Below are 57671 nucleotides of genomic sequence, written 5' to 3'. Positions count from 1 at the left end.
CCAGCCGCGACATCGGAGAAGCCGCCATGCGCTTGGTCGCGGCTGGAAGCCGCTCCTACAAAGCAAGCCATCCTTTGGTAGGTTATTTCTTTGGAGTTGCCTAAGTCTTCCTTTGAAGACGATCCGCTTCTTTGTTTAAAGATTTTGAAGTGCAACTCCGATCTGAAGCCAAAGAACGGTGAAATATGGTAACAAATGGTGCGCCTCGACACTCTTTTTCGCCCCTCGGTGGAGCGCTTTGTCCATCACCGGAGGATGCGTTACAGCCGTTTCAGGCGGGTATTTTCTGAAGCAAGTTTCATTTCGGTGGCTTTCCAGCTGTGAAAGGTATCCAAGATGTTTGCAAAAGTGCTGAGCATACTGATTGCCGACTCGATCAAGATTCCCACGGAGGGACTGAATCCGTTGCTGGAGCGCAAGATTCATGAGCGGTTGGTGTTCACCAACCCCGAATACGAGATGCGGCACAACCGAGGGGAATGGATCGGGAATATCCCTCCCCAAATCAGCTGCCTGCGCCAGAAGGGCCGCAGTTATCTCCTTCCCAGGGGCTTTCTGGACCAGTTGATTGAACTGTGCAGAAAGTGCCAGCAGCCCTTTCGACTGGTGGATCATCGGAGGTCTTTCGATCCCCGCCCTCTGGAATTTCATGGTGAGCTCAAAAGCTACCAGCAGGAGGCGGCCGAGGCGCTCCTGGAAAAGGATTTCGCCACGCTGGTCGGGGGACACAAGAGCGGCAAGACCGTCATTGCGCTCTACACCATCGCCCAGCGGCGCCAACCCACCCTCATTCTCATTCCCAAGCTGGAGCTGCTCCAGGGATGGCTCACCAAGATCGAAAACTTCCTTCAAATTCCCACCTCTGAAATCGGGGTGTTTTCCGAAGGGGCTCACCGGGTGGGGAAAAACATCACCATCTCCCACACCGGTGAGGCCATGCGCCATTGGAAGAAGATCGCGGATCAGGTGGGCTATCTCATCGTGGATGAGTGCCAGCGGTGCCCCGCCAAGGTCATCACGCACACCATCCCCAATTTCGACACCCGTTACATGCTGGGCCTTTCCAACACGACACAACGCAAAGACCGCCTTTCCCGCATCGTTTACTACTATGTGGGAGACGTCGTTTATGCCATCAATGAAAAGGACGCACGGGAAGGACGGGGGATCATCCACGCCCATGTCATCGCAAGGCCTACGGAGTTTGAATACCCCTACCATTCCCGCGCCGACTACGCCCCCATGCTGCAATCTCTCATGCAGGACAAAGCGCGCATCCGCATTATCGCCGACGACATCGAGCGCGAGATTCGGAAGGCTTCCCATCCGTTGCTGGTCCTTTCCTCAGACGAGAATCATGACGAGGTCCTGCGTGCGGAGCTGAATGACAGGGACATCAAGGTCCACACCTTCTTACCGGCGGGTAAGACAGGGGCTCCGTCGGATGGGGATTCCCCCGGCAACGGCTCCTCCGGCTGCCGGAGCCCTCTTCCTTCTGAACCTGTAGCGCTTTTTGTGACCCCCCAGACCCTGACGGAATGCTCCAGGATGCTGCATTCCAGCGTCCTTTTTTTGACTGTTCCCACTTACTTTCGCAAGACGCTCGCCAACGCCATCGGTGAAATCCACACCAACGGGAACGGCGAAGGCGGCAAGCTCAAGATTTACGATTACGTGGATCAGCGCATCGGCCTCCTGGAAAACTATTTCAGGATGCGCAGCTACAACTACGGGGTTCACCCCGATGTACTCCTCAATCCAAGCATGAATTGACCTTCGGTGGATCTGCACTCCCAGCTCCGCCTGCAGTTCCTCTCCCGAAGGCCGTGCAATCCTTCATGCTTCCCCCGAGCCCCCAGGGCGGACGAGGATCGGTATAGCAACGAGCTCCCACGGATATGAATGGTCGGACGGACAACACCAGGATCGCACTGGCCCCTTTTCTTCGCTCCTGCCCGTCGGTCCTCACTCTGGGCGTCAGACCGGCTATCCACGATTATCCCCCCGAGGAAAAAGAATTGCTCCGTCGGGCACACCGCGTCTTTTTTCCCACTCCACGGTATGCGGGCCTTTTCCAGGCTGCAGGCATCCCGACCTTTCCCCTTGCCACCACGTATCACTATCAGCGATCCAACGTCCTGCAGGCAAATCTCTTTCAGTGCCTCCAATGGCCTCATCCGCACACCCGCATCTATTTTGGAATGCGGCAAAAGCGGAACATCCCCAAAGATTTTCGGTTTCCCCTCTGGGCCATGGGGCGGCGCGTTGCGTCGGCCGGTGCTCATTTCGTTGAGGACCTCGAAGCCCTGGAGGACCTGTCCCAACGTTTCAATCCCCTGGTTGTTCAGGAGCACATCCCCTGGGAGGACCGCATAGACCTCGTTTGCGTTCATTTTCAATGCGTAGCCGCCCTTCGGTGCGTCAGTGACGGGGCAGGACCCGCCGCCTTCGCATTCATTCCGCCGGGCCACCTCCGCCTGCAGGAAATCCTCGAAGCCACGCATCGTCTCGTGCACCTGGCGCAGCTCGACGACATTTGCGTGGAATGGGGGTACGGTCGGCACCAGTGGCAGGTGATCGGATTGAGACGCCCTCCCCTGCAATGGATGACCCAGCAGGGTCCGGTCCACAGACATCGACTCATCGGTAGCCTGATTCAGGAAGGCCGGTTATAAAGGGTTTATAAAGGAGCGAAGAATTTATACGCAATTAAGGTATAAAATTTCCGATGTGATAGCTCCCTGTTTTTCGTAGGAGCGGCATCCTGCCGCGACAGTGAGCCGGTCGCGGCAGGATGCCGCTCCTACAAAAAATGAAGTTCTCAATCCGTAATGCGTGTACGTGCTCATTTTGATTCTGAAGAAGGAACAAGCCAGATGATGAAAAAATGCTTCATGGGGATCCTTTGCTCTTTCCTCGTCCTGACGGGAGCTCCTTTCAGTCATTCCTCGGGAGATTCCCTGCAAGTTCCAGAGCTTCCAGCCTCTCTGAAGGCTTCGGTGCAACGGGTGCTGGCCTCGAAGCCCGGCGATCTTTTTGTCGTTCTCAAAAACGGTCTGACCGTTCTCGTTCACGAGCAAAAAGATGTGGATATCGTTTCCGTGCAGGTCCTCGTGAAAGCGGGCTCCATTTATGAGGGGGACTACCTGTCGGCAGGGCTCTCGCACTACCTGGAGCACGTCGTCTCGGGAGGGTCCACGCAATCCTTCACGGAAGAAGAAGCCAAGAAGCGGCTGGAGCGCATGGGAGGCTCCACCAACGCCAGCACCTCCTACGACCGGACCCTTTATTATATCAACACGGCTGCAGGGCGCTGGAAAGACGCTTTGGATCTTCTCCTCTCCTATGTGAGCGAAAGCAAGCTCGATCCCGGGGAAGTGCAACGGGAAAAAGCGGTCATCCAACAGGAAATCAAGATGGGAGAAAACGATCCCGACCGCGAGCTCTGGAAGATTTTTGCTCAGACGGCCTACAGGGTGCATCCTGTGAGAAATCCCATCATCGGCTACGAGGAGGTGTTTGTCCATTCGGACCGAGACGCCCTCCTCCGCTATTATAAAGCGCGTTATCAACCGGAAAACATGACCGTCGTCGTTGCAGGGAATGTGCAGGCCGCAAGCGTCGTGGAATTCATCGATGGTAAGACGAAATCTTTTCAGCGCAAGGCCTCGGCACCTCCCGTCCTGCCTCAGGAGCCCCTTCAGGTGGCTTCACGCTGGGAAGAAAAAAAGCTTCCCATTGCGCGGCTCACCCAGGCGATGGTGGGGTTTCCCTCGGTCAGGATCGACGACAAGGACCTGTACGCCCTGGACGTGCTGGCGCTCCTCCTGGGTGAAGGGCGCACCAGCCGACTGTACACGCGCCTGAAAGACAAGGAAAACCTGGTGCTGAGCGTCAGCGCCGCCAATTGGACACCTCATTTCGTTCAGGGACAGTTTTTCGTCTCCCTGACCCTGGACCCTCAACACTGGCCGGGGGTTCTCAAGAGTGTAGAAGAGGAACTGGAGCGTTTCAAGACCGAGCCCGTGAGCAGTGAGGAGTTGGAAAAGGCGAAAAAGAGCGCCATTGCTCAGCATGTGTTCGACAAGGAGACGGTTTCCTCCCTGGCTTCTTCGCTGGGCTCTTCCTACGTCTATACTGGGAACCCGTATTTCGATGAAGTTTATGTCGAAGAAATCCGCAAGGTCACCCCCGAGCAAATCCAGGAGGTCGCTCAGCGCTATCTCAAGGCGGAGCGCCGCAATGTGGCAGTCATACAACCTGAAAAGACAGAGGGCGCCGTCTCCGACAGGCAGACGGCCTCACCTGCCGCATCCCTTCCTGCCTCCTCGATCCAATCCCGCACCTTGAACAACGGCCTCCGGGTGCTCTTGAAGCAAGACGCCTCACTTCCCCTGGTGACTCTGCACCTCTACGGCAAGGGCGGCCTGAGCATCGAGGACCTGGATCAACCCGGCATCGCCTCTTTCACGGCATCCCTGCTGACGGCGGGAACCAGCAGGCGAACGAAGCAGGACATCGCCCTCGCCATCGAAGAGGTGGGGGGCGGCATTGAAAGCCGTTCGGACAACAACACGTATCATGTCTCCATCAAGGTCCTCAAGGAAGATCTGGACCTCGCCCTGGATGTCCTGGCCGACGTGGCTCAAAACGCTCAGTTTCCCCAGGAGGAAGTTCAAAAGAAGCGGCAGGAGACCCTGCTGGCCATCCAGGGCCAGGATGAAAGCTGGCAGCATGAGGTGATCCGCCTCTTCAAAAAGAACTACTTTCAGCAAAGTCCTTATGGAAATGACCGCCTGGGGACCCCGGAATCCGTCCAGTCCTTCACCCGGGAAGGCGTCCTGGCCTTTTACCAGCGCATGCTGAACCCACGACAGTCCGTTCTCGCCGTGTATGGCGATGTGGATACGGACAAGCTGCTGCCCAAAATTCAAGAACTGTTCGAGCGGTGGGAAGGTCGGGAAACGGCACTGCCGCCGCCCATGGAGGAAACGAATCCTCTGACGGAAAACCGCGTGGTGGAAAAGAAGAACGAGAAAAGCGCCGCATCGCTTTTTATCGGAACGAACGGGCTGGCGATAGACAACGCGGAGAAACCTGTCCTGGATGTTATGGACGGTATCCTCTCCGGCCAGGGAAACCCGGGGGGCCGCCTCTTTGATGCGCTGCGTGGAGGAAAGGAAGACCTCGTCTACGTGGTGGGAGCCTCTCCTTTCTATGGAGTCCGTGCCGGCTTTTTTGGCATCCTGACTCAAACCACCCTGAACAACCTTGAAAAAGTCCAGGGGATCATCCTGGCAAACCTCAAACGGTTGATGGAAGAGCCCGTATCCCCGCAGGAACTGGAGACTGTCAAGGACATGCTGATCACCGTGCACCAGCTGTCACTGGAAAGTCTGGATACGCAGGCCCGGAGTGCCGCCATCAACGAAGCCCTGGGACTGGGCTGGGATTATGACAGGAAGTACGGAGAGTTGATCCGGAAAGTCAGCAGCAGGGATATTCAACAACTGGCGCGTCGGCTTTTTGCTCAGACCCTCATCACACGCGTTCTCCCCGAGCATCCCGTGGAAATCCTCAAGGCGACGCCCCCGAAGAAGCATGTGCCCGCTCGCTAGTACCGGAGATCATAAATACACGACCATTTTTCTGTAGGAACGGCTTCCAGCCGTGACAGCTACGGGTAATCGCAGCCTTTGTCGCGGCAGGATGCCGCTCCTACAAAAACATCAAGGTCAGCAACTGCTCAATTGTGATCGTTGGTACTAGCCGTCACGGCGATCTCCGGCGCCCCGTTTTCATTTTCCGGCTGACCCAGGGCGATAGTAATCCAGATCGTTGAACCGATAGCGGATCAGGTGATTTTTCTGTAGAAGATGAAAGAGAGTGTCCCCGAGGCTTTCCAGGGGAACCCCGAGGGATGCAGCCATTTCCGGGAGGGTACAGGGGCGGCGGCGCACCAGTTCCAGCACACGTGATGGAAGGTCCTGGCTGTCCATCACGGGGGCGGCCCCCTCGAAGCACCCGATGACGCCGCTCGTCTCGGCGGGGAAAAAACGGAGCACCTCTTCCATGGCTTTGCCGGAAAGCCCCCTGGCATACCCATAGGCGGGCGGGCGAACCACGGTGTTCAGCTCGATGCGGTCGGGGCGCAAACGGTCCACCGCACGGCGGATCTCCAGCAGCTCCTCGGCATGGTCATTGATCCCTGCAACGAGCATGATTTCCAGGTAAAACTGCTTGCTATATTCTTTGCGAAAGGCCTGGAGGCCTTCCAGTATGCGGGGCAGATCCAGCGTGGGATGGGGGCGGTTGATGCGCTGAAAAACGTCCAGGGTAGCAGCATCCAGGGACGGAACAACCCGATCGGCTGCGGACAGATCCTGGCGGACCCGCGGATCCCAGAGGAGGGAGCCATTGGTGAGCACCACCAGAGGCAATTGCGGAAAGCGCCTCTTGATGTCTCCCAGCAGTTGGCCCAGCGGCTCATAGAGCGTGGGCTCACCCGCGCTGGAAAAGGTAAGCACATCGGCGCCCTGGGGATAATCGTGGAAATAGCTTTCCAGATCGTGCATGACCCGGCCAGGGTCGATGAAGGAATGTCTCCGGATCGTCAAATGGGTCGTGGGGCCGGATTCACAGTAGACGCAATCGTAAGTGCAAGTCTTGGCGGGTATCACATCGATACCCAGGGAACGCCCCAGACGCCGCGAAGGGACGGGGCCAAAAACGGTTTTCACGGAAAAGTGAACCTTTCCCAAAAGCTCAGGGGGCAAGAAAAATGGCAGATTTGGTGTAAATTTTTATGCTATTGCTGTGAGTCGGCTTTGTCGTCAAGGCACTTTTCCACCATGACATGATTCATTTTCTTGAGATAGACTTCGCATTCCGAGCAGTTCTGACCTCTGTCCTTGCATGCGCGCGGGACCAAATCCCAGCAGGGGACGGGGAAATTGAGGATCGCGGGACACTGTTTCCTCATTTCTTCACTGCACCCGCGGATATTCCAACAGGGAGCGATGGTCAGGAGCTTCTTGATGCCGGCAATGTTGAGGCCCTCGTCCGTCAGCAGTTTGCGGAGACATTTGAGCCACTGAAGATCATTATTGGAATAAAACCGCTTCCCTCCTCTTCTGGCGGGCTTGATCAAGCCCTCCTGTTCGTAGATCCGAAGCGTTCTTGGATGAATACTCAGCAATTCAGCAACAATGCCGATGGGATAAAGCGCCTTTTGGTGCTGCACTTCCATACAGAATCCTCCTGCCGCATAACTGCACAAAGTCATTTAAAATCTTATGAATTATAAAAAGTGTATTCCCTATTGTCAACTTTTTTCACAAGAAAACCTCAGGTCAAATATTTCCTTTTCCCCTTGCCAAGGATATTGAAGATACAGTAATTTTTTAGGGAACTGTTTTGCAGGCAGGGCAATTCACAGCACCACCCATCGATACATACATCCACACTCACGGGAGACAACGAAATGCGAAGTGATGCTATGAAAAAGGGAGTGGAAAAGGCTCCACATCGGTCCCTTTTCAAAGCCATGGGATATACGCAATCGGAATTGGAACGGCCCCTCATCGGCATCGCCAACTCCGCCAATGAAATCATACCCGGCCACATCCATCTGGACAAAATTGCCGAAGCCGTCAAAGCCGGGGTCCGCATGGCCGGAGGAACCCCCATTGAGTTCAACACCATCGGAGTGTGCGACGGCATCGCCATGAACCACCCCGGAATGCGCTATTCCCTGGCCAGCCGGGAGCTCATTGCCGATTCAGTGGAAATCATGGCGACGGCGCATCCTTTCGACGGCCTTGTCCTCATCCCCAACTGTGACAAGATCATTCCCGGAATGCTCATGGCAGCCATGCGGTTGAACATTCCCACCATCCTGGTGAGCGGCGGTCCCATGATGCCCGGCCACAAGGGACACCAGCAGGTGGATCTCATTTCGGTTTTCGAGGGAGTGGGCTCTTACAAGGCCGGCCAAATGAGTGCAGAGGAGCTTCTGGACCTGGAAGAGTGTGCGTGCCCGGGCTGCGGCTCCTGCGCCGGAATGTTCACGGCCAATTCCATGAACTGCCTGGCCGAGGCTTTGGGCATTGCGCTTCCCGGCAACGGAACGGTTCCGGCGGTCACTGCCGCGCGTATCCGCCTCGCCAAAACGGCGGGGATGAAGGTCCTGGATCTGGTCAAGGGAAACGTCCGGCCCCGCGACATCGCCAGCCGGGCGGCCTTTGAAAATGCCCTGGCGGTGGACATGGCCCTCGGCTGCTCCACGAACACGGTGCTTCACGTTCCCGCCATCGCCCACGAAGCGAAGATCGACCTCGAGCTGGACCTTTTCAACACCGTCAGTGCACGCACGCCGCATCTTTGCAGCCTCCGACCCGGCGGCCCTCACTTTCTCGCGGACTTGAATGCGGCCGGCGGTGTCCAGGCCGTCATGAAGGAGCTCGCCTCTCAAAACCTCATTCACCTCGACCTCAAGACGGTGAACGGCAAAACCGTCGGGGAAAACCTTGCAGAGGCGGTTATCTTCGACCGCCAGGTCATTCGCAGCAGCGCTGATCCCTATCACAAGGAGGGTGGCATCGCGGTGCTCTATGGAAACCTCGCCCCCGAGGGAGCCGTCGTGAAGCAATCGGCCGTAGCGCCCGAAATGCTCCAGCGTACGGGAAGGGCCAGGGTCTATGAAAGTGAGTCCGACGCAGCCTCGGCCATCTTGGAAGGCCACATCCAAAAAGGGGATGTGGTCGTGATCCGGTATGAAGGTCCCAAAGGCGGACCCGGCATGCAGGAAATGCTCACGCCCACCGCCGCCATCATGGGGCTGGGCCTGGGGAAAGACGTGGCCCTCATCACGGATGGACGCTTCAGTGGGGGCACCCAGGGAGCAGCCATCGGCCACATTTCTCCCGAAGCGGCTGTGGGAGGCCCCATCGCGCTGGTGCAGGAAGGGGACCAGATTCGCATCGATATCCCCAACAAGAAGATCGAGCTCCTCGTTGACGCAGCCGTCATGGAAAGCCGCCGGAACGGATGGCAGCCGCCCGAGCCCCGCGTCAAGGAAGGCTACCTGGCCCGCTACGCCCATCTCGTGACATCCGGCGCGAGGGGGGCCATTCTGGAAATCAAGAAACGCTGAGGGGAGGAACCCCCTGAGAGGCTGATTGTCAAAGACAGAGTGGTTATATTCTACTGCACGGAAAACCTTGACACCGCAACGCCGCAAATGCTCGTTTTATAATGAAATGAAAGGAGAAGGAGAAGTCCCTCTCCTTTCATTGTGTTGAGGGAGCTTTCGAGGGGCGTGCATCCGCGGCGGCTCCGAAGTCATGGGAATGTGGGGAATCTCGAAGGGAAATCAATCGGGAAGGGACATTTTACGTGGGTTATGTATTCCGCGCTGAAGATACAAAGCTTTACGAGGAATGGTTCCAATCAGACCAGGGGCAAATCGTCTGGGAGATCCAGAGGGAATTGCTCCGCCGTCTCTGGGCGCCTTTCTCTCCCCAGTCAATCCTCGAGGTAGGATGCGGGGCAGGCCATTTTCTTCGATGGGTTCACGACCAGGGGCATCAGGCCACCGGCCTCGAACCTTCATTGTCCATGCGGGAGCTGGCTCGCAGGCGCCTGCCCGCGTGCATCACCCTGGATCACGGCCATGCGGAAGATCTCCCTTATGAGGACAATGCCTTTGACGTGGTGGCGCTCATCAATACCCTGGAGTTCGTGAACAACCCCGTGGAAGCGCTCCGGGAGGCCTTTCGCGTAGCACGCCGTTCCGTCCTCCTGGGAACCATGAATCGATACTCCATTGTCTCCCTCCAGAGGTGGTTGGAACGCCTGTGGAAGACATCCTTCCTCAATCACGCCCACTTTTTCAGTGTTTTCGAGCTGCAGCATATCGTCCGGGACGTTCTTTCAGGTTCCGTTCCACTGCGCTGGGAGACTTCCATCACTCTCCCCATGAATGTCCTCAAGTTCATCCATTTATTTGAAAAATCGCGTTTTTTTACCTGGCATCCCTTCGGACACTTCATCGCCATGCGCGTCGACCTCTGCTACCCGCTCCAGACCGCCCAGAATCCAATTTTCTGTAATATTTCCTCGCATGTGGGACATGCATCCCTATCTGGCTCCGGTCTGCGGTCCGCCGGCACACACCCGTCTTCCGTTCAGCATTTCATCCCGCGAAAGAAAGTCGACGACAGGACGACAGGAAATCTGAAAAACCCTGTGTGCATTGAGAGAAACGAGAGCCTTGGGGTATGATTTCAAAGCGTCGTGAGCTCCTGCTGGCGGTGTACGAGCGTCTCTACCATGCTTTTGGCCCCCAGCACTGGTGGCCTGCCGAGACACCCTCCGAGGTCATCATTGGAGCTATTCTCACTCAAAACACCTCGTGGAAAAATGTCCGCCAGTCCATACAGGTCCTGCGCCAGCACGGACTCCTGAATTTTGAGGCGCTCTCGGACCTGCCCGTGTCAGAACTGGCGCCGATGATTCGTTCTTCAGGCTATTACAACCAAAAAGCGCGAAAGCTGAAGGCGTTCTGCGAATATCTCCGAGTGCAGTGGCAGGGAGATCTTTCGACCCTCCTCTCCCGGGAAATGGACGATCTGCGCCGGGAGCTCCTGCACGTCCATGGGATAGGACCCGAAACAGCGGACTGCATTGTCCTTTACGCAGCCTTTCACCCCTCTTTCGTAGTGGATGCCTACACCCACCGCATTTTCCACCGCCATGGATGGGTTGGTGAAGAGGTGGATTACCACAGCCTGAGAGAGTACTTCATGCAAGCCCTGGAACCGGACGTGACGTTCTTTCAGGAATACCATGCCCTGCTGGTCCGCACGGGACACCTTCATTGCAGAAGAAAACCGAATTGTCTTTCCTGCCCGTTGAACAACTGGAGAGAATGATAGATAGACATGGCAATCTGTGGTAATAGATAAAAAAAGTTTTTCCACACATCTGCCCTGGCAGTGGAGACACTGTTGTTGACTCAACGTCACCCCGGCGAAAAACGGGGGCCAGAAAGTCTTTATTCCCCTGGATTCCGGCATTCGCCGGAATGACGCAAGTTGCTTCGGTCAACAAGGTTGGGGTGGGGAGAAGCTGTCGGGGAGGCGGGAATTTTTTGCGCCGGCCTCATGAAAAGGGTTCTTAAAAGCCGCCATGCATGCAGCGATGGTGATGATGATATGAGGATGGAGAGGAAGAGCGATGATCTCGGTGAATAAGATTCTGGTGCTTGTTGACTTTTCGAAAGATTCTGAATTGGCGGTTCACTTCGGTTTGACCATCGCGAGGAATCAGAATGCACGCATCTATTTCCTCCACATGGTCAACCAGCGCATCATCGATGCGGTGCAGCAGCTCAGCAGCAAAGGGTACAAGGGCGATTTCCTGAAAGCCATGAAGAAGCTCATGGTGGATCGGGAAAACGAACTGAAGGAGTTCGTTCCGGAAGAATTGCGAGAGGGGCTGGACGTAGAATTTCTCCTCCGCAAGGGAGAGCCCGCTGAAGAAGTGGTCAACCTGGCCAAGGAATTATCCATCGATTTGATCGTCGTGGGGAGCCAGGGAAACACGGCTCTTGCAGGAGGGTCCATTGGGGGTGTGGCCCAGAGCATGGTGAACAACGCCCCCTGCCCCGTCCTGGTGGTGCGCCCCGTGGAGCATGACTTCATAGCATAGGCTTGAATTTCAAACCGTGAGACGCAAAAGATTATTCCCCGGGAGCATAGCAGAAGACTGCCTTTTGCCGATCGTTCAAAAGAGTGAAGAGTCCCCTCGCTACCGGTATCCCATGTCTTCAATGGAATGGCGGGAAGCAGCTGAAAGGATAAGAGACGAAATTTCGGCCCTGGACCAGGAAAAAGTTCAGCACTCCATGCACTGTATCACCTGGGGCATTGAATGGTTGGATCCTCTCATGCACCGGTACTGCATGGAAACCTGCCCCAGCTGCCAGGACCCCTGCTGCACGGGAAAGGAGGTATTTTTCAACCAGGCGGATCTTTTGTACCTGACGGCTCTCAACACCCAAATTCCCCCTGGCCAGACACGCTCCCGTCCTTGGGAAACCTGTCGGTACCTGGGTGAAAAAGGATGTATGCTCTCCCGGTTTCATCGCCCCTATGTCTGCGTGTGGTTCCTCTGCGACGCGCAGATGAAAATCCTGAGCCTTGAGTCCAACAGATTTCAAAGGCGTTTCCTGGAAACCCTCCAAAAAATCAGGGTCCATCGCCTAGCCCTGGAATCCCTCTATGAGCGCAATGCACAGGGAGATTGAAACAGGAATCAGGGATTCCACACACTTTCTTCCTCCAATGGAACCACCGATTTGCAGCCTGCCCTCAGAGAAAAAGGTCAAGCCCCCTCATTCGTGGCTTTCATCACCACATCCTCAAGAGGCACTGGATTCCAATGCCATTTTCCTCTGCCGCCGTTCGGCCAGGTACTGCTTGAGCTTTTGAGGCAGACCACGCTTTTTGGCCGATCGACTGCGCAACCGGGTCAACACCCTCGCCGCCAGAGGCTGCTTCAGAGGAAAACCCCATTTTCTCTTGTACTCCCTGGGTGTCAACTGGTGGCTCTGGAGATGATTCGCCGTCAACTGCCGGAATTCCAATCCGCACTCCAGGCAGGTCACTTTATCCTCCTGAATGGAAGCGCGAGGATCCATTGTCATGGGCTTAACCGAATCCGTATAAGGCTCGACGCCTTCCCCCTCCTCCATCGGGAGAGCCCTGCCTTCCAACTCGGCACGCTGCATCTTGTGTAAGACATTATATAATCTTATGAGTGAGGATTCGATTTCATCCTCACTCATCTTATTCATGGCCACCTGACTCTGAACCATTTCCACCGCGAGCTCCAACAGTCTTTTATCCATAGCACTCTCTCCCTTCCCAAATACGCCATACTCATGAACGCATGAAATATTGTCCGTACAAAGCTGTTGAATGCCATATTATTTTAAAAATAAGAGAGAATTGGCTTTAGGCAAGGCTTGAATGATTTGGCTGAAGGAGAAGCAACGGCTCAGGGAAAGTCATCACCTGGTCCGGGAGGTTTTGAAGTTCCCCTTTGAAGGGGGATTAAGGGGGATGTGCCGTGACGTTCAGCCCCCCTGCTCCCCTTCAATGGGGCAGGGGGTGTTGTTTTGCCCGGTCTGACTAATTTGACGGAGCACTAGAGTTTTCCGAGGACTTTCTCCACCGGTCGGCGCTCCGGAATATAAACGCAGGCCATTTTGCCTTCATTCCATTCTTTGGATACATAGAGGCTGCAATAACAGCTGCCGTATTCTTTCACGTCGGGCTCTCGATAGACGCATGGGCAGGTGATGTCCTTGTCCCATTCCCTGTCAGCGGACGCCAACCGGCATGGGCAGGCCATATAGCCGTAGCGGTCCTTATTGATCAGAAGGCCTTCGAGCAGTTCAAAAACCTTTTCCTTGTCCTTGTTGAAAAAGTAGCCTTTGGGTTCCTGGACCTTTCTCAGTGCTTCATAGAGCTGTTCGACAGTCATCATAAATTCAGGGCCTCCCTGATCTCATCCTCCCTGAACCCGACGATGACCTTGTCCCCAATGACGATGGTAGGAAATGAGCAACTGGGGTTGATCTGCCGAATCTCTTCCACAATCGCCTTACGCTCGTCACCGGTCAACTTATCGACGTCGATGCACTCGTATTCCACGCCACAATTGTTCAGAAGATCTTTCGTATTTCTGCAGTGGCTGCAGGTACTCAGGGCATACAGTTTCACATCGCACTTACTCATTCTCTGCCTCCTTTGCTATTAGCTCCATAGGGAATTGACCATTGCACCATGCCAGCAGGAAGAAAACCTTTCAAGCCGAAAACTTTCTATAATCACCTCCGGCAGCGCCTGCCACTGTGAAGGACAAATCATCCCGTATCCCCAGTCGAGTCAGCGCAAAGTCGTATCGGACCGGGTCTTCGGGAATGAGGCGCCTGAAATGTTCTGTCATCTCCAGGGCCGACCGCATATCCGCCTGCTTGCGACAAATCAATCCCAGCAGCCGTCCTATTCGGTGCATGTGGGTATCCAGGGGGACAATCAGGCTTGCCGGATCAATCCCCGTCCATCCACCGAGGTCCACAGCGTCGCATCGGACCATCCACCGGAGGAAAAGATTCAGACGTTTGCAGGCACTTCCTTTTTCAGGTGCAGGCAGGAACATTTCCAGGTTGTATTCCGCACAGGCAGACAGCTCCCGCACGAACATCGTGAGAGCCGGAAGCACCGTGGTGTCCCTATCCGACATGCCGAAGAGGAAACAAGCCTGCAACGAGCCATAACCCCGGAGAACTTTCCTGATTCCGTTCAGGAAGCTCGCCATTTGCTCCCCCGTTGTGAAGCGATGCTTGAATTGCTTGAAAGTCCCCCTGAAATCGCCCAGAGAATTTCCCATGACAAAGTCGAAGGGGGATGGCCCCATGGGACGCAACACAGAAGCGACACTCTTCAAAATTTGATTCACGCGCCCATAGGCGAGACAGGCGGCCAGCAATCCGGCAATTTCGCGGTCTCTTGTATCCTCGTACTGGTAAAGAAATTCCAGGGGATCGGGATGAATGTACTCCTTCCGGTTGTACCTTGCATAGAGGGTCTCCAGGGCAAGGACGTCGAATTCCAGAGAGAGGCAGGCTTTGTGTTCTGTTTCATCGTATTTTCTGCCCATCCCGGCTCGTAAACGCTCCCTTCATTCCCGGCTGCCCATCCGTCGCAACCAGAACATGTTCCAGTCTTTTGATCTGCGTCAATAGAATCTTCAAAAAGTTATGCTACAAATAGCATGAACAAAATGGATTGAATAGATGCCTTTTGAAGAACCGTGAACATCCCCCTGGAAGAGGAGTGTCTCTCATATGAAATGGACGAAAGAAGCCGAAGATGCCGTGTCCCGTGTTCCCTTTTTCGTGCGCAAGAAGGTACGAATGAGGGTGGAAGAGCTTGCGGCGGCTTCCGGCGCTGCAGCGGTGCGCATGGATCATGTCAAGTCATGTCGGGAGCAATTCCTGAGCAACATGGAAAGCCAGGTGAAAGGCCACCAGATCGAAACCTGCTTTGGTGGCGGCGGCTGCCCCAACCGGGCTGTCTTTCCCGGCCACAGGTACGCCCATACCCTCCGGGAGAACCGAACGTTTTAGGGATTGCTGAACAATTCCGCAGGAGCCTCGCATGCCAGGGATGCCGCCTTTTTGGACTCCACAAAATGAGCGGCAGCCAATGCGGCAGTACATCCATCCGCAGCTGCGATAACGATCTGCCGGGCGTACTTTTCCCTCAGGTCTCCCACGACGTAAAGGCCGCGAATCCCCGTTTCACACTTTTCGTCCGTCACCACATACCCATCGGCATTCATCTTGACCCCGGCGGGGACGAGCTGGTTGTTCGGGAAAAATCCGATGAACACAAAAAAACCGTCTGCAGCGAGCTCCCGCTGCTCCGCCGTCTTCGTATCCTGGATGCGCACGGCACAGACTCCCCCTTCATCGGCCTTGATCTCCACGGGGATCGTGTTCCAGAGGATCTCGATCTTGCATTCGGCCATGACCCGCTGCTGCAAAATGCGGCTCGCCCTCAAAGCATCCCGGCGGTGCAGCAGATAAACGTGATTGGCAAGTTTGGCAAGATAGAGCGCCTCTTCCATGGCCGTATCGCCGCCGCCGACCACCACGACGGTTTTACCCCTGAAGAAAAAACCGTCGCAGGTGGCACAATAGGAAACGCCCTTTCCATAGTATTCGCTTTCGCCGGGGATGTTCAACTTCCTTGGGCTTCCACCTGCAGCCAGAATGACTGCATGCCCTCTCAGGGAAACCCCGTTGGCAAGCTGCACCGTGTGGTGTTCGACACCCGGCTCGATGGCGACGACTTCCTGGTTGACCACTTCCAGATCGTAAGCTCTGGCATGCTGGAGGAACTTGTTGGACAGATCGAAACCACTGATCTCCTCGATTCCCGGATAATTTTCCACGCTGTCACTGATCGCCACCTGGCCACCGGCTACTCCTTTTTCGACGAGTACCGTTTTCAGTGCCGCCCGCATGGCATAAAGTCCTGCCGTCAGCCCCGCCGGGCCCCCTCCCACAATGATCAGATCGTACATCCCATTCTCAGACACAACGCACCTCCTCAGGAATCGTTATTCTCTTCACGAAAGCTAAAACTAACACATCAACTCCCAAGTGCAACAAATGAATCAACCCTGTTGTATTCCTTCCCCACGTTTTCAAGGGGCACTGGAGTGTGCTTTTGACACCTTCTCTCCAAAATCCATTGTCTCATGGGAGGAGCTCACGTATCCTGTCGAACGTCTTGTTGGCAGCCGGCAAACCCGACTCACCGGGAGCTCCGTTCAGCATCCTTTGAGAAAAGAAACCTTCGAACAAGAAAAAATAGCATGAAAGCTTTCGACTCCATCAAACATTGGGAAACGGAAATACGCCGCAGGGCATCGTCTCTCCTGCTCCGCACCTGGTACCCCCCTCCGGATTCAAAGGGCCCGTGCGCCGCCCTCATGCCATTCCTTCACTGGGCGGAGCGGCTCTATGCCCTAGGGCTGCGCCGGGATCAGGAGCGGGCACGCAAACGATGCCGGGCGCTTCCCGCATATGTTGTCAGCCTCGGCAATCTCACCACCGGTGGAACGGGAAAGACTCCCATGGCGCTGTGGCTGGCGAAGCACCTGCACGATGCGGGTTGGAAGACAGCCATTTTGAGTCGCGGCTATGGGAGAAAAAAAGACTCCGTCAGTCGTGTGCCGTCGGAAGGCCCCACCCTTCCCCTCGTGGAGCGTTTCGGGGATGAGCCGGTCCTCATGGCTCGAAAAATGCCGGCAACCCCGGTCTGGGTGGGACGAGACCGATTCCGCTCGGGCGAAGCCGCCATCCGGAAGCACCAAGCGCAGATCCTCATCCTGGACGACGGATTCCAGCATTTGAGGCTTAAACGCAACCTGGACCTGCTGCTGCTCGACACTCACGATCCTTTCGGAAACGGCGCCCTGATTCCCCTGGGTCCTTTGCGAGAGCCGATAGAGAGCATCTCCCGCGCCCATGCCGTTCTTCTCACGAGAGCCGATGACCCGGAACGTTCCGGGAAGACGCGTCGGTATCTGAGAGAAAAATTTCCAGGGAAACCCATCTATTCCTGTCGCCATCGTACGGTCCGCTTGAGGCAGGGGCTTGCCGGTCCGGTCCTCTCCCGTGAACATTTCCAACACAAACCCGCCGTCGCATTTGCAGGCATCGCACGCCCCGAAGCATTCTTTGAATCCCTCCGGAGGTTAGGAGTCAGGCTTTCCCGATGCCTCGGTTTTCCGGATCATGCCCCCTATGGAAATGCTGAAAAAGCCCTTCTCATGACGGCGGTTCGAGAAGCCAACGCACACTTTCTCATCACCACGGAAAAGGACTACGTGCGTCTCCCTGCCGGGCTCCAGTCCATCGTGGTGACGACGGAACTGGCAGTGGACTTCGGAGAGGAGGAGGCTGCCTTCCTGCAGTTCTTAGAGGCAAAAATTGCAGAGGAGAAGCCCGGGATGCCCCTTTGAGAGCTCAGGATCTGTCGGCTTCTTTTTGCCGATGGGGTAGATCACCGGTCTGTGAAGCGTCGGGAGCGAATCCTCAGGCCGGCACATGGCGTTTTCTCGGCTTGCAATCCCCCTTAAAAGTGAAGTACTGTCTTTCTGAAACCAAACTTGTGTAAGGGTTGGGGATTGAATTTCAAGCTCCAAAGAGGTCGGGTGGCGGCAGGATGGAACAGTGACCGGATCCTTGACCGGTCCCTCCCGACGCGCAGGAAAAATCTATAGCTGTTAAACTGGACGGGTAGCATGTGACAACGCATTGGCCCTGTCCCTGGAACGTATCGTTGAACACCCCCAACTTTTTCCGGAGGTGGCCGTCATGCCCGCCCGAATCAAAATCAGAAGCATCTACAGCACCGCTCTCACCAGGCTCTTGTTGGACGCGGGGCATTACATCGTGGAGCCATCGGCCAAAATTCGCGAACGGTTTGAGCTCGAGCACAACAGTGTGCCCTGCGACATACTCATCCAGGATCGAGAAGACCTGCAGGGTGTTGAAATTTCCGGACCTCCGGAAAACATTTGCCAGTTCCTGAGCTTCCTGCAGGAGCAGCTCTTCGATGCCGTTCTCCTGGAATCCTGCGTCGGCCGTCAGCCTGAAGACCTCGTGCAGGCCAGGGTAGAATTTCCAGGAGCGTCCAAGGCCAGATTGGACGCCCTCCGATTCGCCGTCACGCCCACCCTCATGAACCACCACCGCCTGCGCATCATCAACAGCAAGGCTTTGGAGAGAGCAGAGATTCTCCTGGGAACGCACCCCGAAAAGAAAGATTCTCTGGAAAAAAATTTATTCCTGGAGAACATCCTCCTGCCCCTCGAGAAAAACGGGCTCGTCAAAATGGAGCACATGCGGCCCTCGGGCAAGGCCATGCGCCCGAGGGAGGGTATCCTGTTGAAATCGAGCAGCCAGGGGCTGATTTTCAAACGATCTTTTACCAAAGGACGCTACGACGGCCTCGACATCCCCATCCAGCCCGGAGATCATGGGTTGACCGAAATCCAGGAGGGCGCTTGGTATGTCAAGCATTCCTACTACACCCGGGAGGGGAAGCTCATCGGGGAATATTTCAATATCAATACCCCCGTTGAGCTCTATCCCTACGGTGCCCGTTACATGGATCTGGAAGTCGATGTCGTCCGGCGTGCCGGAGAAAAGCCCTTTCTCATCGATCGAGAGAAGCTCTCCTTTCTGACACGGCAGGGGCAAATCGGAAGCGCACTGGAAGCAAAGGCCATGGAGACTGCTGAAGCACTGATGGCGCAATAGGAAGGAGTTCCTGTTTCCCGGCAAGAAATGCTCCCTGCATGGGAGCCTGACCCTTTTTTCCCATGGAAAATATCCGAGCATCACAGCAACGAAGGCCGGCACCGGGAAGAGAATGTATCTTCTCGATGCCGGCCTTCGCCGTCATTCCTGAAACGAAACCAATATGTTAATCCGCCCGTTTCCTGTCCGAACGTCCCATACCATGCTCTTCGGTACAAATAATGAGGGTATTGCCCGGGGTCAATTTCTGAGCGCGACTCAATTTATTCGTGGAGCAGAGCGAATCCACCGAGACCTGGAATCGCGCGGAAAGAGATTCTACCGTGTCTCCACGGCGGATTGGGTAAAATATGACCTTCTGGGATTTTTGGTCCGTACGAGAAGATCCCTTCGATGCGATCGCTGCAACGCGCTCGCTCTTATCAACCTTGACGGGCTTGGCGGCAGTCTGCTTGACGGACGCAAGCTTCACGTCAACTGCCTTGCGAGGAGCCTCTTTGCGGGACTTTGCCTTCACAGGCTCGGCAGGAACCGCCAGTTTGCCGACCACGGGAGTGGCAGGTGTCTTCGTGATCGGAGGGGTGGAAACGGTGTTCTTCCGATCCTCATCCCCTCGGGCAGGACTGATATCACTTTTGGCAGAAACCTTTACCGACTGGACGGCATTGCTGCTCTTCCGGTCGTCATCCCGTCGGGAGATGTTGACGTCGCCGACTGCGGGAGACTTTACCGGCGGCTCAGGATCGCTGTATCGCAGGTTAGACGACTCGGCCTTGAAAGCGATTTCTTCCGGCATTTCCCGGGAAGGCTGCGGTTCGGTCAGGGCCGTTAGAACGGCATCCGCCTTTCCCCGGGGCACGCAAAGGGAATACCCATTCACGGGAGGGGTCACGGAGGAGCAGAGCTCGGGGTTCTTCTTGCGGAGCACCGCTTCGTCTACGCCGATTTTCTCACCCAGCCAGGCAAGCTTCACGCCGCCCGGTACGCACACAATTTCATGGGGAGGATCATAGGGACGGGGCTCGTAGTAAAACCCATAGCGGCTGGCATCCCGGATGATGCGAACACTGGCCAAAAATTTGGGAACGTAGTCCCGAGTTTCAGCTGGAAGGTAGCCGTTTTGTCTCAGCTCCCAGAAAGTGGACAGCCCACTCCGATCGAGGGCGGCCTGGACGCCGTTCTCCCCGGCATTGTAGGCTGCAAGAGCCAATTCCCAGGACCCGAACTGATCATAAAGGACTGAAAGATATTCTGCTGCAGCCTGGGCCGATTTGAAAGGGTGCCTTCTTTCATCTACGTAACGATTCTGTTCGAGTCCAAAACGCTTACCCGTGGATGAAATGAATTGCCACATTCCCACCGCATTGGCATGAGAGCGTGCCGTAGGGGTAAAGCCGCTCTCGACCAGGGCAACATAGGCCAGGTCTTTGGGGAGTCCACGCTCCGCGAAAATCTCCTGGACCGGAAGCACATACTCTTCGGCACGCTGCAATAGCGTCTGGAAGGACTTGTGCTTTTTTTCGGAGTAGGTAAGGGTCCATGCATCGATGGAGGGGTGATCTGGAATGGTAAGCTCTGATTTGGGGGAAGCGGAATCTGTACCGGAAACCTGATTGCCCTGAGCCTTGTTTTGCGTCTGCATGGCCACGGAAGAAGGCGCCGTGTGCTGCGTGGAAGTGGTTGAACATCCGACTGCCAACAGGGCAGCGAAGCTCAGGAGCGGAAATTTCAGCCAGTCGAATCCTCGGGTTCGAAGAATTGTGCGGTTCAAATATAACGGCCAATACGACAAATCCGCAGTACACAATGTCCCCATCATCCGTCGTTCCCCTCCTTATATTGAAACAGCATCCTTAATCAACCGATCCTTTACATACACGAGTCTCTTCACTTGGATTCGGTGAAGACATGAATTCAGCAGCCTCTCAGTCACCCATGGAGCTTCTCTCTGAATCGAGCGACACGAGCTTTTCTCTCTGTTCATGCGTCAAGATCTCACGGCATTCCAGCTGGTGCCTTGTTGCTAATTCTTGAATTTTGGAGGCTATCTCCCTGATCTTTCTCTGCTTGGAAGCTATGGCCGACAGGTCGGGGCGCGCCGTAGCCCAGAGGTCCTTCAGCTCCATTTTCTTGCTGTATAGCTCGTCATGCAGCTTGCTGATTTCATCCGTGAAGGCCCTCTGCCGGGAATCAATGCGAGTCCTCTGCTCCTCGGACAGATTCAAGAACGCAGGATACGGCGGCTTCAAATGCGGACAGGAAGCCGGCTCTCCCTCAGCTCCCCGCGCCGTGGCCAACCCTAAGAACAAAACCAGCACAGCGACACAGACCCCATACCTTGTCATGTTGAATTCCCTTTGAACCTCCGTTGCATCGAGTCAGGCACGTCACATTGGGATAAGCTTTTTTTCACATATTTTTGCAGATCCCATGCCAGGAGGAGGGTGTTGATTCTAAACGCCTGGAATCATACTCTTTCGGTTGAAGCAATCGTGAGGTGGAGCACAAAATCCGGACGGAGACCTTCGGCAATAAATGTCGATCCCCCTGAGGATAGAAAATATTAAGTATCTAGAATTAAATATTTTATAGTGCTCCGTAGAATTTTGACGTTCTTTCCCCGGATTTCGACAATATTGTCGCCCTGCAGAAGCCATTCCCCCTGTTTTGAGACTGGGAGTTGTGGTACAAGTCAAAACCGCCCCATTGGAACGGAGAAAAGCCTTTCTGCTCTCTCCACAGACGCAAGCCCGGCGGACTGATGCCGTTGATGCAATGGGGAAAATGGAGCGACCAAATGAAAGAACGACCTCGAATGCCCTCCCTGGAAGCTTTTGGAAAACCAAAACCCCGCTTTTTGCAGCCCGTTGCCATGGCCCTGGTGTTCCTTCTCTTCGTCATGCTTTTCTTTGCCATGGCCATGCTGGACCTGCGGCGCGTGGAAGATCTGCTCCTGAAGACCCTGAAGAACAAGGCCCATTACGTCTTTGAAGTGACTCAAAAGGCATTCCAGGAAAAATTCAACCGCCTCGTGCAAAGCGATGAAGGATTGCACGGACCTTTCGCAGGATTCTCTCCCGAGGATGATTCCACCTCACTTCGCGAAACCCTCGTCAACGCATTGTTGAATGCCGCCAGGGCGGTGGATCTCCAGGAGGCAAAGCACCCCGAAGGCGTCGATGGATTGCAGGCATTGACTCTCCCCGAACATTTTCAGGCCCTCCTTTTGGTGGATGGACAAGGGAATCCCCTTTACCAAAAGGGTCCAGTCCCCCCCCACCTCCTCAAGAAGGCCGCTTCACTGGCTCAAGGAAGCAACGAAATCGTGCTGCACCTGTTTCAAGGGATTTCCCGCGAAGACTACCTGGGATTTGTAGGGATCCGACGCAAGAAGAGCGAGGGGGCGGTGTTCCTGGTCCTGAACCGTAAAGACCTCATGGCATGGGCCTGGAATATCGCCGTTCAGAACAGCATGGAGCACATGCAGCTGGGGCGGGGAGTCGTTTATTTTGCCGTGGAAGATCGCTCGGGCCGCCTGCTGGCCCAGGCAGGAAGTGTTTCCGTGGAGAGCCTGGAACAATGCATTTTCAGCACTCAGGTCGTGGGTGGCTCCAGCAATCCCGCAGGACAGTGCGTCCAGATGGGGGAGGCGCAGTTCCTGGAATTTTCCATGCCCATGATCCTGGAAAATGAAGTGTTCGGCACCATGAGAATTGGGATGGAGACCCTGGAAACCGATCAGATCCTTCTGGAAAACAGGCAGCACATTCTCCTCTGGACGGGCCTCATGCTCCTCATCGGTCTGCTGGCCATGGGGCTGTTGTACCAGACTCAAAATCACCACATCTCCCGTATGCAGACCATGCGCGAACGGCTGTACCAGGCTGAAAAGCTCTCCGCCCTGGGAAAGCTCGGGGCGGGAGTCGCACACGAGATCCGCAATCCCCTCAATGCCATCAGTCTGGCGGTGCAGCGCATTCGGAGGGATTTTGGACCCGAGACACAGGAAAAGCGGGAGGCTTATGAGCGAATCACGCGCATTCTGAGGGACGAGATCAAGCGCCTCAATACCATCATCGAAGAATTCCTCGGCCTCTCACGCACTTCCCGGTTGGAACTGCGGCCCCAGCCGGTCGTGCTTCTCCTGGAAAGGATCCTCTCTCTGGTCCAGGAGGAAGCGAAAAGCCGAAACATCGAAATCCGCAAGCGCTGGGCAGAGGGAAACCATACGGTACTCATGGACATACACAAGCTGGAACAGGCATTGCTCAATATCATCGGCAACGCCGTAGAATCCATCCCGGGTGATGGAATGATTTTCGTAAGCTGCGAAGAGCCATCCAAGGGAGTGGTCTGCATTCGCATTCGAGACAGTGGAACAGGCATTCCCGCGGGGGAGGAGCGGAAGATTTTCGACCCCTTTTACACCACCAAGGAAAAAGGAACGGGGTTGGGCCTGGCCATCGCCAGTGAAATCATCACGGCCCATGGGGGAGAGATCCGGGTGACCAGCAAGCCCAAGCTGGGGTCTGTCTTCGAAATTCTGCTTCCCCGCGCAACGGGGAACGCATGAGGGCAATGTCGATAACTTGACCAAATATCGTCATTCCGGCGAAAGCCTGAATCCAGGAAAATAAAGACTTCTGGACCCCGGTTTTCACCGGGGTGACGTTAAGTCAACAACATTGACGCATGAGGGACGGTCCCTGTTCCTTTCATCCACGGAGAATGAAGATTTGAGCCCGAAAGAACTGGATATACTCATTGTTGAAGACGAGCCCTTCCAGAGGGAGATGCTTCGCGATTCCCTCCTGCAGGAAGGCCATCGCATTCAGGAGGCCGAGAACGGAGAAAAGGCCCTTCAACTTTTAAAGCGCAGCAGCTTCGATTTGCTTCTTCTCGATTTTCGCATGCACGGCATGAACGGTATCGAAGTGCTGAAGGCCGCCAGGCAGCTCTGCCCGGACCTGGAAGCGATACTCATCACGGCATACGGCGCCATCGAAACGGCTGTAGAGGCCATGAAAGCCGGAGCCAGCGATTACCTGACCAAGCCCATCGACCTGGACGAGCTTTCCATGAGTATCGCTCGTATCGCCGAGCACCGGACCCTCCTGCGGGAAAATGAAATCCTACGGCAGGAACTGAAAGCCAAAGGGGTCTCCACCAACACCATTCAATATACCAGCCAGAAAATGGCCAAGCTCATCCAGCTTGCCGGGCGCATCGCCCCCAGCCAGGCGACGGTGCTCATTGAAGGGGAGACCGGAACCGGCAAAGAATTGCTGGCGCGCCTGATACACAATCTCAGCGCGCGCTCCGACAAGCCCCTCATTGCGGTGAACTGCGCAGCCATGCCCGAAACACTCCTGGAAAGCGAGCTCTTCGGGCACGAGAAGGGGGCTTTCACAGGAGCCATACAGCGCAGAATCGGCCGCTTCGAGCAGGCCGAAGGCGGCACACTCTTTCTGGACGAGATCGGTGAGCTCAGTTTACCCGTGCAGGTCAAGCTTCTGCGCTTTCTTCAGGAAAGAGAATTCCAGAGGGTGGGGGGCGAAAGGACCCATAAGGCCGACGTCCGCATCATCAGCGCCACCCACCAGGACCTGGATGCCAGGGTAAAAGAGGGCACCTTTCGTGAAGACCTCTTTTACCGCATCAATGTCATCCACATGGAGATTCCGCCTCTCCGGGAACGCCGAGAGGACATTGGTCCACTCCTGGAACATTTCACACGCAAATTCGCGTTGGAAAACCATCGTAAGATCGAGGGAATCAGCCGAGAGGCCGTCGATCTCCTCACCCGGTACGACTATCCCGGCAATGTCCGCGAGCTGGAAAACATCATCGAGCGCGCTGTCGTGGTCTGCCGGGGTCATATCATTTCGCGGGAAGACCTTGCGTTTCCTGAGGCCTTCAACTCAGGGAGCAGCCCCACGGTAGAGCCTGATCCAAGTCCGCCCGGCGAAACTCTCCAGCAGGCGGTGGAAAACCTGGAGCGTCGCATGATCGGCGATGCCTTGCTGCAGAGCGGCACCAATCAGTCCCAGGCAGCCCGCCAGCTGGGACTGAGCGAGAGAATGCTTCGATACAAGCTAAAGAAATATGGATTCAAGTAAGATGGGTTGATGCTGTGGCGCATGACTTGAGGCGCTTGCTCAGGAAGCGGTCCAACTCATCGGCAAAGGCCTTCCGATCATTCTTGTGGAGGGGAGGAGGTCCACCCGTGTCAACTCCGGCGCCCCTCAACCCATCCATGAAATCCCGTAGAGTCAGTCGCTGCCCGATATTTTCCCGGGTATAGAGCTCACCTCGAGGATCCAGGGCATAGCCCCCCTTCTCCACGACGGCTGCAGCGAGGGGAATATCCGCAGTGATCACAAGGTCGTCAGGCTCCACCTGGAGCGCGATGTGATTGTCCGCCACGTTGAATCCCGCCGGCACCTGGATGGTGCGGATGAAAGGCGAGGCAGGAGTCTTCAAAAGTTTGTTGGCTACAAGTACAAGAGATACCTTTAGCCGTTCCGCTGCGCGATAGAGTATATCCTTGATAGCGGCAGGACAGGCATCGGCATCCACCCAGATTTGCATGTATCGAACCTCCGGCAAAACGCTCAGCCAGATGGGGACATGAACTTGAAATTCCCCACGGCGTATTCCTGTGCAGAATGGGCAGGCCTTTTGGAGCATTGCTCTTCTGCAAAGGATTGAAAAGTTCTTTTTTGTAGGAGCGGCATCCTGCCGCGACCGGCTCACTGTCGCGGCAGGATGCCGCTCCTACAAAAAAAGGGAACCATCAATTCGAAAGTTTTGTACCTTTATATGAAAATGCCGTCATCAAGACTTTTCATCCTTCCATGTGACTTCGCCGGTCACGGGAGCTATCGAGCATATTTCTCCCCTGCCTCCTCAAATGACGATGTCAAACCCGTCCCGATCATGGAAATCGGGACGGGAGCCACCATGAGTCAAAGCCCAGAAGCTCAACTCGCCGTCTTTGTGCTGGAGAACGGCACTGACTGCGACCTGCAGCGTCCGAGTGTCAGAAACGATTTTTCCCAGGTCGAGGTCAACCATCGCGTGAAAGGAGCCCGGCAGGGTGTGGGTGGCCACGACAAGGGATTCAAAGGATGGTTCTTCCTCCATACCCTGCCGGTAACCGTCAAACCGAAAAACGTTCCAATGCCCCGACGGAGAAAGGTTGAATTCCCAATACCGGGGATCGTCCAGTGGGGCTACAAAAAACTCGAAGCACGTCGATTCCCATAACCCCCTTCGCCGCAGAGCGAATCCATCCCGGGGGGAAATGAAGACATCCTCCATGCGAACCCAAAGAACGTAACTCACCGTCAACCGGTTGAAACGGCGCTGAACGCTGCCCGTGATCTTCGCTCCCGGCAGTAAGGGCCCTGCGGGATGGGGCTCGAGGGAAAAATTCCGACAGCTCATCGCATGTCTCCAATGATGCTTCGGATAGAAGGCGCCTGAGCTTCGATGCTTTCAACGAGCTTGAACTGGACGAGAGCCCTATTGAGATTGTGCTCCGCATGGCAGGCTTTGAAGTAAACGTTTCCCTCCAGATAATCCGTAAAAAACCTCAACCCCAGTTCGAAGGCGATGAGGCGCACGGCCTCATAAAAATAGGCGTAGTCGGCGCCAGAGAGAAATGCTTTCCCCTGGGGGGCATAGCCTTTGAGGATGGCTCGACAGAGATCGGGTTGGAATTGCACGCCCTCCCAACTCTCCGTCTCTTCCCCCGAGGGATTGCAGCAGGACCTGAGACAGTCCCCCAGGTCATAGTGCACCAAACCGGGCTTCACCGTATCCAGGTCGATGATGCCGACAGCCTGCCCTGACTGAGAGTCCACCAGAACGTTGTTCACCTTGGGGTCGCCGTGTATGGGACGGAGTAAAAGACTGCCCCGCGCTTTGGCATTCTCCAGAACACCCGCCCAGGCTCTGCGCTCCTCCACAAACCTCACGCAGTACTCCATTTCCGGCGATCGTTTCACGGAGTCTCCCCGAATGAGGACAGAGTCATAATGATGAAGATAGCGCGGTGTGATGTGAAACCCCTCGAGGGTATCCAGGAGGCGGGCAATGGGCAGGTCGCTCAGAAGCCGATGAAACATGCCCAGGGCATGACCGACCTCTTCCGCGTGGGAGGAACCCTGGACCGTATCGAAAGACCGGGTGCAATGGATGAAGCTGATGGCGCGCCAGAACGATCCGTCGGGATCGATCCAGTGATCCCGGGTCTCACCTGTCAGAAGTACACGGGGAACCTCCCACCGACGCCCGCCGGCCGGAGGCTCACACTTCAGCCGTTCCTGCATGTGCTCTGTGAAGGTTCGGATATTGCGCATCACCCGATCAGGGTGTCGAAACACATGCGTGTTGATGCGCTGCAGGACGAAGTGTCTCTCATTCCCCGCATCCAGGGTCACAAGAAAGGTGTCGTTGATGTTGCCGTTTCCAAGAGCCTGGATGGTCGATATCTCACCCCGGTGTTTGAATTGCTCTGCAGCGGCAGCCGAATGATCCAAGGTACTCCTTCGTATCTACATGATATTTGTCAATTCCAACAGAGAGTCAGCGCTGGGCCGGCTTCTTCTGCTTCTTGGGATGCTTCGCCTTTTCAACGGATTGCGGAACCGCCCATAAAAAGTCCATCAGGAGCTCCCTCCGCAGTTCCTGCAACGCATCTTCCAGGGAGGATTCGGGCAGAGTGCACGAAAACGAAAACAACTCCGGATCCAGTTCCTCGCTTGTCAACCTGTGAGCAAGCAATCTCTCCAGCAGAAACGGCAGGGAGGTGAGCATCCGATAACTTTCATCGATTTGACGGAACTTTTCTGGGTGGAACTCCGGAGGATACCGCCGAACCATTCGCTGATAGGCCTTCTCGATCTCCTCTCTGCCTGCGTTGGGAGGCAGATTGAGGTTGCTCAGAGCTTCTTCGCGCGTCACGGTCTTTTCTTCCCCTTTCTCCTGCCAACCCGCCTTTCAGGATACGCGATTTCCTTCAGTGTAAGCTTCACGGTTTCCATCAAGGGAGCGACCTCCCGCTCGCCTGCATCGAAGCGCTTCTGCAGCACGGCACCCATGCGAACCAGAACTCCCGTATCCTTTTTCAATAAAGGTTTAAAGGCGAGCATATTGTCCACCAGTCTCTCGAGAACACGGATATCGGCCATAACCCAATCATCACTATGCTCCTTCAGGAATTTGAACACGGTCAACACCGCCCCCTCGACGGAGACCGTCAGGCCGGCCATCATCAAAAACAGGTTTTCCTCCCCGGCCTTCCAGCCTGCCAAATGCTGCAACTCGTCTTCAACGAATGACAGGTAATGTTCGCAGTTCTCTCTCAAGTAGCTCAACCACTGGAGAAAGCTTTCCTGAGTGTAGGTGCCGCCCTTAAAACATTCGAGAAATGCCGGGATAAGGTGAAATTCGGTATAGTTTTTCAGTCCGGCCGATTCCTGTCGCAGCCCTTGTAGGATTCTCTCCACCTTTGGATCTGTTTTTTTCCCCCGTTTGCTGTGCATTCCCATAGGATCCATGGCAAAGGTAGATATGAACACGAATTCCCATAATTCACTCAAGAGCCCTCGAAGGATCAGTCCCAGCAGCTCCCCATCCTCCCGAAAGCGGTCCAACAGGGGTTTCAGCACACCCAACTGCGGGAAATGGAGCATAGGTGATTTTTCCAGTACCCAATGCAGATCTTCGCCGGTGACAGGAGCAGACCGGTCCAAAGCTTCCTGGGCAGAAGACTGGAGCGTCGTTGAACGTGTTGCCGCTGCGACTATGAGGGCAAATAAACCCATGCGTTTGCCAAGGCATCTCGCCGCCGCCAGGCGAGAAAACAGCCTGGCCATGTCATATGACCGGTCGGGGGCATCGATGAGGAGATCTATATCTTTCACGAGCATTTGATCCATGACGCGTCGGAGCTCTCTTTCATCCCGAGGGCCGATCTCTTTTGATCTTTGTTCAATTTCATTCAAAATTTTTTGAAACAGCCTGCGAAACGCCTCATGAAGCTTCTCGGTCTCTTCCTCATCCTCTTCCAATTCACCGAAGATCTCATCGAGGGGATCTTGTGCCGCCTGGGATTTTTCTCTGAGCCTTCCTCGCAGCCTGTCCAGGAGGATCACCTTTTCTTCGAACCTGGCCGAATCAATTTCTGCTTCCAACTGAGCAGCACTCGCATCGGCCATGGCTTCAGGATGAATAGCTCTCAATGCTTCCAGAATTGTTTCAGCCTTATCCCCTGCCGCCTGCCGAAACAAAAATGGGATGTTCCGCACCAGCTTCGCCATGGACGCGGAATTCCCTTCTTTCGAAAGCCGTTCCATCAGCACTGCCATGTTCCAGACAAAAGGATGGATCAATATGCGATATAAGGTTTGTGGGTAAATAGCCATGCCCTCGGCAAGAGAGGCATCGATCTCGTTCAGTTCAAAGAAATGGACAACCTTCCAGCCCTTTTCCACCCCGCTCTTGCTGTTGAGCCGCCGAACGGCCGCTATATCCTCCGCCATCAATGCGGCAGTCTCCCTGAAGCCCGGAACAGCGAAATGAAGCCCCGCCTGTTCGTAATAGCGGGCTGTCACCTTTTGCGGCTGGACCATAAAGACCCGCAAATCTTTTCGCATGCGCTCCAGGGAAGCCCAGTCGTCCTTCCAGGAGAGGGCTCTTTGCCTCAAAGTCTCCGCCGGCTGCCCGAGTCCCTTCAAAGCCGCCAGGTCCTCCACGGACCGTTTGCCGTCGATAAACCCCGCCAGCGTCATCAAAAAGTCGACATCCTGAGAATTCGGCGGATGTTTTACCACTTTCACCTCTTCACAAAACTCTTGAAAGCTCCGCGGATCCCGAAGTGCTTTACGCACGAGGCTCTTCCAGACTTCAGCGTATTCCTGGGCGTACTGAGCCTCACGGTGCTGGGATTCTACCTCCTTCAACCATTCCCAGTAGCGCCCGGTGCGCAGAAGTTTTTCGATAGTACGATCGACTTTTCTCGCCTTTTTTTTAGCCAATGGTCTCGAACCCCTCTTCGGCCTGTTCGATTTTCTCCAGGAGCTGATCTTCCAGTTCGTCGATCAGGGCATCATCGTCACCCGCCAGGACTGCCTGTTCGTATTTCCCGGTGAGCTTTATCAGCGCATCCTTCAGTTCCTGGGGCAACCGCTCATCGGCCAATATCCGACGCGCCTTTTCGGAAATGTAATTGACGGGTTTTTCCACCAGACCTTCCGCCTCACTTTCGGTCTGCAAAGTTTTCTGCCGTACGTTGAGGGTCACCGACTTGCTGTTGTTGTACCCTTTCTGGTCCACCGAGACATGGACAATGCCTTCCCGGTCATAGGCGAATTCCACGGTTACGGGGCTGTTGGCCGGCGCAGGCTTCAAGGGAAATTCGAAGGCGCCGATGAGGGTATTTTTCCTGCAGTATGGGCTCTCCCCCTGATACACCTGCACATCGACTTTGGGCTGTTGGTCGTCCACCGTGTAATAGAGCTCCGCCCGACTCACGGGAATACGCGTATTCCTCCGAATAATGACCGAAAAGTGGTCGTTGGCGCTATCTGTGAAATCATACGGATGGAGGGTTCTTACCCCCAGGGAATGTGCGGTGACATCGAGGAGGATATGCCCCAGGGGCTCGCCCGCTATGAGCCCGGCCTGCACGCTCGCTCCCAACGCCACACAGAGATCGGGATCGAGAGAGTGCGCAATGGGCCGGTCGAACATCTCGGAAAGACTCGCCTGCACCTCCGGCATGCGCGTGGCCCCACCCACCAGAATGATTCTGCCTATATCCTCCGGCTCCAGGCTTGCCTCCTGCAAAGCTTCCGTCACCTTCTCCAGGGTGCTCTCCAGGAGATCGCGCGTCATCTCTTCGAATTCACTGCGACTCACCTCCAGCCTGAGATTCACCGGCTCGCCGTCAATGAAGGCGACGGCCACTTCGTCGACCAGAAAGAAAGGTCGGTCGCTCAGGGCGATCTTGGTTCGTTCGGCAATATCCCTGAGCCTGACGCTGAGGGCGCGATCTTCGGGCAATTCGTAACCCGTCTTCTGTTTGAGGTGGCGCAGGAAAAAATCCTTGAGGCGCTCGTCGAAGTCATCCCCTCCCAGGGCGGAGTTGCCACAGGAAGCCAAAACCTCCTTGATCTCGCCCTTGAGCTCAAGAATCGAGACGTCGAACGTCCCTCCTCCCAGGTCATACACCATGATATAGGGACTGTCGTCCGGCTCTTCCCATGAGACCTGATCGTAGACGAGGGCGGCGGCAGTCGGTTCATTGATGATGCGCAGCACTTCCAGGCCGGCCAATTCCCCCGCCCGTATGGTGGCGCGCCTCTGCGCATCGTCAAAATAAGCGGGAACCGTGATGACCGCCTTCTGAATCGACTGTCCGAGAGTTTTAGAAGCATTCTCTACCAGGTAGTGCAATATATGAGAAGAAACTTCTTCCGGCGTGAAATTTCGAGTCCCCAGATGGATCGATGCCTCCTGCCCCATGAGTCGCTTTACCGATCGTATGGTATGGTCAGGAAAAGCCGCCAGGCGATTCCGCGCCGCCCGGCCTACCAACAGCTGCCCCGTCGCATCATCGAGACTGACGACGGATGGGACAATGGCCGAACCCTCCTCAAGGGAAAGGGCTACAGGTTTTCCCTGATCGAGGCAGGCAATGACCGAATTCGTGGTTCCCAGATCGATTCCACAGATGATTTCTCCCATCATTCCCTCACTCCCTGTTGAAAAGGCTGACTGTCTTGAGCTGTCCCGACGATCACTCTGGCCGTTTTGATCACTCGATCCCGGTACAGGTAGCCGGGCTGCACTGTGCGCAACACCTCAAGGCGGCCATCGCCCTGAGAAATTTTTTCCAGAGCCTCGTGCAAACGGGCATCGAAAGGGATGGACGCCTCTCGAACCATTTTCACTTCAGCTGAGGCAAGAAGCTCATCCAGCCTGCCCCAGACGATCTCCAGGACTTCGCCCCTCTGGGGCGATAAACACTCCCCCTCACGGAGAGACTGATCCAGATAAAAAAAGGCGTCGGCAAAGCCCGTCAAAGGATCGAGATGGGCTCGGATCTCCTTCACGGTGTACTCATTCCATTCCTGGCGCATTTCCTCCAGGAAAGCCGACTGCTTGCGAAGCATTTTTTTTAGAGCCTGCAACTCCTGCAAAGTCCTGTCGACGGGCGCTGCTACTTCTTCAGCCTCATTCCGCCATGCTCGTCGTAAAAACTGCCACATTTGCGTCCACATGCAAAACCTTCCTCATCCAGCAAACGTCAGGGCTTCTGTGCCCTACAGCGACCAACCCAACAAGCTCACCACACACTGCGAAAAGTGACACTATAGCCGGTGACCCGGTGACAATCCAAATATAACCTGTTTGCTCAGAAAAGATTTTTCATCGGCAACGGATTGCAGGCGCATTCATCCCCCCAACATGCCCGCTGCGGGAGCTCTCAGCAGTTTCTTCCCGCCCCCAGTCGTCACGGATTCATGCCGGAGGATTTTTCTCTTGGCACCGATGAAATGTCCATGATATGCCCATGATCAACATTGCGGCAACGATCCGGCAAGAGCTCCAAATTGCGGTGGACCTGCAGGCCATCTGGCACATTTTCGGCGGAGGTGAATCATGAAGATCGTCAGCATCCATTTCAAAAACATCGCCTCGCTCCAAGGGGTCTGGGAAATCCGTTTCGACCGCCCTCCCCTGTCGGATACGGGCCTCTTCGCCATAGTGGGTCCGAACGGTTCCGGCAAAACCAGTGTACTCGACGCTATCACCCTGGCTCTCTACGGCGAAACACCCCGTATGAAGGACCCCGAGAAAAGCCTCATCAACAAGGATTCCTCAGACTCTTTTTCGGAAGTGACTTTTTCCGTAGGGGGGCAATTATATCGGAGCCGGTGGTCGGTCCGCAAAAACGGCCAAGCGCCGGAAAGCCCCGAAATGAAGATCGTCAGCCTCAACGGCAGGGAAACTCTGCTGGAAGACCGGGTCGTCATGGTCCGCACCCGAGTGGCCGAGCTGACGGGGCTCGATTTCAAACGCTTCTGCCGATCGATCCTTCTGGCGCAAGGGGAATTTTCGGCCTTTCTCAACGCTCTTGAGAACGAGCGTTCCGAAATGCTGGGAAAGATCATCGGGCCAGAGCTTGCTCAAGAGCTGGAGCAGTCCGTCCATACCCGTTCCAGGGCCGAGCATGAAAGACTGCTCCAACTCCAGGAGGCCGCAGAAGAGCTGCCCTCAGCCGACAAAGACCGCTTGAACACTTTGACAGCATCTCTGGAGGAGACGGAAGGGGAGCTGCAGCAAGTCGATGGTTTTTTGGGGGAACTGAAACGCACGCTGGAATTGCGCAGACGCATGGATCACCTTGAAGCGAAAGCAGAGGCGGCTCGAGAAGCTCTGGCATCGGCCGAGGCCCGTGCCGCTGAGGCTCAGAAGGACATCTACGGCCTGGAAGAGGCCGCAAAGGCTGCCCCCTTGCGTGAGGATACGGAACGCCTCAACGCTCTTCAACTGGAAGCGGAAACGGCCAGGGATGCGTTGAGTAGCCTGGAAGCCGAGATGGAATTGCATCGAGGTCGGCTGGCGGAGCTGGAAGCACAACTTCTTCAGAGTCGACAGAGACTGGAGGAGGCTCAAGCTCAGCGGAGCGCCCGTTCCGCCGACGTCCAAAAAGCCCAGCAGCTGGACCAGGATATTGCGGCGGAAAGTGCCCGCTTCCTGGAAGAAGTCTCGCGCTACGAAGCCTACCAGCGCATTCTGCAGGAAAAGCTGCAGCAGCAGTCCGACGTGGAAAAACAGTTTAACGAAGTCGGCAGCCACCAGCGGGAAATGCAGCAATGGCTGGTGGATCACTCCCTGGATGCCGGCCTCGAAGCTGAATTGCCCGGCATCGAGGACGCATGGGAACGACTCCAGGAAATACGCCGCCAGCTGAGTGAGGAGAAAATTCACCAGGCGGCAGCGCTCAAGGCAGAGCAGCAGGCGGCAGCGGATTTAAAACGCGACGAAGATGCGTTGCAGAAGGCTCTGGTGCAACTGGAAGAGAGCAGGGCCCGCAAGGATAAACGGGAAGAGCGTACGACCCGGCTGCTCGGCACAGACACCCTTGAATCCATACTGGCAAAGCGAGAAGAACTGAAGGAGCGCCTGGCTGCCTGCGGTCAGCTGTTGAAAATCGGGCAGGAATACCATGCATTCACGACCGGGGGAGACCCGTTGGGCACTCTCGCCCAGATGGCAAGCCAGGAGGAATCCCTGGCGCATTCCCTTTCCCTCGAGGAGGCACAACTGGCCAAGTGGGAAGAAAGGGCGCGATGGCTGGAGGCTTTGGCGAGATACGCACCCGACCGCTCTATTCTCAAGACAGGAGCCCCGTGCCCCCTGTGCGGAGCGCTGGACCATCCTTACGTGGAGCAGGGGCCTCCTGACTTTGACGCCGAGGAGCGGGCGTTGCAGGAGCAACAGGACAGAGTCGACGCCCTGCGTACCCGGTTGTCGGAGCTTCGAGCCGAAAAGGAATCCCTCCAGCCGAAAGCCGGCCGGATGGAGGCCCTCCAAAAGTCCTGGCTGGATCTTTGCGCCCGGGTGGGCGGGGAATGGTCCATCACCGATCCAGATGCCGTCAAAGAAGATCTGCTATCCGTTCAAAGGGAGCTCAAGCGCCTCAAGTCTTTGATTAGAACCCTTCGATGGCGCAAATGGGGCTCGGCATGGTCCGAGCGCAAGCTGCAGCGTCTGAACGAAAAAGTGTCCCGTAGAGAACGGGAAAGAGACCGTCTCCGGGATGCCCATGCCCTGCAGGTTCAGGCATTGACCGATCTCGAAAACACCCTGAGACAGCTCCAGGGAAGTGAAGCAGCCGCGCGCGAGGAGTTGGGCGGCAGAATCCTTCCCTTTGATCATGCTTTGCCGACTCAGGGGATGGAAGCAGAGCTCATCCAGCGACTCAAACAACGCGCTGCGACCTATCGACGCCAGTTGCGCGAACAGGAAGCTCTGGCGGGTCGGATGGAGACTCTGGAAGCCCGTCGCAGCAATCTGCCCCCCGAGATCTCTCAACTGCGAGAAGAAACCGAGGGCTTGGGATCTGCCGTGGAAACGCTCCAACAGCGGATTGCTGCGCTGAAGGCGGAGCATAACGCGCTCTTCCAGGGAGAGAATCCGGTTCAGGAAGACAAGGAATTGGAGAGCCGAATGACTCTCGCCACCGAAGAGCAGGCAGCGCTGTCAGCGGAAATCCATCGCCTCCGACGGGCGCTTTCCGAACATGAACAAACCTGGCCCCAATCGGTTGAAAAAGAGGAGTCTGCCCAGGCTGCCCTGCAGCAGGCAGAACAAGACATTTTGCAGAAGGCCGTGCCCCTCGACTTCAAATCCCTGGAAGACTTGAAGCGCACTGTTGCTTTACTGGAAGCGGAGGCAGCCGTTACGGAACGTTGGAAGGCCGCTGAACAGACCCTGGAGCAGGCACGGTCGCAATGCGAAGCCGTGGAAGCAGAGCTGGCCTCCATCCGTTCCCAAGATTTGGGGACGAAACTTCCTGAAGCCCTCCAGAGCCAAATTGAAGCGGCCGAAAAGCAACGCGAACTGCTTCAGGAGGAACTGGACGCTGCAAATCGCTCCCTGAGGGAACTGCGGGAAGCCGATCGCATGCGTCGGGACGCTCTCGATGCAGTAGCGGTACAGGAGAAGATCTACGCCCACACCGTTGCAGAGGAAAAGGCGCTGGCATCCAGGGACCCCGTCGCCGTGAAGACAAAGCTTCAGCGCCTCATGTTCGAGCGGTTGCTGGATCGCACCAATCAGCACCTGGAATCCCTGAACGGCCGCTATCACCTTCGAGCCCTCTCCGAGGAAGGGCTGGGACTGCATGTGGAAGACGCTCTTCATGGGGGAACCTGTCGAGCCACCAAGACCCTTTCGGGTGGAGAGTCTTTTCAGGTCAGCCTGTGTCTGGCTCTCGGACTTGCGGACATGGCGGGAAAGGATCGCAAGATCGAATCCCTCTTTCTGGACGAAGGGTTCGGCGCTCTGGACGATGAGATGCTCTACAAGGTGATGGCAGCCCTCAAAGGACTGCGGGCCAACGGAAAGACAGTGGGCGTCATTTCCCATGTGAAACGCCTGGCCGACGAAATCCCCACTCAGATAAGACTGGAAAAACAGCGTGGAGGTCGGAGCACCCTCAGCATCGTGGCATAGGCAGGCATCCACACAAGAGAGTGATCCAAAGCACTGAAGTGCTGGACGGCCCGGCAGCAAAATCCAACAGGGGCCATTTCCCGGGTCAGGCGCTCTTCTTCGCGCCTGCCCCGTCAGAAAATTTAATCTTCTTTCCCCACGATACGATAGACGATCCCGCCGAGCACTGCGCCGACGATGGGAGCGACCCAGAAAAGCCATAGCTGTGCGATGGCCCAACCTCCTACAAAGAGGGCGACCCCCGTGCTGCGTGCAGGATTCACGGAGGTGTTGGTGACGGGAATGCTGATGAGGTGAATCAGTGTCAAGCCCAGGCCGATGGCGATGGGAGCGAATCCCTGCGGTGCACGCTTGTCCGTTGACCCCAAGATGATGACGAGAAACATCATGGTCATGACGACTTCACAGACGAGAGCCGCAAGAAAGCTGTATCCTCCCGGCGAATGAGCGCCATAGCCATTGGACGCGAATCCCCCCGCTACATCGAACCCGGCCTTCCCACTGGCAATGATGTAGAGGACCCCGCCGGCACAGATGGCTCCCAGGACCTGAGCGACGATATAGGGGAGGAGCTTGTCTGCGGGAAAACGACCCCCGACGCAGAGTCCCACGGATACGGCGGGATTGAGATGACAACCCGAGATGTGTCCGATGGCGTAAGCCATGGTCAACACTGTCAGACCGAAGGCCAGGGCAACTCCCAGGAGTCCGATTCCCACATTGGGAAAGGCCGCCGCGAGAACCGCACTCCCGCATCCCCCAAGCACCAGCCAAAATGTCCCCACGAACTCAGCTCCAAACTGTTTCATCGAACTCTCCCTTCTCTTGATGAGGTTTCATTCATTGCGCCTGAAACAAGCTCCAATCCGACGGCGCACCCCAGTTCATTCCAAGTTCCTGAAAATGATAGTTCTCAGCACCCTCGTGCCCCACAGGTCACGAAGCTTGGTAGGAAGAAAAATGGAAAAATACAGAACTTGAATGGCCTTCAAATGCTTTTGAAGATCATTATGGTTCGTTTGGCAGCTGAGTTCAAGGGGAGAATAACAGGAGGACCGAAATTTGCTTTCCAGGCGAGGGGTGCCGGATTCCATCGGGGAAGTCCCCTGCGCCCCGCTGCGCAGAGGATTGGGCTCGGAAACCACGGTACAGAGGAGCCACGATACTCCTCATTCCACAATCCGCTCCCTGCCGCTGTACACGGTGAATTTCCCTGCCCTGACGAAGCCAATGAGGGTGATATTGAGGGACTGAGCCAGTTCGATGGCGAGTGTCGTGGCCGTGTTGCGGCTGATGAGGACCGGAATGTTTACTTTGGCTGCCTTGATGAGGATCTCCGAGGTCAGGCGTCCGGTAGTGATGAGCATTTTGTCGTCTAAGGGCATTCGGTTTAAAAAGGCATGTCCCACCATCATATCCACAGCATTGTGACGACCGATGTCGTCTCGAAACAGCAGAATTCTTTCCGGAGTGGCAAGGAGTGTGTTGTGAACTCCATGGGTGTGCCGGTAGATTTCGCTCATCCGGTGCATTTCTTCCATCCGCTCCAAAACCTGCAAAGGTGAAAATTTCACGTTCCCTTCAATCTTGCGGCTCAGCAGGGCATCCAGGGCATAATAAAAGACCGTTCCTTTGCCGCACCCCGAAGTGATCGTGCGCTTCATCCAGAGCTGCTCCGGAATGGAGGTGTCCGCCCGGGTAACAATGTCGATCTTTCCCGTTTCAGCATCCACCTCGATTTTTTCAAGATCTTCATACGATTGCAGGAAGCCGTCCGCAAATAAAAACCCCACGGCCAGCTCTTCCAGATGGTGTCCCGCACAGAGGAGAGTCACCATTTCACGGCCGTTGACATAGAGGGTCACTGGACGCTCCTGGATCACCCACTGCGGCTTCTCAATACATTCGCCCGTTTTATCGTAAACCCAGGTGGTGACATTCGAGACTTTTTCACTGCTGAAATCTTCCTGCTTCTCTTCATCCATGGGCATCGCCTGACCTCGTTGGTGTAAAAATTTTGATATTTTAAAGTTTTTTCAAATGCCGCAAATGCTCCAGGCAATCGGAGAGAATCTGCGCATGGTCAAAAGCCAGGGTATCCGGAAGCCGGTCTTGAGGGAAAACCTCCAGATGCTTCGCATCGTCCGCTGCCAGGGGATCTCCCTTGCCGAGAGCCGTGAACACGACACTCACCGTATGCTGTCGGGGATCGCGACCGGGGTCGGAATAGGCACGGAACTGTTCCATCCCTTCCAGCTCCAGGCCGGTTTCTTCAAGAGCCTCCCTGTGAGCGGCCGCCTCCAGGCTCTCGCCATAATCCACGAAACCTCCGGGCAAAGCCCAGCCGTAAGGCGGGTTCTTACGTTCGATGAGCACGATTCCACGCCCTGGAATCCGGATCACAATATCTACGGCAAGGAAAGGATTCCGGTATACATGAACGGGTGCCCCACACCGTGGACAGGAAACACGCGAGCGGTCAGCCATCGCTTCTCCTTTTCGAGACTCCGGGACGATTCGTCCCCCGACTCATAACCATGCGCTACTTTTTCCTCATGAGGACATGCTCCAGCAGCAGGACGAGAGTGATGCCCACGACAAAACCGTTGCCCAGGAAGACACGGAGACCGGCCGGCATCGCATTAATAAAGGGACCAGGGAGGAAGCTGACCAATGTCCCGACAATGAGTGGGAGCCCGACAACATAATAGTCACGACTGGAAATGCTCTCTCTGGAAATGATGGCCAGCCCTGCACCCACCTGGGCTCCCATGGCCACGCAGAGGACTGCCCCCACGACGGGGGAAGGGACGGAAGCCAGCAGCATGGCCAGCTTGGGCACAAAGGCGGCCGCCAGGAGAAGGCAGCCGCAGCAGGCCGTGGTGTAGCGACTGGCCACACGGTTGGCCAGCACGACACCAGGACTGAGGCTGTAGCTTACGGTCCCCACAATCCCCAACAATCCACAGCAAATTCCTCCAAGCCCATTGAAGAGAATCCCTCGGGAGATGGACCGTGGAAGCCTTTTCATATCCGTCAGAATGGCAATGCCGTTAAAGCTCCCCAAGCTGTTGACCACCACTGCCAGATAAGACGACGCACAAGCCAGCACGGCCGGCCAGTAGAAATGGGGGCGGGCAGGGATCCACTCTGGAGGAACAGAAACCCAGGGGGCCGTTAAAACTCTCTCCCAGCCGGCTGCCCCCAGTATGGAAAAAATCGTGGTCCCCAAGCACATACCCAGCACCAGAACGATGGTCTTCCAGAATCCCTTCAACCAGTGAGACAGGGCCGCCATGAATACCACCAGGATGAGACTCACCACGAAGGTGAGCAGGTCCCCTGTGGATTGGGCCCCCTCGATGCCGATGAGAGTGTGGGTAATATAGGGAAGCATGGAAAAAGAGATGAGCATGAGGATGACCCCCACGACGTTGGGCGTCGCGAGGGCAATGACCTTCTGCAATTGGCCCAACAGGACGACACCAACCAGGAGAGCTCCTCCAAGGATCGTCCCACCCTGAATGGCTCCAATGCCTAGGGGCGCCAGCACAATAAAGGTGAGCAGGAGGGCCGTCGCGGGCCCATCCAGCAAGGGATAGCGATGGCCCCAAAGGCTTTGAGCCAGGGTGAAGATTCCCGAAACCATCAGGGTGAGCTGAAAAAAACGAGTCTCCCCCGCCGTGTCCATCTGGAGCGCCTTGCTTCCAAGAGTGGTCACGATGATGAGAACAGGAAACATGATGATCGCCCACTGAAGCCCAAAGACCAGAGTATATTTCAGTGGGGGACGATCATCGATATCATAGACGTACGAGGATTTTTCCATGGCAAAACTGCGTGGATCCGCCGCAGAACGACAGGGCTGTTCCACTGGCGGCTCCCCGCGAGCTAATGGAGAATTTCAAAAAGGGTGCTGATGGAATCTTCGTTATGGATGTTCCGGATGGCGGCGGAAAAAAGCCTGCACGCTGGAACACATTTGATTTTTTCACAGTGAGAGGCCTGGGGACTCAGAGGCACCGTGTCTGTCACCACCAGGCTCTTCAAGAGGCTGCTTTCAATGCGATCCACCGCAGGACCCGAGAGTATGGGATGGGTCACACAGGCGTGGACTTCCCTCGCGCCCTTTTCCAGCAGCGACTTGGTAGCTTCCACCAGGGTTCCTGCCGTGTCCACCATGTCATCCAGAACAACAGCCGTCTTTCCTTCCACTTCACCGATAATGTTCAATGCCTCTGCCTTATTCACCTCGGCTCGGCGCTTGTCGATGAGTGCAAGCCCCGCTTTGAGCTGGCTCGCATAGGCACGAGCCCTGGGAACCCCGCCGGCGTCGGGGGACACAATGACCAGATTCCCGTTGAAATGTTCACGAATGTAGGGAAGTAAGATGGGAGAAGCATAAAGATTGTCCACGGGGATATCAAAAAAGCCCTGGATCTGGCCGGCATGCAAATCCACCGTAAGAATCCGGTGCGTGCCGACTCGGGTGATGAGGTCCGCCACAAGGCGGGCCGTAATGGGAACGCGCGGCTTGTTTTTTCTATCCTGGCGCGAATAGCTGTAGTACGGAATCACCGCCGTGATTCTTCGCGCGGAAGCACGCTTGAGGGCGTCGATCATCACCAGCAGCTCCATCAAGTGATCGTTCACCGGGGGAGAACCGGTCTGCACGACAAAGACATCGGCCCCCCGGACATTTTCTCCGATCTCAACCCGGATCTCACCATCACTGAACGTCGTCACGAGGGACCTGCTCAGAGGGATCTCCAGCGACTCGCAAATCTGCACAGCCAGCTCAGGATTGCTGTTGCCCGCAAAGATCTTCATACCATATGTGGCCATGAACCTGAATCCTCTCTAAAAATAATAGACTCAAGGGGAAGCCGTCCCCAAGGCGACCCTGTCATATTACAGCCCACTTGAAATGGCAACCCTTTTCCTTGATCATTCTTTCACTTTCGCATTCATGAACACATTCCAGCGAAAAAACAGCAAAAACTGCTCCACAAAGAGCGCTGGCGGCAGAATGTCACAGGTTCCCGTAGTCATCTTCCGAAAGACAATACGCTTCGTGACCGGGCCAGTAGAGAAAGCGGTGGCAGTGGGGGCACTGCATGATGGTTTCGTCGCGCTGAAGCTCGATGAATTTCTGTGGGGGAATATTAAGATGGCAGACCTGGCAGACACCGTTCTCCACGGGAGCCACGGCAATACCTGCCTGCTTCACGAACAAAAAGTTGGAGCGCCGGAGGAGGTTGGGCTCCAACTTCACTTCCACCTCTTTTTGGCAGGCCTGCAGGCGTTCGAGCTTTTCTTTCAGCTGCTCCATTCCCGTACGAAGCTCCAGACAGTCCGAATCCAACTTCTTACGCCTTTCTTCGAGAGCCTTCTCCATCTCCTGAACTTCGGCACCCAGAGTCTCGATTTTATCCATCACCTCAAGGACTTCTGACTCCTTGGAGGAAATTTCCTTCTTGGAGTCGTCGATCTCTCTAAGAATCGCCTGATATTCTTTGTTGTTTTTCACTTCGTTCATGCGCTTCTTGCTGCGCGCGATCTTGGCTTCCAGGTCCGCGATGGCCTGTTCCAACGCACGATGTGTCTCCTGAGCGTGCGAATGATCGGCCTTCCTGGCAATGAACTCCGCCTCGAAGTGACCGAATTCCTTCTCAAGTTCAGCAATACGCCGGGGTGCTTCTTCGCAGTTGCGCGCCAGCATTGCCCTCTTGTTCTCCAGGATCTGATATTCAATCAAAAACTTGAGCTGTTCCAGCAAGTGAAACCTCCTCTCAGGCCGGTCGGCCATCCCCACCGCCCGGCACGCAACATTTCAGAAAATGTCGCTCTTCATTGTTTTCATCCCGTTTCCAGCTACCGTCCCTTCCATCATGCACAAGCCGCAGACGGGCTACTCCAGGCTCCAAAAAGGATCCCGCTCCGAAGAAGCCGTGAGGACCTCCACAGGAAGTCCTTCTTCCCTCCCCTGTGACGCCAGGTATTGGGCAAGGGGTGGAACGATCAGCCGCTCCGATGCGAAATGCCCCGCGTCTACCATACACAAGCCCGCTTCCACAGCTCTTTGAGCTTCGTGATACTTGACGTCCCCCGTGACATAGACTTCGGCCCCAGCGGCAATGACCTTTTCCAAAAGGCTGCCGCCGCTTCCCGTGCAGAGGGCGATGCGTCTCACCTCCCGACGCGGGTCTCCCACTACACGCACCTTCGCGCCTCCGAGTACCGTTTCGACCCGGTTGGCAAAAGCTTTTAAGGTGATTCTCTCAGGCAAAACTCCCAGCCGGCCCATTCCACCATAAGCCGCATCATCGCGCCAGGAGGCATCCGCTTCCAAAGGCTCAGCGAATTCAAGAGCCAGGAGCTTCACCCATTGCGCGTTGGTCCCCTCCCTGGCGGCATCCAGATTCGTATGCGCGGCAATGATATGAATTCCTTTCAATAGAGCCCTGATCACGAGCGCCCCGGGAAAGGAATCGGCGCGCACTGCACTGAGGGGGCGAAAAATCAGAGGGTGATGCGTCACGAGGCATTGACAGTTCTGTTCCTCCGCCTCTTGAAGGCTCCAGGAAGCGGCATCCAGGGCCACAAGGATTCTCTCCACGCGGGCGAGAGGATCACCCACTTGAAGGCCGCAATTGTCCCAGGATTCCGCATGCCGAAAAGGAGCATGCACATCGATCCACCGCAGGACATCTTTTACTTGCGCCATTTCGCCTTGCCCCCAAAAAGTATGGGGGTGCTCCTTATCAGGAGCACCCCCATCATGATTTACACCGTCTGTATCCCTCGAGATCCGAGGCTTCCGGCTTTCCACCCACCCCCTGGCAGGGGTTTGCCGCCTCCGCTCTCGAAGATCCTCCAACTGGTTTTGACAGATTGCATACAATAGATTTCATTGGCTTCTTTATCTTGCGAAGTGGGCCCACCTGGCCTCGAACCAGGGACCGACCGGTTATGAGCCGGTGGCTCTACCAACTGAGCTATGGGCCCTCAAAAAACCAATCCTTCAGGCGAAGCTTATTTAAAAAGACCATCCGATTCTTGTCAAGCTAATTCCTGGATGGCAGATATATTGAGGCTTTGAAGCTGCCATCGTCCTGCCGGCAAGTCGGAATTCACGCAAATTCAAACCTTTTGGACGCCGGATTTCACTGTGCTAGGTCTCGATGAAGCTCCGGAGCTCCTTGCGGCGACTGGGATGCCTCAACTTGCGCAGCGCTTTGGCTTCGATCTGCCGAATACGCTCCCGCGTAACGGCGAAATCCTGTCCCACCTCTTCGAGGGTATGGTCCGCCTTTTCACCGATGCCAAAACGCATCCGGAGGACCTTTTCCTCCCTTGGCGTCAGGGTGGCCAGAGCCTTGCGCGTCTGTTCACTGAGGTTCAGATTGATGACCGCATCCACAGGGGACGCCACACGTTTGTCTTCAATGAAATCCCCCAGGTGGCTGTCTTCCTCCTCTCCAATGGGAGTCTCGAGGCTGATGGGCTCTTTGGCGATTTTCAAAACCTTCCGTACCTTGTCCACAGGGAATTCCATCTTTTCCGCGATTTCCTCCGGCGTGGGCTCCCGGCCCAGTTCCTGGACGAGGTAACGAGAGGTCCGAATGAGTTTATTGATCGTCTCGATCATGTGAACAGGAATTCGGATGGTGCGTGCCTGATCAGCAATGGCCCGGGTGATGGCCTGCCGGATCCACCAGGTGGCATACGTGCTGAACTTGTAACCCCTTTGGTATTCGAATTTGTCCACAGCCTTCATGAGGCCGATGTTGCCTTCCTGGATAAGATCCAGAAACTGCAGTCCACGGTTGGTGTATTTCTTGGCGATGCTGACAACCAGCCGAAGGTTGGCTTCTATGAGCTCGCTCTTGGCCAATTTGGCGCGCACAGTGCCGTCGTCCACCCGGCGCAGGATCTGCCGCAGGGATTTGGAATCGAGCTTCGCTTCCAGCTCACGTTCGGTGATGCGATCTCTAGCCTCGATGGCAAGGGAAGCGAGTCTCATGAACTCCTCGCCCGACAGTCCCAGGGAGCATGCGCAGGCTTCCACCTGCGACGGATCTTCCAGGGCGGCATCGTAAAGGGGCTTGAGCTCCTGGAACGGCTTGCCGCAGCGCAGGAGACAATCCTGCAATTCACGCTCGGACTTGTCGATGTCGTGCAGGCACTGGTGCAGTTTGTTGATGATGCTGTCAATGTGTCGCCGGCTGAGCTGCAGGCCCTTGAGAAGAGCGATGATTTTTTCTTTGTTGGTCTGGAGCTGCTCTTTCAGCGCAAGATCCTCTTCCGGACTGAGGTCCTGGCTGAGAAGCCTGGTCTGCATGATTTTGTTCTCTTCATCCAGGCGCTGCACTTCCTCCAACATGCCGATGACCCTGCCCTTTTGGCTGGCCTCTTCCTCTTCGGTCATCTCTTCATCCACTTCGCGAAGCACGTCGTGGAGTCGCAGGCTGTCTTCTTCCAGCCTGTGCTTGAGACGCATGATCTCCTTGATTCCGATGGACGATTCCATGATGGCGTTGAAGATGGCCCGCTCTCCCGCCTCTATGCGCTTGGCGATTTCCACTTCCCCTTCGCGCGTGAGCAGGCACACCTGCCCCATCTCACGAAGATACATCTTGACGGGATCCGTCACGCGGGCGGTGGCGTCCGCCTCCATCTGCATTTCTTCATCGTCGCCGTCCATGAGGGAATCCGAATCGGCACCGGAGCTCTCCCGAACCACCTGCACCTGCTGCTCGGAATCCACGATCTCGATGTCCATTTCATCGAAGATCATCATCATGTCATCGAGCTTTTCAGCGGACACCAGCTCTTCGGGCAGGGCTTCATTGACCTCGTCATAGGTCAGATAGCCTTTTTCCTTGCCTACGGTGATGAGACGTTTGATGTCATCCATTTCAGGCTTCGATAGGGCAGGATCGCGTCTCTGCTTGATTTCCTTCTCCGTCATCGGCTTCTCTCTCCCCAAACGTTATCCAATGGGTCCCTCACCCTTCCCGGGTGGTTTAAGACTTTGAACTTTTTTCGATAAAATATCCAGCATCCGCGACAGGTCCCCATCTTGATCCGCCTGGCGGAGGGCTTCGTTCAAATGGTCATTTTCCTGCTTGATCCTGCGCCTGAGGACCATCTCCAACCAGTCCGTCAACTGCACCCGGGGCTCCTCCAGCCCGCACTCCTCCAGGAGAAGACGCGTGAAAAGCTCCTGCAATCCAGGATCCGTCAAACCGTCATAAACCCTGGTCGCCTGGAAGGGATGGTCGGGAGGGTGCGGCGAGCCCAGGATCACCTCGGCAAGGGTTTTCAATCCGGCTTCCTGAAAATGGCCCACCGCTTCCGAAGCGGCCACATCGGGTATCAACTCCGGATGATGCACCATCAATCGCACGATACGCTCTTCCAGGGTTTGTGCTTGAGGAGCCCGCGGCTGAAACGATCTCCTCCGGGGAGCGCGGGATGGTCCGGCTCCAGTGCGGCTGCCGTGCAGCCATTGCCGCTCAATGATTTCCTCCGAAAGGGAAAGACGATCTGCCACCAGACGCAGATATTCCGACCGCAATACGGGCTGGCGGACCGCCGAAAAAAGGGGCTGCAGATCCTTCAGTACTTTGGCTTTACCAACGGAGCTTCCATCCCAGCCGTCGAGAATTTTGCGGAGGGCATACCCCCCCAGGTCCCTGCGCCCCTGCAACAGGTGTTCGAACCCGCTCAGCCCTTCTCTCTTCAGGAAATCATCCGGATCCAGGCCATCGGGAAACCGGATGCAGCTGACAGCCACCTCTTCCTGGAGGAAAAGGGGCAACGCCCGCATCATGGCCTTTTCCCCAGCGTCATCCCCATCGTAGGCCAGGACGACTTCATCGGCCATGCGGCCGAGGATGCGCACTTGCTGAGGAGTGAGGGCGGTCCCCAGGGTCGCAGTCACCCGGTAGAATCCCTGGGCGTGAAATGCCAGGAGATCCATGTACCCTTCCACCAGCACCACCTGCCGGTTCCGGCGGCACGCCTCCCTGGCACGCGGGATCTGGTAGAGCATCCGGCCCTTGTGATACACTGCGGTTTCGGGACTGTTGAGATACTTGGGCTCTCCCTCGAGATGGTCGGAAAGCGCCCTCCCCCCGAAGCCCACTACCCGTTCCTGCTCATCCACAATGGGAAAGATGAGGCGATTGCGAAACCGGTCGTATAGTTTCTTGGAATCTTTGGAGCTCTTTGCCAGTAACCCGGCCGCCACCCCCAGTTCCGGATCAACGCCCAGGCTCGTCAAATGCCCCAGCAGCCCATCCCACTCCGCTGCAGCATACCCGAGCTTTTCAGCCTCCACGACGCTCTGCGGCAACTGCCGCCTCTGCAGATAGTCCCTGGCGATTTTCCCGGCGGAGCTGTGATGCAGCTGCCGATAAAAGAAATCCGCCGCAGTTCGCAGGACGCTGAAAAGCATCTCCCGTTGCTTCCGCGCTGCATCCGCACCCCCAGCCCCAAGGGTGCGAGGATCACCCTTTTCGGGTAAAACGATATGATACCGGTCCGCCAAATACCGCAGGGCATCTCCAAAGGATACGTTCTGGTAGCGCATCACAAAGCTCAGAACGTCCCCGCCGCTGCCGCAGCCGAAGCAGTAGTAGAGCTGGTTTTCCGCATCGACCTGGAACGAGGGAGTCTTTTCCTGATGAAAAGGACAAAGCCCCACATGACGATGGCCGGCTCGCCGCAAGGGGACAACCTGACCGACAACGTCAACAATATCTACAGTCTGCTTCACCAAGGAGGCGACATCCGAGACACTCACCTGAGACGGCTTACTCCCTGAAAGAAAAGAGACAGTTCCAACCAAGACTGACATTCGCGTCAAACTTGTGATTTTTATCCGTTCAGTTCGTTCAAATCAAGGGGATTTTTCCTGTACCAGGCGGGATGGAAGTCGCTTATCAAAGAAAATCGAAATGTTATCATGGATTTAATTGCAGCAGACCGGATTCAGGTGTTCGCCGGCGTAAAGCAGCCTATGCAGCTCACCCCTGCAGCTTCTGCCGCACCAGTTCATTCACCTGCTTGCCGTCGGCCCGTCCCACCACTTTGGGCATGAGGACTTTCATGATCTTGCCCATTTCCCTGGCGGATTGAGCGCCCACTTCGGCGATGGCTTCATCGATGATTTGACTCAGAGCCTCCGGCGAAAGGGCTTCGGGGAGAAAAGACCGGAGCGTCTCGATCTCGGCCTCCTCCCTGGCTGCCAGCTCGCCCCGACCAGCCTTCGTGAACTGCTCGACGGAGTCCCGCCGCTGCTTAATCTGTGAGCCGATGATCTGCTGAATCTCGGCATCGTCAGGGAGCCTTCGCAGCTCTTTTTCCTTGTTCTTTATGGCTGTGAGAAGCAGCCGGACCGCATTGCGCTTGTTTTCGTCTTTCTGGCGCATGGCCTCTTTGAGCATTCCCTCGATATCCTGCATGAGTGCCATCGTTCTGCCTCCCTTCAATCATTTGGGCGTGGAGCCGGTTTCCATGGGTCCACCGTCTTTCATATGGGATTTCAGCCGGGCTATGGCTTCACCCAGGATGAGGGTCCCGTTGTAAATGGCCCGGCCTGTGATGACGCCGAGAAGCCCGAGGGGCACCAATGGGAGCAGGGCTTCCACGTCCGCCAGGGTAGCCACGCCTCCCGACGCGATGACGGGCAGGCGGGTCGCCTCCAACATGCGTCGCGTGGATTCGACGTTTACCCCGGACTGCATTCCGTCCCGATGAATGTCCGTAAAAATCACGGCCGCCAGATCGAGATGGGCAAACCGTTGCACGAATGCAATGGCGTCCGTTCCGGTGGTTTCTTTCCAGCCTTCCACAGCCACCTGTCCGTCACGAGCATCGATGCCCAGGGCGATGCGGTGGGGGTGGCGCCGGCAGGCTTCATGGAGGATCTTCGGGTCCCGCAGAGCAGCCGTGCCCAGGATCACCCGCTCTACTCCCAGGGCAAGGTATTCCTCGATGGTCTCCAGATTGCGTATACCCCCCCCCACCTGGACAGGGATGGAGATGGACCGGGCGATGGATGCGATGATCTCACGGTTCTTGGGAGCCTTGGCAAAGGCTCCGTCCAGGTCCACCACATGGAGCCATTCAGCTCCCTCCCCTTCCCAGCGCCGAGCGACAGCCACGGGGTCTCGCCCATAGATGGTGGCACGGTCCGGATCGCCCTGCATGAGGCGCACGCACAGCCCGTCCTTCAGGTCAATTGCGGGATAAATAATCATGAGTATCCTGTTGACAGCTATGGATAGAATTTAAAGAGAAAAAACCGGGGAGCCGCCCGTCAAAGGGTTTCCCTCGCAGCATCCAGGAGGGTGCGGAGAAACTCAGGGGGTTTCATAACCTTTCGATCCCGGTTCACGCAGACATGGACGGTGTAGCCTCGGGTGAGGAGATCATCCTCTCTCGAAATCACATATTCGAACCTCAAGCGTGCAGGTCCGGCAAAGGAAAACTCCGTGGCGACGGTGATCAAATCGTCGTAAAAGGCCGGCTTGAGATAGGAGCAGTGTGCCTCCACCACGGGCAGGTAAATGCCTTCCTCTTCCAATTCCCGGTAGGTCTTGCCGGAGGCTCGAAACCACTCGGCGCGTCCCACCTCAAACCACTTCAGGTAGTTGCTGTGGTAGGCCTGCCCCATGGCGTCCGTATCGCCATAGATGACTCGGATATTTGTCTTTACGATCATTGCTTTCCTTGAAAAAACAGGGGGAAACCCCGACCGCGGCAGGAAAAAGCCGGGCTTTCACAGGGTATCACGCCTTTCGAGAGGTCAATCCGACAAAATGCTCAAAGAGCTCCACCCCACTCGGCAATTCCCAACCCGCCTGGCGAGCGACCCGCTCGCAGAATGCCTCCCCCGCAGCACGGCGACTTGGAGCATCATTCAGGTCTTCCACCAGTAGGAACGGCACGGGATCACCCACGTGAGTCCGCTTGTGGATGGGAGTCAGGTGATCCGTCACGATGAGCAGGTTGACCCGGCCCAGGGCTTTCGCCCCTCCGGCTATCGGTCCGACGACCCGGGCATCGAAAGCCTCGATGGCTTCAATCTTTTTGGAGAGGCTCCCTTCATGGCTGGCTTCATCGGGGGCTTCAATGTGCACGTAGACATAGTCGCCGGTCTCGAGGGCCTTCAGAGCGGCGCTCACTTTCCCGGCATAGTTGGTGTCCAGGTAGCCCGTCGCCCCGGGTACCGCGATGGGGTCGAGCCCGGCATAGACTCCCAGCCCCTTCAGGAGGTCCACCGCCGAAATCATAGCCCCCGTCAGCCCCGCCTTTTCCTTCAGTGTGGGAATGGACGGCGCCCTTCCCTGCCCCCAGAGCCAGACGGCGTTGGCAGGGCGCTTGCCCTCGGACACCCGCCTGCGATTCACGGGGTGGTCCGCCAGTATCCCCTCCGCCCGCTCGGTGAAGTCCAATAGAACGGACTCCGACCGATAGACCTCCTGGTGCGGGGCTGCGGGCTCCCCGGAAATGTCGTGGGGAGGGGTTGTCGTCAAATCTTCACGCCCTCCCGGCCACACGAGCAGGTGCCGATAGCTCACGCCCGGATAGAGCTTCAGGGGACTGCCGGCCACGGCCTGCTGCAGGGAATCCACCAGTTCACGCGCCTCCCCCGTGGTGATGTGCCCTGCGGAATAATCCAGCATGCGCACGATTCCGGCTTCATCCTTTTCCAGGGTCACCAGGTTGCAGCGAAAGGCCACGTCCCGGGGATCCAGCTGAACCCCCATGCTGGCCGCTTCCAGGGGAGCCCGCCCCGTGTGATAAACCGCGGGGTCATACCCCAGGAGACTCATATTGGCCACATCACTCCCAGGCTCCATGGATTCGGGCACGGTGCGTGCCATACCCATGCGCCCCCGGAGCGCCAGCTCGTCCATATAGGGAGTCCGCGCCACCTCCAGCGGGGTTTTCCCTCCAAGTTCCTCCAGGGGATAGTCTCCCATCCCGTCACCCACCAGAATGATATATTTACAATTCATTTTTCTCTCGAATGGCAGCGTCTGGATCCAGGAATCGCCGATCAATCGTCCGCCTGCGTCTCATGGTTTTCGATACGGATGAGCTGCGTCGGAGCCAGCACCATGTCCAAACGGTCTATTTCTTCCAATGCCTTGCGCACGTTGGCCTCCACAGCTTCGTGTGTGACCATGACGATGGGGACGGAGCCTTCCGTTTCCCGCCCCTTCTGAATGACGGCGGAGATGCTGATTTCGTTGGCTCCCAGGATCCCGGAAATTTTCGACAACACACCCGGGCGATCCAGGGCGGAAAAACGGAAATAGTAGCAGGTGGATATGTCCGAAATGGGCTTCAAGGGAATTTCCTTCAGCCGGTCGGGAAGGAATGCCAGTGGGGCGATGCGCGGGGGAGTCTCCGCCAGGATGTCCCGAGCGATATCCATGAGATCGCTCACCACGGCGCTTCCCGTGGGCAGCATCCCGGCGCCCATGCCGTAGAGCATTATATTCCCGACAGAATTTCCGTGGATGTGCACCGCATTGTACGCCCCGCTCACCCCCGCCAGAATGTGGTCCTTGGGAATGAAAGTGGGGTGAACCCGCATTCCCACACGGCCATTGGTGTTTCTGCCGATGGCGAGGAGCTTCAGGCGATACCCGAATTCCTCACCGAACTGAACATCGAGGGGATCGATGCGGCTGATCCCTTCCGTATAGACGGCATCGAACTGAATAGGAGTCCCAAAGGAAAGAGCGCTGGCGATGGCAAGCTTGTGGGCCGCGTCCGTTCCCTCGATGTCAAGGGCCGGGTCGGCTTCGGCATACCCCTTGGCCTGAGCTTCCCCCAGGGCGGCGTCAAAATCGAGTCCCCCCTCCGTCATGCGGGTCAGGATGTAATTGGCCGTACCGTTGAGGATGCCGAAAATCGTGTCGATGCGGTTTCCAGCAAGCCCTTCCCGAAGGGACTTGATGATGGGAATCCCCCCGCCCACGGACGCCTCGAACCCAATGGCGCGACCGTTCTGACGGGCGATATCGAAGAGCTCATTGCCATGATGAGCGAGAAGCGCCTTGTTGGCGGTGACGACATACTTCTTATTTTCCAGGGCCTGCCGGATGAAGGTTCTGGCCGCACCCAGGCCGCCCATGAGCTCCACCACGATGTGGATCTCGGGGTCGTTCATGATCTCTTCGGCCCGCGTCGTGAGCAGTTCGGAAGGCACAGCCACCGGACGGGGACGATCGAGATCCAGGTCCGCCACCCGCAGGAGCTTGAGGGGAGCTCCCAGGCGGTTTTCTATAGCTTCTGCGTTGTCACGCAGGGTTTGGATGACTCCGCAACCTACCGTGCCCCAACCGATCAATCCGATTCCAATGGCTCGCATCTCACCCTCACATGGTTTGAAGAGTTCCGTTGTGACCGCCTCCATGGAGAAAGCGGTCCTGCTCCTGCTCTATTTCTGCAAAGCGCGCCGGAGACCGCGAATGGCCTGCTTTGTCCGCATTTCGTTTTCCACGAGAGCAAACCGCACGTACTCGTCCCCGTATTCACCAAACCCAAGGCCGGGGGAAACGGCCACTTTCCCCTCCTGGATCAAATACTTGGAAAATTCCACGGAACCCATGTGCCGGAAGGCCTCGGGAATGTGCGCCCACACGAACATGGTCCCCTTGGGTTTTTCTGTCGGCCAGCCGACGCGATTGAGGCCGTCCACCAGGACGTCCCTCCTGGACTTGTAAACGGACACAATCTCGTCCACACAGGACTGATCCCCTTTGAGGGCTACCGTGGCAGCGATTTGGATGGGCTGGAAGACCCCGTAATCCAGGTAGCTCTTGATGCGGGTGAGGGCCGCAACCATTTCGGCATTCCCCACACAGAAGCCGACCCTCCAGCCCGCCATGCTGTAGCTTTTGGACATGGAAAAGAATTCTACTCCCACGTCTTTGGCGCCCGGCACCTGGAGAAAACTGGGGGCCTTGTACCCGTCGAAGGTGAGATCGGCATAGGCCAGGTCATGAATGACCATTATGTTATTTTCTTTGGCAAAATCTACGATTTTGGCAAAGAAGTCCAGATCCACGACCTCCGTGGTGGGGTTGTGAGGATAGGAGATGATGAGCAGCTTGGGACGCGGCCACGTCTGCCGGGTGGCGTTTTGGAGGTCCTCCAGAAAATTGCGCCCCGCACCGATGGGAATCGACCGGACGTCTCCCCCCGCGATGATGGCTGAATAGGGATGAATGGGATACGTCGGGCTCGGGGCGAAGACGACGTCCCCCGGGCTCACCAGGACGAGCACCAGGTGTGAGAGCCCTTCCTTGGCTCCAATGGTCACGACGGATTCGCATTCGGGATCGATATCCACGTCGTAGCGCCGCTTGTACCATTCGGCGACCCCTTCCCGCAGCTTCGTGATGCCGCGTGAGGCGGAGTAACGATGATTGTGCGGCTTCCGGGCCGCCTCCACCAACTTCTCGATGATGTGCCTGGGGGTCGGCAGGTCGGGATTTCCCATCCCCAAATCGATGATGTCTTCCCCCGCCCTGCGGCGCTCCATCTTGAGCGCATTGACCTGGGCAAAAACATAGGGCGGCAAACGATACATTCGGCTGTGCTGAGCGATATTGAAACTCATGGCGTCTCTCCCTTGTGTCTAAACCTTGGAAAAGTATATTAACTACAAGGTGATGTCAAAACATTTCCCGGCCGTAACCCCTGTTCTGCCTGGGAGAAAATGGAACGTTTACGACGATGCGGATCCATGGACACATCGCTGGGAGGCAAGTCTACAGCACAGGGGACGGCTCAACAATAGTCTGCATGGAAAGGCTTGAACTGACAGGGACTGTTCTGCTAAGTTACCTTCGTTTATGCATCCTTATAAGCACTGTATAAGAACTGTACATTTCCCGTTATGAAGTGAAAAGGCGCGCTGATGAAGCAAGTAATATTGGGCACTGCAGGCCATATCGACCATGGGAAAACGTCCCTCATTCGGGCTCTGACGGGCATCGATACGGATCGCCTCAAGGAGGAAAAACTCCGGGGCATCACCATCGAGCTGGGGTTCGCACATCTGGAGCTTCCCAATGGAGACCGGCTGGGAATCGTGGATGTGCCCGGACATGAGCGCTTCGTCAAGCACATGGTCGCCGGGGCCACGGGCATCGACCTGGTGGCCCTGGTCATCGCCGCCGACGAGGGGGTCATGCCCCAGACGCGCGAACATATGGAAATCTGCCAGTTGCTTCGCGTCAAAAAGGGTCTTGTGGTCCTCACGAAAATCGACATGGTGGAAGACCCGGACTGGATCGAAATGGTCCAGGAGGATGTCGCTCAGTTCCTCAAGGGAACTTTTCTGGAAGGATCGCCCATTTTACCCGTTTCAGCCGTTACGGGAGAAGGCATTCCCGAGCTGAAGGATGCCCTGACCCGGCTGGTTGAAACCGTGGAGGCACGCAGCCCCGACGGCCCTTTCCGCCTTTCCGTGGACCGGGTGTTTACCATGAAAGGCTTCGGAACCGTCGTGACGGGTACCAGCACGGCGGGAAAGCTCCACATCGGGGATCCCGTCATGATCTACCCCCCCGGGCACAAGACGAAGGTACGCGGGTTGCAGGTGCACGGCCAGGAGGTGGAGGAAGTCCTTCCGGGCCGGCGTACCGCCATCAATCTCCAGAGCATCGAACGGGCCATCATTCAGCGGGGAGACGTGGTGGCGACACCCGGCTCTCTTGTGGCCACCCACATGGTGGACGTCTACCTCGACCTGCTCAAGAGCGCCCCCCGCCCCCTGAAGCACCGGGCGAAGGTACGGTTCCACACGGGAACCGCCGAGCACCTCGGCACCGTGATTCTTCTCGATCGCGAGGAGCTCCTGCCGGCCGAAAGCGCCTTCGTGCAGATTCGCCTGGACCATCCCGTGGCGGCGCTGCGAGGCGACCGGTTCGTGCTGCGCTCCTACTCGCCCGTCCAGACGGTGGGAGGCGGAACCATCCTGCATCCCCTCCCGCGCAAGCATAAGGGCCATGACAAGCGGGAAGCCGCTGTCGCCCTGAAAACCCTCCTGGACGGTGCCGAAACCGACATCATCCTCTGGCACATACTCGACGCCGGCTGGACAGGGCTCACGGAGCACGAGCTCCAGGTGCGCGCCAACGTCTCCCCCAAACTGCTGGAAAAGGCCCTCCAACGATTCATCAGCCAGAAGCAGGTCATCCTTTATGACAAGGAGAACCGGAAGCTCCTCCATCCCGAATCCATGGAGCAGCTGAAGCAGGCCATCGTGGAGCAGCTCACGGATTACCACCAAAAATTCCCCCTGAAGACCGGTATGCTCAAGGAGGAGCTTTCGGCCCAGCTGCCCCGGCCCGTTGACGTGAAGCTCTACAATTTCGTCTTGCGCCACCTGGCGGAACAGGACGTGCTGGCCCAGGAAATGGAGTGGGTCCGCCTGATGACCCACAAGGTCGACCTGACCCGGGACGAAGAAGCCATCCGCGAGAAAATTGAAAAGGCCTTCCGCGAGGGGGGACTCCAACCGCCTTTCTTCAAGGATGTGGCCGAAAAGCTTCCGGGAACCCCGCGCCAGCACCAGGACGTGCTCCAGTGGATGATTTCCAAGGGCATCATTGCCAAGACCAAGGAAGATCTATACTTCCACACCTACGCTTTGAGCGATCTTCAGGAGCGTTTGGTGGCTTTTCTCAAGGAGCATGGAGAGATCTCCACGCCCCAGTTCAAGGAGATGACCGGGGCCAGCCGCAAGTATACGATTCCCCTGCTCGAATACTTCGATATGCAGAGGGTCACCATCCGCATCGGGGATATGCGCCGACTGCGCGAAAGCAAAGCGGGCCAGTCATCGTAGGGATCGGCCCGGCGGGATGAGAACAATGGGACGCTGAAAACGCTGATGTGCGCTGACTTTCGCTGATAAAGACAAATCAGGAGTGGTCTTTTTCACACACACCACCTCCACAAGGAGACGAACCATGCTCAAACACGTCGTTTTCATGAAATTCAACAAAAGCGCCACGGACGAGGGCATTGCCGACCTGGAGCAGGGCCTCGGGCGTTTGCCCGCCGTCATTCCCGAGATCAAGGGATACGAATTCGGGCGGGACATCATTCACTCGGAACGGTCCTACGACTTTTGCCTGGTTTCCAGCTTCGACGATCTGGAAGCCATGAAGCGCTACCAGGTGCACCCGGACCATGTGGTCGTCCTCGGCAAGGTGAAAGCCCTCTGTGAAAGCATCCTGGCCGTCGATTTCCTGTACTGATGCCCCATGGAGAAACGCTCGAATCCCCAGCTTCGAGCATAGCGTCAGCGCCGCCTTCTGTGGCGGCGCTGACGCATGTGCCCTCAGGACCTTCTGCACACTCCGGCATCTTCGAAGGTGAGCATCCTGCCGATCACCTGGGCTGCCGATTCCACGATGTTCATAGCCAGGGCGGCCCCGGTCCCCTCTCCCAGGCGGAGATTGAGGTTCAACAGAGGCTTCAGCTCTAATTCCTCCAGCATGACCCGGTGTCCGAATTCCAGGGACTGGTGTGCGGCGATCATGTAATCGAGGGAAGCGGGGGCCAGCTTTTTGGCGAGGAGCGCCCCCGCCGAAGAAATGAATCCATCCACAATGACAGGCGTTTTGCAGTAAGCCGCCCCCAGGATCAGACCGGCAATGCCACCGATCTCGAATCCACCCACCTTGGCCAGGACATCCAGAGGATCCCCGGGATCGGGCCGGTTCACTTTCAGTGCCCTGTCGATGACGGCAATTTTGTTCTCCAGGGATGCATCGCCGATCCCTGTGCCCCTCCCCGTCACCTCCCGGGCCGACCGACCGGAAAGGGCCGCCAGGATGGCGCTGCTGGGCGTCGTATTCCCTATGCCCATATCCCCCGTGGCGAGGAGCTCGACACCTTCCCGCACCAGATGGCCCGCGATCTCAATGCCGCTCTCGATGGATTTGACCGCCTGTTCGCGAGTCATGGCCGGGCCTCGCGCTATATTCTGTGTTCCATAGCCCATTTTGCGGAAGATGACCTTATCCCCGAAGGAAGCATCCAGATCACTGGCCATTCCCATATCCACCACGACGACGCGAGCCCCCGCAACCCCTGCCAGAACATTGATGGCCGCACCTCCCGCCACGAAGTTGGCCACCATCTGGGGAGTGACCGCCTGGGGAAAAGCACTCACTCCCTCTTCCACGACTCCGTGGTCCCCCGCCATGGTCACCACTGCCTTCTGCGTTACGGACGGCTTCAGGCTCTCCTTGACGGCAGCCAGCTGCTCCGCCAGAACTAAGAGATCTCCCAGGCTCCCCTGGGGAATGGCCAGATTGTTCAGGTACTCTCCGGCCTTCCGGCGCCAGTCGGCGCTGGCAGGTCCGATTCCCTCCAGCGTGGCCCGAAGTAATGCTCCCATTCGAATTCCTCCCGCTTGATTTCATAGAATAAATATCACCTGCACTTTCAGCCGGCTCAGTCAGTCTGTCCCGCTTCAGGCGATTCCGAAGTACTCAGCCGCCACCCGGGCTGCACATTGGGAGCCGCAGACGGCGCAGGAATGGCCGTTTCCGTCCCCTCCAGCCAGGGCTCTCACCTTTTCGGGGTCGAGGGAAAGGCCGACCTGCCGATCCAGGTTCAACGCCACGCGGGCGCGGGCCATTTCCAGGTCCCTCGCCAATGCCTGCCTGTTGCCTCTCGCCAGGTCGGCCGCATGCGCGGCAATACGGGCGGCGATGATTCCATCCCTGACGTCCTCTTCCGTCGGAAGGCCGAGATGCTCCGCCGGCGTGACATTGCACAGAAAGTCGGCGCCGGCCGCACCGGCTATGGCCCCGCCGATGGCTGAAGTGATGTGGTCGTAGCCGGGAGCAACGTCGGTCGCCAGGGTTCCCAGGACAAAATAGGGTGCGCCATGGCACAAGCGTTTCTGAAGGAGCATGGTCGCCCGGACATGGTGCATGGGAACGTGTCCGGGCCCCTCCACCATGACCTGGACTCCCGCCGCATGGGCCCTGGCCGTCAGTTCGCCGGCGATGATCATCCCCTGCAGCTGCGCCCCATCCAGGGAGTCCGCCGTGGCGCCGGGCCGGATGGCGTCTCCCAGGCTCAGGGTCACATCGTAGCGCTTCAGGATTTCCAGGAGGCGGTCGAACTGCTCATACAGGGGATTTTCTTTGCCGTTGTGGAGCATCCAGCCCGTGAGGAAGGCTCCGCCGCGACTCACCACGTCCGTGACCCGGCCGGTGTTCTTGAGGCGCTGGATGACCTGGAAGTTCAAGGCAGAGTGAATCGCCATGAAGTCCACGCCCTCCTGGGCCTGTTTTTCAACGGCGGCAAACATATCGTCCTCTTTCATGGCCACCACGCTTCCCCGCTTCTCGATGGCCTCGACGGCACACTGGTAGATGGGCACGCTTCCCACAGGCATGTCCGCCTGGGAGAGGGTCTGGCGCCGGACGGCGTCGATATC

The 57671-nt window shown here is 56.5% G+C and carries 49 protein-coding genes and 1 tRNA gene (1 of these 50 only partly in view); 16 read left to right on the top strand and 34 right to left on the bottom strand.

Features of this window, described 5'->3' with window-relative positions:
* Nucleotides 1-336: 336 nt before the first annotated feature.
* From MWC30_RS06895 to MWC30_RS06885, 3 genes are all read left to right on the top strand, one after another.
* Nucleotides 337-1773, top strand: a complete 1437-nt coding sequence (locus MWC30_RS06895; protein ID WP_244083427.1) for a DEAD/DEAH box helicase — start codon at nt 337-339, stop codon at nt 1771-1773.
* Nucleotides 1774-1898: 125 nt separating this feature from the next.
* Entirely contained in the window at nt 1899-2675 is a 777-nt protein-coding gene (locus tag MWC30_RS06890; protein ID WP_244083426.1) for a hypothetical protein, read from the top strand.
* Between the two features lie 201 nt (nt 2676-2876).
* Nucleotides 2877-5618 (top strand): pitrilysin family protein, encoded by a 2742-nt coding sequence (locus MWC30_RS06885; protein ID WP_244083425.1) that lies wholly within the window; start codon nt 2877-2879, stop codon nt 5616-5618.
* Between the two features lie 180 nt (nt 5619-5798).
* On the opposite strand, the gene MWC30_RS06880 is transcribed toward MWC30_RS06885, so the two are convergent.
* A complete protein-coding gene (locus MWC30_RS06880; RefSeq protein WP_244083424.1) occupies nt 5799-6740 on the bottom strand; it encodes a radical SAM protein in 942 nt (313 codons plus the stop codon).
* A 68-nt stretch (nt 6741-6808) separates the two neighbouring features.
* On the bottom strand, nt 6809-7249 hold the full coding sequence (locus MWC30_RS06875; RefSeq protein WP_244083423.1) for a MerR family transcriptional regulator: 441 nt from the start codon (nt 7247-7249) through the stop codon (nt 6809-6811).
* Between the two features lie 234 nt (nt 7250-7483).
* Here MWC30_RS06875 and ilvD point away from each other — a divergent pair, with 234 nt between their 5' ends.
* The 5 genes from ilvD (at nt 7484) to MWC30_RS06850 (ending at nt 12310) form a co-directional block, all read left to right on the top strand.
* On the top strand, nt 7484-9154 hold the full coding sequence (gene ilvD / locus MWC30_RS06870; protein ID WP_244083422.1) for a dihydroxy-acid dehydratase: 1671 nt from the start codon (nt 7484-7486) through the stop codon (nt 9152-9154).
* A gap of 242 nt (nt 9155-9396) precedes the next feature.
* The gene (locus tag MWC30_RS06865; protein ID WP_244083421.1) at nt 9397-10284 is read left to right on the top strand and encodes a class I SAM-dependent methyltransferase; all 888 of its coding nucleotides are present in this window, start codon (nt 9397-9399) and stop codon (nt 10282-10284) included.
* Entirely contained in the window at nt 10281-10934 is a 654-nt protein-coding gene (locus MWC30_RS06860) for an endonuclease III domain-containing protein (protein WP_244083420.1), read from the top strand. The genes MWC30_RS06865 and MWC30_RS06860 overlap by 4 nt, the downstream gene beginning before the upstream one ends.
* Nucleotides 10935-11238: 304 nt before the next feature.
* The gene (locus MWC30_RS06855) at nt 11239-11712 is read left to right on the top strand and encodes a universal stress protein (RefSeq protein WP_244083419.1); all 474 of its coding nucleotides are present in this window, start codon (nt 11239-11241) and stop codon (nt 11710-11712) included.
* 64 nt (nt 11713-11776) lie between these two features.
* The gene (locus MWC30_RS06850) at nt 11777-12310 is read left to right on the top strand and encodes a hypothetical protein (RefSeq protein WP_244083418.1); all 534 of its coding nucleotides are present in this window, start codon (nt 11777-11779) and stop codon (nt 12308-12310) included.
* A gap of 114 nt (nt 12311-12424) precedes the next feature.
* On the opposite strand, the gene MWC30_RS06845 is transcribed toward MWC30_RS06850, so the two are convergent.
* From MWC30_RS06845 to MWC30_RS06830, 4 genes are all read right to left on the bottom strand, one after another.
* Complete coding sequence (locus MWC30_RS06845; RefSeq protein ID WP_244083417.1) at nt 12425-12913, bottom strand: MucR family transcriptional regulator; 489 nt, start codon at nt 12911-12913, stop codon at nt 12425-12427.
* 299 nt (nt 12914-13212) lie between these two features.
* Nucleotides 13213-13551 carry a ferredoxin-thioredoxin reductase catalytic domain-containing protein gene (locus MWC30_RS06840; RefSeq protein WP_368860813.1) on the bottom strand — a complete coding sequence of 113 codons (339 nt, stop codon included), beginning with the start codon at nt 13549-13551 and terminating at the stop codon, nt 13213-13215.
* Nucleotides 13551-13805, bottom strand: coding sequence for a glutaredoxin family protein (locus MWC30_RS06835; RefSeq protein WP_244083415.1), 255 nt, complete (start codon nt 13803-13805; stop codon nt 13551-13553). Before MWC30_RS06835 ends, MWC30_RS06840 begins: the two co-directional genes overlap by 1 nt.
* 70 nt (nt 13806-13875) lie before the next feature.
* Nucleotides 13876-14730, bottom strand: coding sequence for a TIGR02757 family protein (locus MWC30_RS06830; protein ID WP_244083414.1), 855 nt, complete (start codon nt 14728-14730; stop codon nt 13876-13878).
* A gap of 187 nt (nt 14731-14917) precedes the next feature.
* Between MWC30_RS06830 and MWC30_RS06825 the strand changes: the two genes are divergently transcribed.
* The gene (locus MWC30_RS06825; protein WP_244083413.1) at nt 14918-15199 is read left to right on the top strand and encodes a PCP reductase family protein; all 282 of its coding nucleotides are present in this window, start codon (nt 14918-14920) and stop codon (nt 15197-15199) included.
* Here the strand turns inward: MWC30_RS06825 and trxB are convergent.
* On the bottom strand, nt 15196-16176 hold the full coding sequence (gene trxB, locus MWC30_RS06820; RefSeq protein WP_244083412.1) for a thioredoxin-disulfide reductase: 981 nt from the start codon (nt 16174-16176) through the stop codon (nt 15196-15198). The two genes, MWC30_RS06825 and trxB, sit on opposite strands and share 4 nt — an antisense overlap.
* Nucleotides 16177-16455: 279 nt before the next feature.
* On the opposite strand from trxB, the gene lpxK reads away from it, so the two are divergent.
* Entirely contained in the window at nt 16456-17607 is a 1152-nt protein-coding gene (lpxK, locus tag MWC30_RS06815; protein WP_244083411.1) for a tetraacyldisaccharide 4'-kinase, read from the top strand.
* Between the two features lie 355 nt (nt 17608-17962).
* Complete coding sequence (locus tag MWC30_RS06810) at nt 17963-18910, top strand: DUF402 domain-containing protein (RefSeq protein WP_244083410.1); 948 nt, start codon at nt 17963-17965, stop codon at nt 18908-18910.
* A 166-nt stretch (nt 18911-19076) separates the two neighbouring features.
* Here MWC30_RS06810 and MWC30_RS06805 read toward each other — a convergent pair whose 3' ends face one another.
* Both MWC30_RS06805 and MWC30_RS06800 read right to left on the bottom strand, forming a co-directional pair.
* Complete coding sequence (locus MWC30_RS06805) at nt 19077-20729, bottom strand: transglycosylase SLT domain-containing protein (RefSeq protein WP_244083409.1); 1653 nt, start codon at nt 20727-20729, stop codon at nt 19077-19079.
* Nucleotides 20730-20835: 106 nt separating this feature from the next.
* Nucleotides 20836-21255 (bottom strand): Spy/CpxP family protein refolding chaperone, encoded by a 420-nt coding sequence (locus tag MWC30_RS06800; protein ID WP_244083408.1) that lies wholly within the window; start codon nt 21253-21255, stop codon nt 20836-20838.
* A 452-nt stretch (nt 21256-21707) separates the two neighbouring features.
* On the opposite strand from MWC30_RS06800, the gene MWC30_RS06795 reads away from it, so the two are divergent.
* Entirely contained in the window at nt 21708-23483 is a 1776-nt protein-coding gene (locus tag MWC30_RS06795; protein ID WP_244083407.1) for a PAS domain-containing sensor histidine kinase, read from the top strand.
* Between the two features lie 163 nt (nt 23484-23646).
* The gene (locus tag MWC30_RS06790; protein ID WP_244083406.1) at nt 23647-25029 is read left to right on the top strand and encodes a sigma-54 dependent transcriptional regulator; all 1383 of its coding nucleotides are present in this window, start codon (nt 23647-23649) and stop codon (nt 25027-25029) included.
* Here MWC30_RS06790 and MWC30_RS06785 read toward each other — a convergent pair.
* From MWC30_RS06785 to MWC30_RS06755, 7 genes are all read right to left on the bottom strand, one after another.
* Entirely contained in the window at nt 25022-25501 is a 480-nt protein-coding gene (locus MWC30_RS06785; RefSeq protein WP_244083405.1) for a YaiI/YqxD family protein, read from the bottom strand. The genes MWC30_RS06790 and MWC30_RS06785 overlap by 8 nt on opposite strands.
* Before the next feature lie 318 nt (nt 25502-25819).
* Nucleotides 25820-26359, bottom strand: a complete 540-nt coding sequence (locus MWC30_RS06780) for a DOMON-like domain-containing protein (protein WP_244083404.1) — start codon at nt 26357-26359, stop codon at nt 25820-25822.
* The gene (locus MWC30_RS06775; protein ID WP_244083403.1) at nt 26356-27456 is read right to left on the bottom strand and encodes a phosphotransferase enzyme family protein; all 1101 of its coding nucleotides are present in this window, start codon (nt 27454-27456) and stop codon (nt 26356-26358) included. Before MWC30_RS06775 ends, MWC30_RS06780 begins: the two co-directional genes overlap by 4 nt.
* Nucleotides 27457-27502: 46 nt before the next feature.
* Nucleotides 27503-27880, bottom strand: a complete 378-nt coding sequence (locus MWC30_RS06770; RefSeq protein ID WP_244083402.1) for a hypothetical protein — start codon at nt 27878-27880, stop codon at nt 27503-27505.
* A complete protein-coding gene (locus MWC30_RS06765) occupies nt 27877-29955 on the bottom strand; it encodes a hypothetical protein (RefSeq protein WP_244083401.1) in 2079 nt (692 codons plus the stop codon). Before MWC30_RS06765 ends, MWC30_RS06770 begins: the two co-directional genes overlap by 4 nt.
* Nucleotides 29948-31669 (bottom strand): Hsp70 family protein, encoded by a 1722-nt coding sequence (locus MWC30_RS06760; RefSeq protein ID WP_244083400.1) that lies wholly within the window; start codon nt 31667-31669, stop codon nt 29948-29950. Before MWC30_RS06760 ends, MWC30_RS06765 begins: the two co-directional genes overlap by 8 nt.
* Nucleotides 31666-32202 carry a nucleotide exchange factor GrpE gene (locus tag MWC30_RS06755; RefSeq protein ID WP_244083399.1) on the bottom strand — a complete coding sequence of 179 codons (537 nt, stop codon included), beginning with the start codon at nt 32200-32202 and terminating at the stop codon, nt 31666-31668. Before MWC30_RS06755 ends, MWC30_RS06760 begins: the two co-directional genes overlap by 4 nt.
* A gap of 382 nt (nt 32203-32584) precedes the next feature.
* Between MWC30_RS06755 and MWC30_RS06750 the strand changes: the two genes are divergently transcribed.
* Entirely contained in the window at nt 32585-36166 is a 3582-nt protein-coding gene (locus MWC30_RS06750) for an AAA family ATPase (RefSeq protein ID WP_244083398.1), read from the top strand.
* 122 nt (nt 36167-36288) lie between these two features.
* On the opposite strand, the gene aqpZ is transcribed toward MWC30_RS06750, so the two are convergent.
* From aqpZ to MWC30_RS06670, 16 genes are all read right to left on the bottom strand, one after another.
* Complete coding sequence (gene aqpZ, locus MWC30_RS06745) at nt 36289-36975, bottom strand: aquaporin Z (protein ID WP_244083397.1); 687 nt, start codon at nt 36973-36975, stop codon at nt 36289-36291.
* Between the two features lie 360 nt (nt 36976-37335).
* Nucleotides 37336-38151, bottom strand: coding sequence for a formate dehydrogenase accessory sulfurtransferase FdhD (fdhD, locus tag MWC30_RS06740; protein WP_244083396.1), 816 nt, complete (start codon nt 38149-38151; stop codon nt 37336-37338).
* 40 nt (nt 38152-38191) lie between these two features.
* Nucleotides 38192-38653, bottom strand: coding sequence for an NUDIX hydrolase (locus tag MWC30_RS06735; RefSeq protein WP_244083395.1), 462 nt, complete (start codon nt 38651-38653; stop codon nt 38192-38194).
* Nucleotides 38654-38708: 55 nt separating this feature from the next.
* Nucleotides 38709-40040, bottom strand: a complete 1332-nt coding sequence (locus tag MWC30_RS06730) for a uracil-xanthine permease family protein (RefSeq protein WP_244083394.1) — start codon at nt 40038-40040, stop codon at nt 38709-38711.
* A 17-nt stretch (nt 40041-40057) separates the two neighbouring features.
* The gene (locus MWC30_RS06725; protein ID WP_244083393.1) at nt 40058-41011 is read right to left on the bottom strand and encodes a ribose-phosphate pyrophosphokinase; all 954 of its coding nucleotides are present in this window, start codon (nt 41009-41011) and stop codon (nt 40058-40060) included.
* A gap of 187 nt (nt 41012-41198) precedes the next feature.
* Nucleotides 41199-41945, bottom strand: a complete 747-nt coding sequence (locus MWC30_RS06720) for a zinc ribbon domain-containing protein (protein WP_244083392.1) — start codon at nt 41943-41945, stop codon at nt 41199-41201.
* A 132-nt stretch (nt 41946-42077) separates the two neighbouring features.
* The gene (locus MWC30_RS06715; protein ID WP_244083391.1) at nt 42078-42893 is read right to left on the bottom strand and encodes a Nif3-like dinuclear metal center hexameric protein; all 816 of its coding nucleotides are present in this window, start codon (nt 42891-42893) and stop codon (nt 42078-42080) included.
* 208 nt (nt 42894-43101) lie between these two features.
* Nucleotides 43102-43174: transfer RNA gene (locus MWC30_RS06710), tRNA-Ile, on the bottom strand.
* A gap of 166 nt (nt 43175-43340) precedes the next feature.
* Nucleotides 43341-45140 (bottom strand): RNA polymerase sigma factor RpoD, encoded by a 1800-nt coding sequence (gene rpoD / locus MWC30_RS06705; protein WP_256461225.1) that lies wholly within the window; start codon nt 45138-45140, stop codon nt 43341-43343.
* 21 nt (nt 45141-45161) lie between these two features.
* Entirely contained in the window at nt 45162-46979 is a 1818-nt protein-coding gene (gene dnaG / locus MWC30_RS06700; RefSeq protein ID WP_244083390.1) for a DNA primase, read from the bottom strand.
* A gap of 223 nt (nt 46980-47202) precedes the next feature.
* On the bottom strand, nt 47203-47649 hold the full coding sequence (locus MWC30_RS06695) for a GatB/YqeY domain-containing protein (RefSeq protein WP_244083389.1): 447 nt from the start codon (nt 47647-47649) through the stop codon (nt 47203-47205).
* 18 nt (nt 47650-47667) lie between these two features.
* Nucleotides 47668-48438 (bottom strand): 1-(5-phosphoribosyl)-5-[(5-phosphoribosylamino)methylideneamino]imidazole-4-carboxamide isomerase, encoded by a 771-nt coding sequence (hisA, locus tag MWC30_RS06690; protein WP_244083388.1) that lies wholly within the window; start codon nt 48436-48438, stop codon nt 47668-47670.
* A 59-nt stretch (nt 48439-48497) separates the two neighbouring features.
* Nucleotides 48498-48902: a thioesterase family protein gene (locus tag MWC30_RS06685; protein ID WP_244083387.1), complete on the bottom strand. Its 405-nt coding sequence runs from the start codon at nt 48900-48902 to the stop codon at nt 48498-48500.
* 67 nt (nt 48903-48969) lie between these two features.
* The gene (locus MWC30_RS06680) at nt 48970-50202 is read right to left on the bottom strand and encodes a cofactor-independent phosphoglycerate mutase (RefSeq protein WP_244083386.1); all 1233 of its coding nucleotides are present in this window, start codon (nt 50200-50202) and stop codon (nt 48970-48972) included.
* Nucleotides 50203-50243: 41 nt separating this feature from the next.
* Nucleotides 50244-51566 (bottom strand): homoserine dehydrogenase, encoded by a 1323-nt coding sequence (locus MWC30_RS06675; RefSeq protein ID WP_244083385.1) that lies wholly within the window; start codon nt 51564-51566, stop codon nt 50244-50246.
* A 69-nt stretch (nt 51567-51635) separates the two neighbouring features.
* Nucleotides 51636-52808 (bottom strand): aminotransferase class I/II-fold pyridoxal phosphate-dependent enzyme, encoded by a 1173-nt coding sequence (locus MWC30_RS06670; RefSeq protein WP_368860812.1) that lies wholly within the window; start codon nt 52806-52808, stop codon nt 51636-51638.
* Nucleotides 52809-53120: 312 nt separating this feature from the next.
* On the opposite strand from MWC30_RS06670, the gene selB reads away from it, so the two are divergent.
* A complete protein-coding gene (gene selB, locus MWC30_RS06665; RefSeq protein WP_244083383.1) occupies nt 53121-55055 on the top strand; it encodes a selenocysteine-specific translation elongation factor in 1935 nt (644 codons plus the stop codon).
* A gap of 124 nt (nt 55056-55179) precedes the next feature.
* Nucleotides 55180-55470 carry a Dabb family protein gene (locus MWC30_RS06660; RefSeq protein ID WP_244083382.1) on the top strand — a complete coding sequence of 97 codons (291 nt, stop codon included), beginning with the start codon at nt 55180-55182 and terminating at the stop codon, nt 55468-55470.
* Nucleotides 55471-55553: 83 nt separating this feature from the next.
* Here the strand turns inward: MWC30_RS06660 and cobT are convergent, their stop codons facing one another.
* Both cobT and bzaB read right to left on the bottom strand, forming a co-directional pair.
* Nucleotides 55554-56618: a nicotinate-nucleotide--dimethylbenzimidazole phosphoribosyltransferase gene (gene cobT, locus MWC30_RS06655; protein ID WP_244083381.1), complete on the bottom strand. Its 1065-nt coding sequence runs from the start codon at nt 56616-56618 to the stop codon at nt 55554-55556.
* 75 nt (nt 56619-56693) lie between these two features.
* A protein-coding gene (gene bzaB / locus MWC30_RS06650) for a B12 lower ligand biosynthesis ThiC-like protein BzaB (RefSeq protein ID WP_244083380.1) crosses the window boundary here: on the bottom strand, nt 56694-57671 show its 3' portion. 303 nt of this gene lie beyond the right edge of the window; 978 of the gene's 1281 nt are visible here — the last part of the coding sequence; its start codon lies off the right edge, out of view; its stop codon occupies nt 56694-56696.

Source organism: Desulforhabdus sp. TSK (assembly GCF_022836495.1).
GTDB lineage: Bacteria > Desulfobacterota > Syntrophobacteria > Syntrophobacterales > Syntrophobacteraceae > Desulforhabdus.
The sequence above is the reverse complement of the archived record's forward strand: the minus strand, read 5'-3'. Positions and strand labels throughout refer to the sequence as shown.

Coding starts and splice junctions, on each gene's coding strand:
- cobT (WP_244083381.1), bottom strand. CDS start 56,618: ATGGGAGCATTACTTCGGGCCACGCTGGAGGGAATCGGACCTGCCAGC.
- MWC30_RS06685 (WP_244083387.1), bottom strand. CDS start 48,902: ATGATCGTAAAGACAAATATCCGAGTCATCTATGGCGATACGGACGCC.
- MWC30_RS06755 (WP_244083399.1), bottom strand. CDS start 32,202: ATGTGGACGCAAATGTGGCAGTTTTTACGACGAGCATGGCGGAATGAG.
- hisA (WP_244083388.1), bottom strand. CDS start 48,438: ATGATTATTTATCCCGCAATTGACCTGAAGGACGGGCTGTGCGTGCGC.
- MWC30_RS06695 (WP_244083389.1), bottom strand. CDS start 47,649: ATGGCACTCATGCAGGATATCGAGGGAATGCTCAAAGAGGCCATGCGC.
- rpoD (WP_256461225.1), bottom strand. CDS start 45,140: ATGACGGAGAAGGAAATCAAGCAGAGACGCGATCCTGCCCTATCGAAG.
- MWC30_RS06840 (WP_368860813.1), bottom strand. CDS start 13,551: ATGACTGTCGAACAGCTCTATGAAGCACTGAGAAAGGTCCAGGAACCC.
- MWC30_RS06855 (WP_244083419.1), top strand. CDS start 11,239: ATGATCTCGGTGAATAAGATTCTGGTGCTTGTTGACTTTTCGAAAGAT.
- MWC30_RS06825 (WP_244083413.1), top strand. CDS start 14,918: ATGAAATGGACGAAAGAAGCCGAAGATGCCGTGTCCCGTGTTCCCTTT.
- MWC30_RS06675 (WP_244083385.1), bottom strand. CDS start 51,566: ATGCGAGCCATTGGAATCGGATTGATCGGTTGGGGCACGGTAGGTTGC.
- MWC30_RS06830 (WP_244083414.1), bottom strand. CDS start 14,730: ATGGGCAGAAAATACGATGAAACAGAACACAAAGCCTGCCTCTCTCTG.
- MWC30_RS06780 (WP_244083404.1), bottom strand. CDS start 26,359: ATGAGCTGTCGGAATTTTTCCCTCGAGCCCCATCCCGCAGGGCCCTTA.
- MWC30_RS06860 (WP_244083420.1), top strand. CDS start 10,281: ATGATTTCAAAGCGTCGTGAGCTCCTGCTGGCGGTGTACGAGCGTCTC.
- MWC30_RS06785 (WP_244083405.1), bottom strand. CDS start 25,501: ATGCAAATCTGGGTGGATGCCGATGCCTGTCCTGCCGCTATCAAGGAT.
- fdhD (WP_244083396.1), bottom strand. CDS start 38,151: ATGGATGAAGAGAAGCAGGAAGATTTCAGCAGTGAAAAAGTCTCGAAT.
- MWC30_RS06875 (WP_244083423.1), bottom strand. CDS start 7,249: ATGGAAGTGCAGCACCAAAAGGCGCTTTATCCCATCGGCATTGTTGCT.
- MWC30_RS06660 (WP_244083382.1), top strand. CDS start 55,180: ATGCTCAAACACGTCGTTTTCATGAAATTCAACAAAAGCGCCACGGAC.
- MWC30_RS06750 (WP_244083398.1), top strand. CDS start 32,585: ATGAAGATCGTCAGCATCCATTTCAAAAACATCGCCTCGCTCCAAGGG.
- MWC30_RS06760 (WP_244083400.1), bottom strand. CDS start 31,669: ATGATGGGAGAAATCATCTGTGGAATCGATCTGGGAACCACGAATTCG.
- ilvD (WP_244083422.1), top strand. CDS start 7,484: ATGCGAAGTGATGCTATGAAAAAGGGAGTGGAAAAGGCTCCACATCGG.
- MWC30_RS06800 (WP_244083408.1), bottom strand. CDS start 21,255: ATGACAAGGTATGGGGTCTGTGTCGCTGTGCTGGTTTTGTTCTTAGGG.
- selB (WP_244083383.1), top strand. CDS start 53,121: ATGAAGCAAGTAATATTGGGCACTGCAGGCCATATCGACCATGGGAAA.
- lpxK (WP_244083411.1), top strand. CDS start 16,456: ATGAAAGCTTTCGACTCCATCAAACATTGGGAAACGGAAATACGCCGC.
- aqpZ (WP_244083397.1), bottom strand. CDS start 36,975: ATGAAACAGTTTGGAGCTGAGTTCGTGGGGACATTTTGGCTGGTGCTT.
- MWC30_RS06890 (WP_244083426.1), top strand. CDS start 1,899: ATGAATGGTCGGACGGACAACACCAGGATCGCACTGGCCCCTTTTCTT.
- MWC30_RS06835 (WP_244083415.1), bottom strand. CDS start 13,805: ATGAGTAAGTGCGATGTGAAACTGTATGCCCTGAGTACCTGCAGCCAC.
- MWC30_RS06845 (WP_244083417.1), bottom strand. CDS start 12,913: ATGGATAAAAGACTGTTGGAGCTCGCGGTGGAAATGGTTCAGAGTCAG.
- MWC30_RS06895 (WP_244083427.1), top strand. CDS start 337: ATGTTTGCAAAAGTGCTGAGCATACTGATTGCCGACTCGATCAAGATT.
- MWC30_RS06715 (WP_244083391.1), bottom strand. CDS start 42,893: ATGGCGCAAGTAAAAGATGTCCTGCGGTGGATCGATGTGCATGCTCCT.
- MWC30_RS06735 (WP_244083395.1), bottom strand. CDS start 38,653: ATGGCTGACCGCTCGCGTGTTTCCTGTCCACGGTGTGGGGCACCCGTT.
- MWC30_RS06795 (WP_244083407.1), top strand. CDS start 21,708: ATGAAAGAACGACCTCGAATGCCCTCCCTGGAAGCTTTTGGAAAACCA.
- MWC30_RS06885 (WP_244083425.1), top strand. CDS start 2,877: ATGATGAAAAAATGCTTCATGGGGATCCTTTGCTCTTTCCTCGTCCTG.
- MWC30_RS06725 (WP_244083393.1), bottom strand. CDS start 41,011: ATGGCCACATATGGTATGAAGATCTTTGCGGGCAACAGCAATCCTGAG.
- MWC30_RS06810 (WP_244083410.1), top strand. CDS start 17,963: ATGCCCGCCCGAATCAAAATCAGAAGCATCTACAGCACCGCTCTCACC.
- MWC30_RS06805 (WP_244083409.1), bottom strand. CDS start 20,729: ATGATGGGGACATTGTGTACTGCGGATTTGTCGTATTGGCCGTTATAT.
- MWC30_RS06680 (WP_244083386.1), bottom strand. CDS start 50,202: ATGAATTGTAAATATATCATTCTGGTGGGTGACGGGATGGGAGACTAT.